Below are 54,387 nucleotides of genomic sequence, written 5' to 3'. Positions count from 1 at the left end.
TGCGTCTACTGGCTCGCACCACCCGCGCCCAGTCACTGACAGAGGTCGGGCGCGAGTTTTACGAAAGAGCCGTGAGCATTTTGACCTCTATCGAGGAGGCCGAACAAGCCGTCATGCAATCCCAATCACAGCCAACAGGTATTCTCAAGCTCACGTGCAGTACTGAGTTTGGCATGATGGCGGTGGGGCGGTGGATTAATGAATACTTAACGGCGTATCCGCACATGCGGGTTGAGGCGGATTTCACCAGCCGCAAAGCCGATTTGGTGCATGAAGGGTTTGATTTAGCGATTCGGGTTGGCGAGTTGCCTGACTCGAGCTTGGTTGCTCGTTTGCTTGGGCATGTGCGCTATGGACTTTTTGCCTCACCCAATTACATGGCAAAAATCGCCTCATTGAGCGCGCCAAGTGACTTGAATGCACTGCATACAATTTCTTTTTTGGGCAATGCACAGCGCACTGTTTGGAGCTTGCACCACAGTGCAAACAAGCGGTTGCAACAAGACATTGAGCTCAAACCACGCTACAACGTCAGCAATATTTCAGCCGCCAAAGAAGCCGCCATTAACGGGATCGGCATTGCGTTGTTACCGCACATAACCGCTCAAGCAGCGATTAAAGATAAACAACTCGTCCATGTATTGCCTGACTGGCAGCCTGCGGATATCCCTGTACACGCTGTATTTGCCAGCGCACGCTACGTCTCGCCGAAGGTGCGTAGTTTTATTGAGTTGGCACAACAAGCTATGCGCCAGATGTCGCTTGAGTTGGGCAGTTCGCTACGCGACTAAAAAATGTATGCATACAAAATCAGCGTATAATCGCCCGTTTGTTGCGACATCACTTTTTACTGTTATCTTTTCGACCCATCATGAGCCTATCTTTTAAACTCCACAAAACATCCAAACGTGCGCGACGTGGCACGATGACTTTAAACCACGGTGTGGTTGAAACCCCGATTTTTATGCCTGTCGGTACGTATGGTGCGGTCAAGGGAATGAACCCAGATATGTTGCGCGAGATCAACGCACAGATTATTTTGGGCAATACATTTCATCTGTGGTTGCGTCCTGGCACTGAGATTATGGATGTCCACGGTGGGTTGCATCAGTTCATGAATTGGGATCGCCCGATTTTGACCGACTCAGGCGGTTTTCAGGTCTTTTCACTCGGTGACATGCGCAAAATCTCCGAAGAAGGCGTGATGTTTAGCTCGCCCGTCAACGGAGACAAGCTGTTTCTCACGCCCGAAGTTTCTATGCAAATTCAAACCTCACTGAACAGCGACATCGCCATGCAGTTTGACGAGTGTACACCCTACCCTGCGGATGAAAAAACCGCTCGGCTGTCCATGGAGCTGTCACGACGCTGGGCGCGCCGTTCATTGGATGAGTTCAATCGCTTAGAGAACCCGAATGCGTTGTTTGGCATTGTTCAGGGTGGTATGCACACGCATTTGCGTGACGAATCATTGGCTGCATTGAACGAAATGGATTTTCACGGGATGGCGATTGGCGGTTTGTCTGTTGGCGAACCGAAAGAAGAATTTTATCGGATTTTAGACCACATTGGCCACCAGTTGCCCGCGGATAAGCCGCGTTACTTGATGGGCGTCGGTACCCCCGAAGATTTGGTATTTGGTGTATCACAAGGCATTGATATGTTTGACTGCGTGATGCCGACACGAAATGCACGCAATGGCTGGTTATTTACTCGCTTTGGTGATGTCAAAATCAAAAATGCCCGCTACAAAGACGATTTAAAACCACTCGATGAGTCATGCACCTGCTACACCTGCCGCAACTTCAGCCGCTCGTACTTGCACCATCTGCACAAAATGAATGAGATGCTGGGCGCGCAATTGAATACGATCCACAACCTGCATTATTATTTGCAACTCATGCAAGAGCTGCGTGATGGATTGGACAATGATTCTTTTGACAGCGTTGTGGCTGATTTCCATGCCAATCGCACACGCGGTATCGCGTGAGGCGCCGAAGAATGTTATAATTGCGGCTTGTTTTTTGGCCATTTGTTCTTATTTAACTGGAGTTGATATGTTGTTTATTTCTGATGCTTACGCACAAGACGCAGCTGGCGCGATGCCTGGTGGTGCTTTGGGTAGTTTGTTGCCTTTCGTTTTGATGTTTGTTTTGCTGTATTTCATGATGATTCGCCCACAAATGAAACGCCAAAAAGAGATGAAAGCCATGCTCGCCGCCCTTAAAAAAGGCGACGAGGTTGCGACCATCGGTGGTGTGGTCGGCAAAATCACCAAAACAGATGACAACTTCATTACCCTTGAAGTCTCTCGTAGCAACGGCAATGTCGTCGAAATGGTGTTCCAACGCGGCGCCGTACAAAGTATTCTCCCAACTGGCTCAATTAAATAAGCCACATTATTCACTGTTGGTTGATACACGCACACTGCACGCAGTGTGCGTTCGTGTTTCAAAAAGATTCAATTGAGCAGTTCAAACGATGTGGACGGCGATGAGCGCAGTATTTTTTACTGGTCTATGAGTTCATCCACACGACGTGATAGATTTTTAACTCCATTTTCAAAATCTCTTCGGATTTTTTGAAATCACAATAGGTGATGGCATGAACCGTTATCCGCTTTGGAAATACTTAATTATGATCGTGGTCACAGCAGCTGGTTTGCTGTACACACTGCCGAATATTTTTGGCGAAGGCCCAGCTGTCCAAATATCAAGTGCCAGAAGCACCGTCAAGGTCACGGCTGACTTAGAACCAAAAATCGCAGAAATTTTGGCCGCACAAAACATCGCCAATCAGGGAATCTACTTCACACAAGCAGCCAATAACGGCTCATTTCGCATTCGTTTTGCCGATGTCGATACCCAATTAAAAGCCAAAGAAGTCTTAAACAGCGCATTCAATACCAATCCACAAGACCCAAGCTACACAGTTGCTCTGAATTTGATGTCAAAATCACCAGACTGGTTAACAGCCATCGGTGCGCGCCCGACCTCATTGGGGCTGGATTTACGCGGCGGCGTTCACTTCTTAATGCAAGTTGATTTAAATGGCGCCGTGCAAAAACGCCTAGATAGTTTGCAAAATGAACTTTCGAGTACACTCAAGGACAGCAAAATCACGGGTGCACAGATCTCAAAAAATGGCGAGCGCATCGACATCACGTTTGATGCACCTGCAACTGCCAGCCTGGCTCGCGATGAGATTTTAAAAAAACGCACTGACCTCGCTGTCATCAATAATGCGGGTACCCTAAACATCAGCCTAACACCTGAAGAGCTGATCAAAGTCAAAACCAACGCTGTACAGCAAAACATCACAACATTACACAACCGTGTCAATGCGCTTGGTGTTGCTGAACCACTGGTGCAACAACAAGGCATTGACCGAATCATTGTCGAGCTTCCGGGTGTGCAGGACACGGCAATTGCCAAAGAAATCATTGGTCGTACCGCAACGTTACAAATCCGTTTGGTCGAAACCAACGCAGCCGCATTTGACAAAGAGACCTTCAAAGAGCAGAATGGGGCTTCCGTTGATCTCAAGCGACAAGTCATTTTGACAGGCGATGCCATCATTGACGCACAGTCAGGCCGTGATCAAAATGGCCGCTCAAGCGTTGATGTGCGGCTCAATGACGCAGGCGGCAAAATCATGCGTGAAGTTACGCGTGAAAACCTAAAAAAACCGATGGCAATCGTCTTATTTGAAAAGCGCAACGGCAAAGAAGTCGGTGAAGCCATCTCTGTCGCCACGATTCAAGGCGAGTTTGGTGATACTTTTGCCATCACGGGTAACTCATCAGCCGAAGAAAACAACAACCTAGCCCTTCTTCTGAAAGCAGGTGCACTCGCAGCGCCAATGGACATCATTGAGGAACGAACCATTGGCCCATCTCAAGGCGCTGACAACATTGAAAAAGGCTTTAAGTCATTGGTCTACGGCTTTTGCGCTGTGGCAGTCTTCATGATTTTGTACTACCGTGTATTTGGTGTCATTTCAGTGGTGTCTTTGGCGGTGAACTTATTGCTTCTGGTCGGGTTACTAACCGTTTTCCGCGCGACGTTGACCTTGCCAGGTATCGCAGCGATTGCGCTCACACTGGGTATGGCGATTGACTCGAACGTCTTGATTAACGAGCGAATTCGTGAAGAACTACGCCATGGAGAATCGCCTCAACGTGCGATTCACCTCGGCTACGAGCGTGCATTTGCGACGATTCTGGACTCGAACATCACCACATTGATTGCTGGCTTGGCACTCCTGATCTTCGGTTCAGGCCCGATTCGTGGCTTTGCTGTGGTGCATTGTTTGGGTATTTTGACTTCTATGTTCTCAGCGGTGTTTTTCTCCCGTGGTTTGGCGAACTTCTGGTACGGACGCCGTCAGCGTTTATCAAGCATCTCCATCGGCCAAATTTGGCGTGGTGACTCAACCAAACCAAACACCCCTGCTTAATACAAGCGGCCAAATAGCTTAAGGAGCCTCAAATGGAATTTTTCCGCTTTAAAAAAGATATCAACTTCATGAAGCACGTCTTGACGTTCAACATGATTTCGATCGCCACCTTCGTTCTGGCTGTATTTTTCTTATTCAGCAAAGGGCTACACTTCTCCATCGAATTTACGGGTGGGACCTCAACGGTAGTACAGTATGCGCAAGCAGCTAAACTCGACGATATCCGAAACGCGGTGACCACACTGGGTTACGCCGATGCCCAAGTTCAAAACTTCGGGGGGTCGCGTGATGTGATTATCCGTCTTCCTCTTCGTGAGGGTGAAACAAGCCAAGCACAGAGTGAGAAATTAGTCTCAGCACTCAAAGCACAAGACAGTTCAGTCACTGTACAAAGCAGCGAGTTTGTCGGACCGCAAGTCGGCAAAGAACTGGCGACGGGCGGATTGCTCGCCCTGCTGTTTGTCTGTGTGGGCATTGTGATTTATCTCGCCATTCGCTTTCAGTGGCGTTACGCTGTCGCTGGTATCTTGGCCAACTTGCATGACGTGGTGATCATTCTCGGCTTTTTTGCGTTTTTCCAATGGGAGTTTTCTCTGTCGGTTTTGGCTGCCATTTTGGCGATTCTAGGCTACTCAGTAAACGAGTCTGTGGTCATCTTTGACCGTATTCGCGAAGTCTTTCGTGAGCCAAAAAGCCGCACTTGGTCAACTCGAGAGGTGATGAATCATGCCATCACATCAACCACCAGCCGCACCATCATCACACATGGTTCAACTGAGATGATGGTATTGGCCATGCTGTTTCTCGGTGGTCCAACATTGCACTATTTTGCACTGGCTCTGACCATCGGTATCGTGTTTGGTATTTACTCGTCTATTTTCGTTGCAGCTGGCCTGTCCCTTTGGCTCGGCGTCTCGAAGAAGGACTTCGAGATTTCTCAAGAGGAACTGCAACGCAGAGAAGCCAACCGACAAGACCCGAACTACGGTGCACAAATTTAACCATAGTCATATAAAAAGCCCAGCACTGAGTGCTGGGCTTTTTCATTTCATGAATATCACACCACTTCAAACCAATCAAACCCCTCATCCTGACACGCCAAAGCAAAGGGAATACTCAACGGCTGCAATGCCTGCTCCAATAATGACTGCACCAGTTCTTTTTGGTTGTTGTTTTGACTAATATGCGCAGCGTGGACATGGTGTAAATCATCATGCACAAGAGCCAGCAACAATTCCTGAGACATCAGATTATCAAGATGCCCATATTCACCGACAATCCGCTGTTTTAGACTATACGGGTATTTAGATTGCTCCATCATCTGCGCATCATAGTTATACTCCAGTACCAAACCGTGACAACCACTCAAAGCCTGAAGCACTCGCGGGGTAATATGCCCAACATCTGTCAGTACCCCTAAGCGCAAGTCATTCAGTGAGAAGGTATACTGAAGTGGCTCACGCGCATCATGAGGTACGGTATAAGGCAATACAGACAAATCACCCACCATGAACACTTGCTCATCTGCGCAAAAACGCACATCCAAACCATCGCAAGAATGTGTATTGTGCTTCAAAACACTCAAGTAAGTACCACGAGACATATACAGAGGACAGCCAAAGCGGCGCGCAAAACGAGCAACACCACCAATGTGGTCATCGTGCTCGTGCGTCACCAACACAGCCTCAATATCTTGCCCAGTCAAGCCCAGCCGTTCCAAACGACGCGAGGTCTCACGGACACTAAATCCGCAATCAAGCAAAAGGCGCGTCGTGGAGTCCCCACAACGCGCCTCAATGACCAACGCATTACCCGAACTGCCGCTGCCCAGGCTGGCGTAGCGCAGTCGATGCGACATAAGCTTGTCCTTATTTCAAGGTTTTTTGGAGTTCTTTGAGTACGCGGCTTAAACCCTTGTCATTACCCATTGAGGCACCATTGCGATCCGAGAAACTGACTTCAACTTGATTGGTAGAAATTTGCTTTAACTGCACCTGATAAGACTCACCCAATTTACCAAACGATTTACGCAACAAGCCACGATCATCAGGATTTGGCGTTACATAGTAAAGACGTGATGAAAAATCACGATCAATCACGGACAAACCAGCACGATCTAATGACAAACCGATGCGGCGCCAAGCGCTGTCCATATTGTCATTCAAAATCAATGTATCGCCCTTAATGCTTGCCCCACGAGACGTATTGACACTATTTTGCAAAGCGGCTTTGGCCTGATCTTCTGTCGTACCCAAACGCACCATCAAAGCACTCAACAATTGACCTTCAAGTTGTGGGTCAGCCGCACGAGGTTGCCATGCTGTATTGTCCTTGGCTGAAGAAGTGTAAACTTCCTCCATACCACGGTGACTGATGTAAATTTCAGTACCGTTATCAGTACGTTCGATGCGCGTGCGGAACATATCGCGATAACCAGTGTCATACAACATATCCAGCGCACCGCCAATCAGTTTACGCAAACCTGTTTGTGGCAAATTTGCACGATTCTCCGCCCAGTCAGTTTCCATAACGCCCAGTTTGGGCTGATTGCTGCGAATGGTGAAACCGTTATCTTCCCAAAATGATTGCAGAACAGGCCAGACTTGCTCGGCTGGGCGATTAACCACAAGCCAACGCGTCTCACCAGAGCGTTCAATACGCATGTCTTTAGCAGACACCAATAATGTTCCTGCAGGCATTTGGGTCGCGGCATTTTGATCAACATCAGTGGAGCGTACACCATCGCCTAAATTGAATTGACTATTTTTATCATAGTCACTCAAGCCCGGCGGCACTTCTAATGGCGAGCCTTTGACTTGACTGCGATAATCAAGCTTCTTATCACTGCTCGATGCGCATGCACTCAAGGACAATACGAGCGCTAAACCTAAGATTTTGTAAGTGGCTTTTTTCAATTTATCTAATCTCCGTAACTATTCTTAAAAACTTGGAACAAGCCCGTTCATTTTGAAAAATAAATGTGGCTTATTGATGATTGTTTCGACTTTGTCACCAACTTTATCAAGGTTTTTCAATAAAGCTTAGAACCAAAATCAGAAGAAAGTAAGCCACAAGGCTTACTTTTTCGACATTCCCATCACAGCAAACCTGCAGTTTTTAGTGCAGCGCGAACCACAGGCTGCGCATCAGCTGACAATTGAGTCAGAGGCAAACGTACACCACCGTCTATTTTATCCAAAGCACTCAACGCCCACTTTACAGGAATGGGGTTCGCTTCAATAAATAGGTTTTTGTTTAAATCACATAATTTAGCGTTTAACTCACGCACTTTGTTGACATCAGCCGCAAGTGCAGCTGCGCACAAATCAGCCATCATACGAGGCGCAACATTTGCCGTGACCGACACATTACCGTGCGCACCCATTAAAATATAGGCAGCAGCGGTCATGTCATCGCCACTATAAACGGCGAAATCAGCAGGAACGCGTTGAAGCAGCGCAATGCCGCGCCCCAAATCACCCGTAGCATCCTTAATCCCAACGATGTTTGAAATAGCAGCCAAACGCACCACCGTATCATTACTCAAATCAGCCACCGTACGACCAGGGACATTGTACAAAATAATGGGACACGCCACCGCATCAGCAATGGCTTTAAAATGTTGGTACAAGCCTTCTTGTGTGGGCTTATTGTAATAAGGCACAACCTGCAAAGTCGCATCCACACCAACAGAATGTGCAAAGCGCGTCAGCTCAATCGCTTCGCGAGTAGAATTACCTCCTGCGCCAGCGATAATTGGAATGCGCTTAGCCGCTTGTTCAACGGCCACTTTAATCAGTTCGCAATGCTCAGCCACAGACACTGTCGGTGACTCACCACTCGTACCAACCGCAACGATGGCATCAGTGCCCTGCTCAATATGCCAATCAATCAGCGCACGGTACGCTACAAAATCAATTTCACCAGTATCCGTCATCGGGGTGACCAAAGCCACCAAACTTCCCGTTATCATGTAATTCATTCGCCTCATGTTATCATTGTCAAAGTCGCTAAAACGACGGTTATTCTAACGCCAAAACCACACGCTGTCTGCTCGTTTTCGTTTTTTTCAATCTTTTTTCTAAAAAGACTTGCCAAGCGGGTAAATAGTTTGCTATAGTTTCGGTTCTGCGTCGCGGCCGTAGCTCAGCTGGATAGAGTACTTGGCTACGAACCAAGGGGTCGTGGGTTCGATTCCTGCCGGCCGCGCCATTATTTTATGTTCTCTGTTGTTTTGACAGGGAAATTAACCAAAGAGTAAATTAGATGCCAACTATTCGTGTAAAAGAAAATGAACCGTTTGAAGTTGCGATGCGCCGCTTTAAACGCGCTATCGAAAAAACTGGTTTGTTGACTGACTTGCGTGCCCGTGAGTTCTACGAAAAGCCAACAACTGAGCGTAAACGAAAACACGCTGCTGCTTGTAAGCGTCACTACAAGCGTATTCGCAGCCAAATGTTGCCTAAGAAAATGTATTAATTTTTTCAGACGCAACACAGTCTTGAAAAACCCGCTCAAATTGAGCGGGTTTTGTTATTCTATCGTTAACCAATTACTTCCCCAGAGAGGCCTCAAATGACACTCAAAGCTCAGATTCTTGATGACATTAAAACCGCCATGAAAGCCCGCGAAACCGCGAAGTTAAACACCCTGCGTCTATTAGCAGCAGACATTAAACGCCGGGAGGTTGATACACAAACGGAGTTGGACAATGCAGCAGTACTATCCATCATCGAGAAAGCCTGCAAACAACGCAAAGAATCTATCACCCAATTCAAAATGGCAAACCGACAAGACCTCGTTGACCAAGAGCAATCCGAACTTGATGTTATCACCACCTACCTACCCAAGCAAATGTCAGAAGAAGACATCAAAGTCGCAGTCAGCGCAGCCATCAGTAGCACTGGCGCAGCGGGGCCACAAGATATGGGTAAAGTCATGGGTGTTTTAAAAGCCCAATTGGCAGGCAAGGCTGATATGTCTGCTGTATCGACACTGATTAAAGCCGCGTTGACCCAATAAGCCCAATCGATGATTCCAAACGAATTCATTAACGACTTACTTAACCGCACCGACATCGTCGATGTGGTGGGTCGCTATGTGCAGCTCAAACGTGCAGGTGCGAATCATCAGGGCTTATGCCCTTTTCACAATGAAAAAAGCCCATCATTTACTGTCAGCCCATCAAAACAGTTTTATCACTGTTTCGGATGTGGTGCACACGGTACAGCCATCGGTTTTTTGATGGAACACAACGGCTTGACCTTTGTTGAAGCCGTCACCGATTTGGCGCGTCATTCAGGTATGAATGTACCGCAAGACAAACCGTTGTCTCCACAGCAAATCGCCCACCAGCGTGAGCAAAAAATTCGCTCCGAAAACATGGGCCAAGTCTTAGCAGAGGCCAACGACTTTTATCAAAAGCAACTCAAAGAACATGCGCACGCAGCCGCCTACCTTAAGCGACGGGGCTTGAGCGGAGAGGTCGCTCAGAGATTTGGTTTAGGCTACGCGCCCTTTGATACCTCGCTGCAAAAAGTCTTCACGGATTATCACGAATCCACAGCCCTCATTGAATCAGGGTTATGTAAACAACGCGAAGCTGAAAACGGAAAACCCGCTCGTCGCTATGATTTTTTTCGTGATCGCATCATGTTTCCGATTCGCAACACCAAAGGCCAAATCATCGGCTTCGGTGGTCGTGTGATTGATAAAGGCGAGCCAAAATACCTCAACTCACCCGAATCACCATTGTTTCAAAAAGGTCAAGAACTGTATGGCTTATTCGAAGCCCGTTCGGCCATCTCAACCCTGCAACACGCACTGGTCGTCGAAGGCTACATGGATGTGGTCGCCTTGGCACAAGCCGGTTTAGAAAACGCAGTGGCCACACTTGGCACCGCCACCAGCAGCACACACGTGCAAAAGCTGTTTCGCTTCACAAACACCATCGTTTTTAGCTTTGACGGCGACTCAGCGGGTCGAAAAGCGGCTTGGCGTGCCATGCTCAACGCCTTGCCGCATGCCTTGGACACCCGCACCATCAAGTTTTTGTTTTTACCTCCCGAACACGACCCAGACACCTTTGTTCGAGAACACGGTGTCGCTGCATTCTCTGCGCAAGTACAAACAGCCATGACTTTGTCACAATTCATTTTGTACGGTTTAAATCAAGCCGCTCCAGAATCAACCGCCGAAGCACGCGCACGTCAGTTTCACTTGGCCAAACCGATTTTAACCAGCCTACCAAACAGTGCCCTGCGCACTCAAATCATTCAAGCCTTCGCTACGCAAGTCAATGCCACAGTCGCCGATGTCATTGATTATTGCGAACTAGAGACCAAATCGCGTCCTCGTCGCCAACTCCGAGAAAGCGGCAAGCGGGACGCCCCTCCCTCTTTAATCGAGCATGCGTTAGGCGATATTCTAGCGCATACCGAATTGGCTCAAACAGCCAATATAACACTTTGGCAAACTATCCCGCAACACCAAGCGCTGACAGAACTTTTGGTCTTACTGCAAAATGAGCCATCACTAAGTGGCGCGGCACTTCATCATCAGCTGGAGTCAATGAGCCACGCACCGCTATACCGTCATATTTTAGAAAAGCATTTGCGCGAATTGAATGATCGTAGCCTTGAAGATGCACAAACCGCATTCACTGAGCATGAAAAACAAATTAAACGACTCAATATAGACGCCAGGCTGCAAAAGTTGGTTCAACAAATTAACCATGATCCAGCTGCAAAAGCGCAGTACAACGCTCTATTAGAAGAGCGCAAACGACTCAATGCCCCCACCAATTGAGATACAAAAAACAGTTTCAACTTTTTCAGTCACTCCAACGCCTTTTTACTCCTCACAACCATCAAAAATTGCCCCAAATAGAGTATAATCCGCTTTTAAACACTTGTTTTATCTTTGTTTTTTCTGACAAATTTTATCAGTGGTTCTCTTGAAAAAGGTATGAAGCTATGAGTCAAACCAAAGCACGCAAACCCGTTGCCAAAATCGCAACCAAACCCATGACAAAATCAACTGCGGTCAAACCAAAATCCAAGCCAGCGGTCACTGCAAAAAGCACAACACCTAAAACAACCGCAAAACCTTCAAAAGCCAGCCCCAAAGAGAGTCACATGCCCATCAAAAAAACCACCGCCAGTACCAGCACAGAAGACAAAAAAATCATCAAACCCACTAAAGCACCTGCCTCAAAAAGAGCAGTGACAAAAACCAAAGTCGCTGACACCAAAGAACTGCAAGATGAATTAGAGACCGTCGATGATGACATAGTCGGTGATGATATAGATGACACTGATGGCGAGCTGGTTCCAGAGATTGAGTTAGCGCCCGTAAAAAGCAACGCCAAAGGCAAAAAAAACAAAGAGCAACTCACTGAACACACAGCCGCTACCATGGAGTTCAAGCGCAGCCAGATGAAAAGCTTGATTAAATTGGGCAAAGATAAAGGCTACCTGACACACGCTGAAATCAACGATAACTTACCTGATGACATGGTTGAGGGCGATGCACTGGACACGGTCATTTCTGCGTTTGCCGACATGGGCATTCGGGTGTATGAGCAAGCACCAGACGCTGAAACACTCCTTATGTCTGACAATGTGCCAGTGGCCAGCAATGATGACGACACTGAAGAAGAAGCAGAAGCTGCCCTGTCAACAGTCGACTCTGAGTTCGGTCGAACGACAGACCCTGTGCGCATGTATATGCGTGAAATGGGCACTGTCGAATTACTGACCAAAGCACAAGAAATTGAAATCGCTAAACGCATTGAAGAAGGCCAACGAGAAATGATGGCTGCCATCTCAGCATGTCCATCAACCATCCAACAAATCCGTGAGCTTGTGGATAAAATTCGCTCAGGTGACTTGGCTATTGATGATGTGGTTGATGGCTTTGTTGGTGGTGTTGAAGCAAACTTCGCCGACGAAGCGGTCGAAGAGTTTGATGATGACGATGATGACGCAGGCGACGAAGATGGTGGCGCCAATGGCATGAACACCAAGCAACTTGAAGCCCTCAAAGATCAAGCCCTTGATAAATTTACAGCCATTGAGAAGCACTTTGACAAAATGCGCTTGGCTTTTGGTCGTGATGGCTATCGTTCAACCCCATACAACAAAGCCCAAGATGCCATCACCAATGACTTGATGAGCATCCGCTTCACGGCCCGTACCGTTGATAAATTGTGCGACTCTCTGCGCTCACAAGTGGAATCCATTCGAAAAATCGAACGAAAAATCCGCGCCCTCTGTGTCAATCGCATTGGCATGGATCCGAGTTTTTTCATAACCAATTTCCCAGGCCACGAAACCAATTTAGACTGGTCAGTTGAGCTGCTTAAAGGCAAACACACCTTCAATACTTTGCTCACACGCAATATGCCTGCACTACAAGAATTGCAGAACCAACTCATTGAATTACAGGCTCAAGTGGTGCTGCCATTGATTGACCTTAAAGACATTCACAAACAAATGGTCGCAGGCGAATCAAAAACCCGCGATGCCAAAAAAGAAATGACAGAAGCGAATTTACGTCTCGTGATTTCGATTGCCAAACGCTACACAAACCGTGGCTTACAGTTTTTGGACTTGATTCAAGAAGGCAACATCGGCTTGATGAAAGCCGTGGACAAGTTTGAATATCGCCGTGGTTATAAGTTCTCAACTTACGCCACATGGTGGATTCGCCAAGCAATCACTCGCTCAATCGCCGATCAGGCACGCACGATTCGTATTCCTGTGCACATGATTGAAACCATCAACAAGATGAACCGCATCTCGCGTCAAATCTTGCAAGAGACAGGTAATGAGCCAGATGCAGCACTACTTGCCGAAAAGATGGAAATGCCTGAACACAAAATCCGCAAAATCATGAAAATCGCCAAAGAGCCGATTTCCATGGAAACTCCGATCGGTGATGATGAAGACTCTCATTTGGGCGACTTCATCGAAGACGGCAACACGATGACACCAGCGGAAGCCGCGTTACACACGGGGATGCAAGACATCGTTAAGGACGTCTTGGATTCGCTGACACCGCGCGAAGCGAAAGTTCTGCGTATGCGTTTTGGCATCGAGATGACCACCGATCACACCCTTGAGGAAGTGGGCAAGCAGTTTGATGTCACACGCGAACGCATCCGTCAAATCGAAGCCAAGGCACTACGCAAGCTTCGTCACCCGTCACGTTCAGAAAAACTCAAGAGTTTCTTGGAAAACACCTAAACTTTTCGGTACAATGCCAAACATTAACTGCTGTGCTCATGCTTTGGCAATGAGAAGCAACATGAAAGAACAGAGGACTCATAACCCTTTGGCTTTTTCCTGATTGATTGTATTTCTTAAAAGGTTTTGGGCCATTAGCTCAGTGGTTAGAGCAGAGGACTCATAATCCTTTGGTCGTAGGTTCAAGTCCTACATGGCCCACCAAATAAAAAGCCGCGTCCCGAAAGGTTCGCGGATTTTTTTTTACCTACAAAATGCGTTGTTACCTACAAAGCCAGCGGGTCAAATCCGAATAAACCCCTTAAACGACTTGAGCTAACGCAGGTGGTAAGAATCTGAGGGCTTTGGTGTGAAAACCCGTTCGATGTAAACACCGTCGATCCTGTCGAATATTTGACCGGTGTTGCGAATTACCACAACCTTATCTACCTTGGTTTCCAAAGATTCAATATCTTCAATTGTTGCGATTCCTTTTTCTTCAAAAAAAATTTGAGGGAGCTGCTGTGGTTCTTTGTATGGGACAAAATCAGTCATTTCATATCCTTTATTTAAAGTGATAAAGTAACTCTGTAGTTCTCAGATTGTGGTTGTGGCGCTTTATCACCGAATGCCCTGTCTTTGAGGAAAGAAGGGTCATTTCCAACATGATAGGGCATTCCGCTTGGATTTGTTGCGGTTGCCCCGTGCCACCCGATTGACATATTAATCAGCCCACCAGAAGAAAGATCAAAAAGATCATTAACAGTAGATATTGCCAATGCAACAATATCTACTGTTGGACTAAGCCCACCAACCGCGCTTGATATAAGTCTCCAATTCGGATTGTTGTTTAAAACTACGCAATCAACTAATCCAATAATACCACCACCCGTTAGAATGGCCTTTTGCCAAGCGTTCACTGGCGGGTTCGTGGCAAAAGGAAACTCAAAAGTGACCCCCAAAAAGTCAAGTTTTTGACGAGCAATGAAACAAACGCCGATTGATTGTGAGGGGTTTGACGAAAGCGGAAGATCAGCTATACATGAAATTTTGGCACGCTGCCAGCTTTGCGCACCGTATGCGCCCCAACCGCTTGCTGGTTCATTCCAAGAGGCTTTTACGCTATCATTATAAACGCTGTATGATTGAACTGTAACATTGGCGCGAACCTCTATGACCTCACTTGATCTTACATAATGAGTAAGATCGGACTTTAGATAGACAGTAACATTACTCGAGTTTTCAGGTATTCTCGAAAAAGCCTCTTTGATTGATTTGAGCGGCGCAATTCGAGTGCCGATGTTTAAATCGGAGCCGAGGTTAGGGTCTACGTAGTACGAATCTTGCTCCGCAACTGTGCCATAGTACAATTTACAAGAACCGTCAGGCTGTGGATCGATTTGCAACAAGTTACCAGCGCGAGGTGATAGTGAATTGCAGAGGTTTGCCTTTGTGTTAATTTGAGAATCTGTGTATTTTTTTGATTCGGAAAGTGCTTTTTCCGTGGCCATAAAGCCGTACCAAAACAAATAATTCAATTGTTCGAGTGATAAAGTGCCGCACTTCAAACCTTCAAGTAATTGGGCAGGTGTCATTTGCTCAATCAATGAATCAGGATCACTTGCATAAGTATCAAGTGTGTCAATATTCAAAGCGTCTTTTATTTCATCGCGTTGCTCTTGTGTAAGTGCCATTTAAAACCTCCAAAAAATTAATCACAAAAAACGTGGGTTATCTCTACGCCGCCCAAAATCGGCAAAATCGAATAAACAAAAGGCAAGTAAGCCTTTTCATCTGTGCTCAAGTCATGGCCGCTTATCCATAGTATTTTTCCGCGTGTGTCAGAAACAATCACACATCGCCTACCAAACCACTCAGTCAAACATGCCTCGACGTTTTTCCTGCTGGGTGCCATCCGCTGCCATCGTGGTAATACGCGTGCAATTTTGCGCATCAATTCAATATCATTTTCACAGGTCAGCCTCTTGGTCTCGCACGTCGAGCAAAAAGGCTTGCAGTAAAAATTGCACTCCTTGACTACACCGCACCTTGTGGTTTTAACTTTGCCGATTGGCACAAGGCAGGTGTCGTCTGTTGTGTCCAGCACGATAGATGTAGGCCCACCGATGAGCGTGTAGTAAGTCATAAAGCATTCGCAATCCTCGCTTTCTGCCGATATACACACGCCGCACACTGCCTGTGCAATCTTTTCGAGCGGTGATAATGCCGACTTAAAAAGCTCTTTTAGTACCGTGTTGTCTTTTTTCGATGGGCTGATCAATCGAGGCAGGAACTTCTGCTCGAAATAACATGGGTCGCAAAAATCAGGCAAAAAAATAGGCTCTTTGCAAGAGCCTTCGACCGCCAAACCAAGCGGGCTATCATTGATCAGCATTGTGCCGACTCCTCAACGAATGTTATGTGCATCGGGTGTAGTACTGGGTACTCCCACGGTTTCATTGGCACACAATCGCTAAAATCTTTGCACCAAAAATACCCTGCTGAGTTGGCGCATTCCTGTGGGCTTTTGTTTGTGAAATCAACCGTCTCAAGCACACCGTCGCAGTCGTAGAAGTCCACTAATTCAGGCGCACACTCTTCGGCGATGAATTTTGCGCCGCGCTTCGAGATTTTGACGCTGTTTAATTTCACGCCCGCGATTTTTTCAATGGACTGCAAAATCTCCACAGAGCCAACTGTGCCGCCAAGACTGTACCTTTTTTCACAGTTGAAAGTTTTTACAACCTGATTGGCAATTTGAGCCCACTGATCAGGAGCGCACTCGCTAATTTGACCGTGAATCTCAAGCGCAATGATGACCCGTTCGGCTGGCTGATAGCGGTAATCGTAGCACTCACCATCTAAGACGTATGTATCTACCTTGTCGCCGACAAGTGTGTAAAAACCAGTAGGAATGCCCTCATAAAGTTGCTGGGCAATCGCGCCATCAGGTATCACCTCACCTTGTTTGTTTTGCACAATGAGCATTGTCTCTGTGCCATAAACCGCCTTTGCGTAAGCCACGTTTTCAGCACGCATTGCGGCAATCACCAAGTCACCATTACGCACACCGTCTTTATCCAACTGCTCAATCAGCTTTCGTGCGTCAGCCTCTGTGCGGCCAGTCAAGTCAATACCAAACCTTGATCCGTGCAATGCCGCAAGCCAGTTTACATCCGCCGTTCGGTAGTCAAGTTGGTTTTGCAATGCCTCGACTTGCAAGTAAACTTCAGACAATGCCGCAGAAAAACCGGCATACATCTGCACCATTGGGTCACTGGCGTTAGCATCTGCATCCATCAAAGCGTTTGGGCTTGGCAGCACCCCTGATCCCTCAAGTGCCAAGGCCATATCGCGCAGAATATCGTTTTGTTTTTTAATCTCAACCAACATTTATAGCCCCTAATTGCACTTCTTGATAAGCGTTGTCGCAAAAAATTCTCAAGCACGGTATCGTGATCTTAATCGAACGATTCACCTCATCTTTTGTGATGTCAATTTTGCCGATAATAAATTGAACGCCATCAATTGAAAGTATTGTTTTGCGAATATTCGCAATTTGCTGCGCGCGCATCTGATCGAATGTGTATCGGTTGTTGATGAATATTTCTTCATAATTCAGGCCGTACTGCCATTGGTACCATATCTGATGTCGTGACATGCTGACCTTTTCCACAACGCGCTGAATGATCATGTTTGCACCACTTGTGAATGCAATTGTGCCGAAGCCGTTTTCGTTGGTCCCGACCATCACATCAAGTGACGCATCCAAAGCAATTCCACTGGTCATTTTTGAAAAGCCTCCGCACTTGGTGAGCCTGTACCACAACATCCTTTAACGATGCTGTTTAGCTCTTTGACAGCATCGACTAGAGACACACCCGCCGAATCTTTTATGTCGATGCCAGACTCTGTGAGTATGATGGTGCTGCCTTTGTACTTGATGGTCAATTCGTCTCTGTGAGATACTTTTAAAACAGGCATGAACCATCCGTTAGAACGCTGCCGAACCGCTGCATGCTCAATGTCGCCATCACCATCAAAGTCTGCGACAATAAAAATGCCCTGCATACCAACTTCGGGTGGGATGTAGATGCCTGATTCATTGTTACCGATGCCGCAAACGTAACGCACGCCCTCATAGTCCAATGGCTGCGTTACATCATTGCGATTGCCGACACCATCAAATCGAACAACGCTTTGCAGCGGTTTAACGTCGATAACATCATCATAAACGTTGGTTATCTCGGCTGGTATGGCCACAGACTGCCTAAATGCGTTGGCCATGCCATGGCTACGCATCACTTCATTTAACGATTGTTTGTTATTCATCAGCAGTTCACATTCGATTGTCGCCCTGTTTGAGTTGGCGATATGGTCTTCTTGTCATCCATGTTTTTGTAGCGCATGGTGAACTTATGATCGCCATCGCTATTTGATAGCTGCATGTCAATCTGATTTATCTGATACGTACCTGACCCGTAACGTGCTTGCACAGTTATTGCCATGTCAGGGCGCACGTTTGGTATGACGATGGTCTCGATCTCCACCCCGTCATCGGTTATCTTTGGGTATCCAATTAATCCAGTTTGTGGGGTAAGAACAAGTCCAGTGTCTTTGACCACTTCATTTTTTGGCGTGACATTCAGAATACCATGAGTGATATTCCACTTCGAGTCAGTGCTTAAACACACATCATCGAGCACGTCTCGGCTGTAGTCGCCGTTGTATGTAATGGTTTTCCCAGTGGTGATTTTTTTGCCTAACTTTATTGTGCCAGTTTCGATGCCGTACTGGTTTTTCATGGCGTCCGCAGCCAGTTTAGCTGACTTCTCTAAGTCGCCTTTATCTGACTTATCAACAACGCTCGCGCCTTTGTACGCCTGTGCACCGTCGCCGATGTCAATCACCCACACTCTGTCAACGCCTTGCACAGATGACGTGATGTTCTTAATTTTCCCCAAAAACATCAACCCAATGTTTTCTTCGTCACCCTCAGGCGAGTACCCAGCCCATATTTCTGCGGTTTTGTCGTTCTGAAAAATCTTTTTTGCTGATTGTTCTGATAGGTTGTAGATTGTCACCTGCGCATCGTTTGGTGTTGACTCTGCTGATAGTGAGCAAGTGGCCGTAATCTTCAATGGCCGAACAACTTTTCGGCCTTGGTAACGTTGCGCACCACCAACCTCAATACCGAGCTCAGGAATCCTGATGGACAAGTAACGATTAAAAGCCGTCATGGGTTTGCGCTTCCATAAACAAGAACCGTATCAGGGATGCCGCTTCTATTTTTTTTTGTCAGTCGATAAAACCAGTCATGCCTTGGTTGGCCAACTGTATCAACCACCACCAAATCATTCACATTCTCAACGCGCTCAAATATGTTTGTGCCTACCATCAGTCTGACACCGCAGACAATTGGCTTTTCCTCGTGATACAGCGAATAAGTCCAATAATTCACAAGGTAGTTGTAATTCAAACGAACCTTGTACTCACCCACCACGAATGATTGGCAAAAATCAGGGGTTACCTCGATGTACTGAAATGAACTCATGTCATATTCTTTCTAACCAATTCAAAAAGCACACCAACGTAGGTTATTGGCCTCACATCGCCACGCTGACGCTCTGCGCTCAGAATGGCCGTGTCGTTTTGGTCGCCAGTTGAAAACATCGGGTGGCCAGTGTCACGGGTCTCATGCATTGGCTTGTTATTGGTGTCTTTTCGGCTGGTATTTGAGTCCAAAATGTTTTTATCGCCGCCAACTTGCGGGACTTTGACAAATTGGAACTCGTCAAAACCAATATCAACAGTGAGGCTGCCCTCTTTGCCAATCTCACGGTCAGTTGATAATGACGTGATGGCCATGTTCTCGTACTGATAATGACCCATGTAGATGTCAATCAGCGCGTCTGGCGTGGTGGTCTGTTTGTTCTTTAAGTCACGCAGACGCTCGTAACACTGCTGCATCCGCTCAATTCCCTGCGGCGCAGTTGGTTCAGTTTCACCCTCTACAGTGATTTTGATGGTGACATTGACTTGGGCTGGCTTGTTTTGGTTAAAGTCAACCAAGAAAGGCCGATCTACGTCATCGATTGGGGACTGTGTCACGTCGGACTGTGCCGTGTCCGATTGTTTCATCGTGACATTCCACTCAACACCCTCGAACAAGTCACCGAACGCTGGAATCAGTAAGACGCTCAAAATGTACCCCCAAATGCAGCCGTCGCGGTTTGCCGCGCAAAATCAGGTGAAACAGCACGGTCAACAGCTTGCTTTGTGGTTGCGTTGACTGTGATGTTTTGAACCATTGACTTACTATAAGGAGAACTTGCAGACGTTGCAGGCGTTGCTGTACTTGCAGCCGCACCCCCACCGCCAACTTGGTCAATATTGACACCTGGCAGGTAGTTCATCTTATCGATAACCCAATTGATGCCACTAATTAGAGTGTCTTTAAAGGCGTTCCACCAACCCATCATTTTATCCAGCACGCCTGAGAAGAAGTCACCGACGCCTTGCCACGCTTTCTTAATAAATGCGACAATGGTGTCCCAGTTTTTATAGATAACAAAAGCCGCAGCAGCAATTGCCGTCAAAACCAAACCAATAGGATTCATCAAAATAATGCGGCCAAGTGTCATAAAGACTGGTATGAGTTTTGATCCGATAGTTGTGGCCACATTACTAAGACCATCAAGCAGCGGGCCAACTAAACCACCAGCAGATAGTGCTTTAAAACCAATCATGGCATATGCCAAGTTATCCCACCCGCCTGTGACTTGAGCCAGCCAATCCAAAACATTTGCACCAGCAACAACTATCGTCCCAAATGCCGCTGCGACCTTGGCAATTTGCGGCAAAATCGCTTTCAAACGTTCGGCAAATTCTTGGGCTTTGCCTTTCAAACCCTCGATGCCACCCTGTGAGTCTATAAACTGTTTAATCAAGTCAGAAATGACAGGTGCCACCTCTGAACCTACCACGGCTTTTAAATAGCCGAAGCTTTGGTTCATATCCTCCATCTGAGAGGTGAACTCTGCTGTTTTATCGGCCTGTTCTTCCGTCACCACGCCAAGCTGGCGGGCTTTGAATAGCAATTGGTCAATGTTTTTCGCGCCTGATTGCAGTAGCGGCACAAGGTCTGTATCAATGCCGAGTTTTGAAGCCATGGCAATTGCTTCTTGACGTGATAAGGCCTCCATTTTCTTAGAGATTTCACCAATCACCTGTTCGGTTGACTTTACAGATCCGTCGGCATTTTTCGCAGAAATGCCGAACTTATCCATCATCTTTGCGCCCTTGCCGACACCAAGCGCAGCCTCGCCAATCACTTTGTTTAAGCCTGAAACAGAAGCCTTGAACGCTTCAGGACTTGCACCAGCCTTTTGAGCCGCATAACCCCACTCTTGCAGAGCCTCTATGCCTATGTTGTTCTTGTCGGCAAAGTCGCCCATCTCATCGATTTCGTCGGCTGTGCTTTGAGCCAGCTTAAACAAAGCAACTCCAGCACCAGCAGCAGCGACACCCATTGCCACTAAACTTTTGATGCCCGCTTTCATGCCCTCACCGATTTGGGTGCCTGCCATGTGCGCACGCTTCTCAAGGGCAGCCATTCTCTCACCGGCATCATCGGCTTTATCAGCAACTCTTTTCAGGTCTGCCGCAGCCTCATTGCCGTTGAGTGCCAGGTTGATGACAAATTCCATCAGCTTCATTTTTTCTCTGCCCTGTATTGCTCGGCCGCATTGTCGTATGACTTGCGGTCAAGGTATTCGTGCATAAAAAAAACATCCTGCCATGTAAAAGCACTGTCAACAAATATCTCACGATAGCTGCACATTTTTTCGTTGATTAAACGCCAAAATATCCACTGATCATTGATGTTTGTGAAGTGCTTTTCACGGACGAGAATGTTTATTTCGTCTTGTTTTGCAAAAAGGTACTTGTTTAAGCGGCTGTCTGTGCTCGGCTCAATAGGCTTGTAATTAGCCGCTGCGTAAAAAAACCTGCAGCGTTCACCTCCAAATAAACCAAAGCAACAGCCATCAAGTCATCACGGTTACTGATTTTGCTGTTGATGACAGCTTGTTTTAAATGAACAAATGAGCCATTTAACTCAATCAGAGTCGCCGCACAAAGCTCGTATTTAAGCTCGTTCACATCTTCCTCTGCTAGCATGGTTTCAATCAGGCCCATTACCTTTGCACCAGCCTGTTGTTCTGAGTAGTCAGATTGATCGCCTGTGAACTCGGCCCAAATACTGCTTTGGTATTTCGACAAAATCCGCTTGGTTCGATTGATTAATCGGTCAGACTCAACGAGCGGCAAGCGGTTGACTTTGAACTTATTGCCATCAATTGTGAACGTCGCATCGCCGCGCTCTTGGATATTGACATCCTCAAGCGTGGCAAAGAGTTCGGCGATTTTTAAGAACGTAAATTCCATCTAGTCACCTCACTTGTTCGGACGCTTGTAGTTTTTGATTCGAGCAAAGGTAAACTCGACCTCTTCAAAAAGCGATGAGCCAGCACCCCACGCAAAAAAGTTTTCAGGCGCAGAGACCAAGCAGCATGTCAAATCCATGTGCATACCGCTGTTTAAACTGTCAATCGTGATTGTTTGAGCCTTGATGCCGTCATCTTGGCCGATGATGAGCAGCTCTTTGATCGTCTCAAGTGCTGGTGAACCCTTGACCATTTTAATCTTGATTTTGCCGCCCGTGATTCGAGAAACATCAGCTGCAGAGTGCTCACCATTAATCGAGGATACGATTGTTGCATCCGATTTCTCAGGCGTCACCAAAACCGCATCTGACTCATTGGAAACGATAGCGGGCGTCAAGTCAAGGTCACCATATTTGACAATGAGACTGCTGTCACTGGCGTTATAAACAAAGCAATTATCAGCCATTATTAAGCTCCTGTTGAATATAAATCGCAGACATCGAGGTCAACGAACGACAAAGCACCAGCGTCGGTGTAACACACGCGCCATAGTGGGTTGATTCGCTGTTCTTGTAGGTTTGGTTCTGCTGTGGCTAAATGACCACCCCACAAAGCCCACGCCGTACCGTTGCGCAACAGCGGGTTGCCGTATGCGTCGGTGTCCTCATAGGGCTGTGGTGTACCCGAGAACAAACGGTTATCCTGCATCAAGCTCATCTCAAAAGTGATGACATTGGCAAGGGCATTTTCACCGTACTTGTCATAAGTCACTTTACGGTTGCCAACCAAAAGCTGAGCAATTGCCGCACGCAGACGACGGCGCACGAAAATTGACTTGTGGATAGAGTCTATCCACTTGCCTGTCACAGTCATGCCAGCTGTCTCTCGTGTGTATCCGTCTGACTTGATATAGACGTTTGCATAACCGTTGTTGTTGTCACGAATCACGCCTGTTGCCATGCGCCCTGTGACTTCTGCGACTTCGCTACTGGATAGCAATTCGGCCTTGATGCCAACCCAGCCAGTGCCCCCCACTGGCTTGGCGTCCATGGTGTAATCCAAACCACGCTTAGACAGGTCCGAACCAGCGACATAACCAGCATAAATCAGGTGACGTGCCTTGTAGACTGTTTGCGTCAGGTACTCACCGACATTGTCAGGGTCAGGGATTGGGTTGCCGATTGTATCGAGCTGGTATTCACACTGGCCTTTAGTCCACACCACTGTTGTATTGTGTGCGCCGATACCATTGAGAACCGCCTTAACGCTGCCGCCGTTTTCAGAATCCAAATCGTTAGGATCAGTTGAAAGCGCAAAGAACATTTTTTCGTGCTCAATCGCCCAAGCAGAAGCCTGAGCGTATTTAGCCACTGCCGCCGCACTGTCGGTGTAGTCGATGACCGTTTTATCCGCCGCAAAACTTAGCCAGCAGTTATTGCAGGCAATCACCTTGTCAAGCTCATCGGTCAAAGACTCCGCAGGGTCAACCCACACGATATTTAACATGCGGCGCAAGCCGTATGTTGCATTGGCAAAGTATGTCTTACAATCAGCAATAATCGGTGCGCCAGCAGTGAACAAGTCAACGGCTTCCGAGCTTGACGTGATTGTCACAAATCGATTGTTTGCGCCAAGTTTCCCGCCCGCCGTGTCAGAAGTCAGATAAACGACCTCCTGACAGTTTGGGTCCACAATCATTACTCGGCCAGTAAACGAGATTGAACTGTTTACACTTCGGCCAATGTCTGGGTTACATACCACATCACAAGTTGCCATTGTTACTCCTTTAGTTACAGTTGCCATCTTGTGGCAGTTGTTGAATTAAAAAACCGTCGCACGAGGCGACGGCTGGGGATTTTATTGTTGCGACTTTTATCGATTGGCTCATACAAACTTTGATTGTAGGCCTCATCACAGCGTGTTCTTCAAACACGCCATGCCTCATCTCTTGTGGCACGTTGTTGATTCGTACTGCAAAGTCTGAGGCGTCAATGCCGTATTGCGCCAAGGCGTCTTGAAAGACGAGAAGCTGTGAGCGTGTGATAACCTTTGCCAAAACGTCAATCGCCGAGGCGTATGGCTGTGTGACTGGATCAGGGTTGCTAAAACTTGTCTTTTCGCCACTGCCACGGTAAACGTCTAACTGGAGGTCACATGAATATTGCATCGTCACCACTTCGCAGACTTCAGTGTCAGATTCGATGCGCTCTGTTTTTCTTAAACCAGTCGGATTTATAGACAAAACATGAACAACGCCATATTGTGATTCGCCACGGCTTGCCTGCTCGTATGGCCTGCGCCAATTAATACCAGTGATGAGTGATAGGTATTGGACCAAGAACGCGCAAAGTTCGTCCTCATAGCTAAAACGCTTAGGCTTTGAGCATGTTGATGACCTGCTTGTTACCTGGTAAAGCTGTTCATCAGTAAGACTGCGTGTGTATTGCAGCGATTTTATGCTGTCGAATGAGTACGCTGTTGTCATAAGTCGGTCAATCCATCGCCAAAACCAGCCTGCATCTCTTGGTGGTTGTCTCGCCACAAATAGCACTCACTTCGGTATGCCCCGTTCATTGCTGGGTGCGTTTCATCGCCAGCTTTATTTAGACGAGCCGTGTGTCGTGGCTTCCATTTTTGACCATCAAAATTTATGATCGTTGGAAAGCCTATTTGTGGATGGCTGCTCACTGAGTCCAACCCACCCAAATAAATACCATTCGGGAAAATGTCCGAATAAGTCGATGCAAGTGCCAAGTTGCGCGGGTCTTCGTTGTCGATGTGTACGATAATGGCCGCCTCGGTACGCTCACCCTCATACAGTGATTCATTTAGCCCGTCGCCGCCAACCAAGGGCTGGCACACTGCGTAGGCCTCAATTGTTCGCCACTGAGCGATTTTAGAACGACCATCCAATTCATCCCATGTGACACCAACCGCAACGTCAATCGCGATCAACTCAGCAAAGTGCCAAATCGCATGGCGCGCATTTTCTGCACGCTGACCAAGCGGTGGGTTCATCACTGTTGGCTGTCGGTATCTGTCACTTTGGATCAGGTAATCTTTGCGGATAACCGTCATTTTTTCACCTCTACAAAGTCAACAGAGCCAAGCATCTTGCCAGTGTCAATAAGAGGCCTCGAAGAACCTTTCTTCTTGACTGTCTGCTTGTCGTTCTCAATGAAGCTGCCGCGTGATATTTGGTCTTTGATTTTGCCAACCAACATCAACCTAAGCAAATCACTGGCTGCATCAGGGTTTTTTACCACCCCAGCTTGCAACGCATCCCTAACCTTGTTTGGTTCAGAATCAAACTCATCAGCTGCGTTTTTCATGAATGGGCGCGGTGGGATTCGTTCCTTGCCATCCTTTTTCGTGCCGTACTCCTGCCACGCAGCGACCTGAGCAACAGTCGCACCATTCTCGTACTTTTGTCCGCCAGTCGTTTCCTCTGGAAAGCCGACTTTGTAAACCTTGTTCAATCCGCTAAGGTTCTCAATGATCAGCTTTGAATGGTCAACTTTTTTCACGATTAAAGCCCGTGGTTATAGTACGTGTTGATGTGATCCGCATACATCGCATAAGTATCGCCAAGCTGCTTGCAACCGCACGATGACGGCTTTAACGCTAAGTGCATGGCGATACGTGCCCCCTTGCATTGGCTGTAAATCAAAGCAAGGCGACCCGATGGGGTTGCCTTGACTGACTCCTGAGACCGCTGCATGAGTGTGTAATTACGCTGCGTGTCATAGACCTTGTCACTGGTGACGTATGCCACTGCATCACCGTTACCGTCTATCGTGGTCACGCCGCCCTCAGTGTGGAATAGCTCTTGCAGCAATGCATCAATCTGCAAAGCCAAAGCCTCGTCAAAAATCTTTGGGCAATACTTCGACACGTTGATCATGCGGGCGTCGTTTGTGGCAAGCAAAAGGGCAAGAAAGTAATCATCATCGCTGATAGATTCGTACTTCTTGCCCATTGGCGTGCTGATAAACCAAGCCGCGTCGTAGATCATACAGGCCGCTCTGCTTTGTCAATCGACACGGCTGAATCTGCCTTTTGTTTCACTGGCTTTGATGGCTTTTCAAAAGGGTCATCAGTTTTTTTTGTTTTGTTGAACAAATCGGTCAACTCTTTATGGTCAAACAAAACGTAGCCATTTTTTGCTAAAAGCAAGGCCTCGCTTGTTGGTTTGCCATCTTTGACCACAGCCAGCGCCTCCTCATCAGAAAGCTCGCCAGCACCAGTTTTAAGCTCAACCAGTCGAATTCCTTTTGCATGACAGACTGATAAGAACCGCTTGCTTGCTGTGTAATTTACATAACGCATATCAAATCCCCTCGAACCAAATTGCAGAAGAATCTTTTTTCGCTGTCACACCACCGAATGGTGCCCACAACCCCATTTTGAAAGTCCAGCCATCCTGACGCATTTCAGTGCGGCGTTTTGTACCGTACTTCACAGAGTAAGTACCTGAACCGAAACGCGTTGTTACTGCAACACCAGTTGCACCGCCTGAATCGGCGATACCTTGCAAATTCAAGAAGTCCAACGGCATTAACTCTGTGGCAGGCTGTGGGAAGCTCAGTGCTGGATTAGACAACAACAGCATTTCTTTCGTCCACTGCTCAAGAATCGTAGGTGATTGACCATCACCCATGCGAACCATCGATAGATAAGCATATTCGGCTGTTGAGAGCTGAATAACAGATGGATAGAGGTTTGACTTGCTTTGAGCTTTTGACTGCTCGCGCATCAATTTCAAGTCGGCCAATACTTCGCTTGGCGTCTTGTCTTCCCAGCGGCGTTTGCCTGCATTAACTGTGGACTCGGGCACCAAGATTTTTGGCGGGTTGAGGCTTGTGAAATAGCCAGGCAGTGCAAACTGTGGCAGTCCTTTGAAAAAATGCTTTTCAACGAAGGTGTCCATGTCTTTTTGACGCTCTGAGATTTCTCGTGCAATCAAATCGACACCGTCACGGGCTGCTTTTTCGAGCTCAAAGTAACCAATTTCCACAGCAGTGGTCATTGGTTTGATGGTCAAAGGCTCGCCGTATTGCTTTTCTTCAAAGCCCTGAGTCGGCGTGCTGTTTGAATGGTCAGCACCGATTGTTACCTCGCCACGTTTGTAATCTGTTGAGTAAGGCAGTACGATGTCGCCCAAATTTACATTGATCACATTACCCCACTCGCGGGACTTGTTGAGGTAGATCAACTCAGGCGCTGGTTCGCTCACATCTTCCAGTACAACGCGGGTTTTTAATTCAATGATACGACCCAAAATCGATGATTGGCTATTCGCCATCTTTGATTCATTGGCCAACTGCACAGCCTGTGCATTGGTCAAAATTGCATCGATGGTAGAAACCAGTTTTTCCTTGCTCTTTTCTTTGTTCTCAAACTTGAAACCGACAAATTCATTGAGCAACTCGGTTGCCTTGTTTTTAATGATGAATGTCATTTTTTACTCACTTTCCTGTCAAATTCAAATAAACCGTGGCACCACTACCTTTTGTACCATTGGTGCGGAACTCTGCGCCAACCAGCTCACGCATGTTGGCACCCAAATCAGGATCATTAAGGTTGCCGATAACTCCATAGCCCTGTGTTGCATCGGCAGCGTCAGGAGTCTTTATTAAAAAGCCAACCTTGTCACCAACCTTAACATCTGTACAAAGCGGTACATAGACAGCGCCTGTACGCGCAACGGGGATTGAATCGCATTGCTTTTGCCCGTAAGAGATACAGCCATCAGACTGCGCATCCAAACCAAACAGAGGCATAGGTTTGTCGTAAAAACTTGACTCAACTGTGACTCCGTAAATGTGGTTTTTGCCGTCGCGCTGCGTGAATGTATTGAGCGCAGGAATAGCGTTACCAAGTGAATCAGTGAATTTAGCATCGCCATCTTCATGAGGCAGCATGACAGAGTGATTGGCTGCGCGTTCGTGATACTCAGCTTGTGAGCTGGTTTGCTCTGCTGAATAAACAACACGACCAAAAGGGATGTGGCTACCATAAACCGCTGCATCGACTGCATATTTGTTGTCAAACTCAGCCCACTGGCCCCACTTCTTGTTTTGCATATTGCTCATTACTGACCTCCAAAAGTTTTTTCCACGTTTTCCTCGAAAGAGCCACCTACGCTCAATTGCGCATCGATTGGCTTGGCATGTTTTTTGCCGTTTTGCAAAGCAAAGTCAAATGCAGCCTGAACATAAACATCGGTTGCATCATCAGGCATTGAGTGACCAATTTTTTGCAGCGCCGCTTTCATCGCTGCTGTTGAATTTGTCAGCGGTACACTTGATTTCTCGCCCGTCATTTCGACAATTTTTTCTGACAAATCAGACCAAGAGTTAGCCAACTTCTCGGCCTCTTTTCTGATTTCATCTTCTGACTTTTGAGCCTTTTTGAGCATGTCATTTTCAGCACGCAGCTTTTCGAGCTCAGTTTTGGAGTTTTTCAACTCCGTGTTTTCAAGCGTCAGTTGTGCTACCGTCGCCTGCAATTCTTTGATGTCCATATTTACATCCTCTTTAATAACCACCTTTGAATTTGCCAGCGAACCGCCAGCCCCTGCACGCCCGAACTCAACCAGCGCAACGTGATTGAGACGGATGTTTTTTATCAAGAAATCCGCGCCATCCGGTGCGTTTTCTTTGTCAATATCAGCAGTGAAGCCAATAGATAATTGGTTAAACTCCTGCGTTGAGAATTTAGCGATTGCGTCGCCATTAGTAATGAGGACTTTGCATTTGACTCGGCCATCATCTTGATATTCGCCATTGCTTATCACAGAGCCGATGCCATGCTCTTCACGATGGCTCAGAGTGTCGATGAAAACATGATCAAAAGTCAGCGGCAAGCCGACCATCAAATCGGCAAGTCGTTTAGCCTCTTCATCGCTGATAAACCCATTCATAATCCTGTCAGAGAAACCGTCCCCGACTTCCCAGTCGTAGTACTCGTAGATGCCGCTACGAAAAGGATAGCCATTCAAAATCACAGCACCATCAGATGTTCGCTCAATGTTGTTTAGGTCTAATTTTTCTTGACCCTTATATCGAGCGTCTTGCTTTTTATTTCCCAAAGAAATTTTGCTCACAAGTTTTTTATTCATAAAATCTGCTCCAATACATCATCGGTTATCACGTTGATTGCCACGCATCGGCAATTCACATCCTGACCTGGCTCATTGCCACTGTCTGAGTCGGTCTGCTCGCCATATTTGTAAGTTTTGCCGTCGCAAATATCGTGGTCATCACGCACGCGCTCATCGCCAGCCGTGCGCCACTCGTATGACGTGATTCCAAGTGCGACAGACTTCACTTTTGACATATCAGCGTTGAGCTTTGCCGTCTCTGTCCGCGCAATGGTTCGCGCCCTGCTACGCGTGACGTTTCCAGCCTTTTCGATGCGATCTATCAACGGCGGCAAGTCCCTAGGATCTTTAGCTATCTCACGTGTGATTCTTGTCGCCACGTCATTACTGACCGACCTAATCAGCGTGGTATTTGCCGTGACATATGCCTCGCGCAAAAACTCAATTGCTTTAGGCTCAATCAGACTTATAAGACCAGAGGCTTTCCTTTTTCCCAGCGCATCGCTCAAAAGCTTTTTAAACTTCCTTGCGTTGTAGTCTCTGATTTCATCAAATAAAAAAGGCAGCTTTTTAGCTGCCTCGTCTATCATGCTTGCGTCTAACTCACCCAAACGCCCAATGATTCTTTTAATCAAGTCATTAAGCAACTTCCTGTGGCTCGACTCTGGCTTAATCGGTGCTGGTGGTGTCTGTACTTTGGCTACCATCTAATGACCCGTAACGTGATTCAATCCGCTTCAAAATGCCATCCTGCACAGCTGTGTCTAACATGTCAAAATAAATCTTGTCAATTTCCGCCTGAGTTTTTTCGATTCCGATTTTTTCCGACTCACTCTGTGGTCTAACAGATCCAAAAACGATTTTTGGCGCATCGAAGCCCGCCATGGCGTCCATCCATTGCAGCATGTCGTACAGCGTGGTCTGCATAAGTTGCTCTACCATGTCAAAATAGATTGACAGTGTGCTTGCATCGTTATTGCCAATGCCGCCTACTTGTGAGCCAAATATCTTTACCTCAGGTATGCGAGTGGACGCGACGAAGTTATTTTTTAGCTCATTGAAAGCCTTTACAATTCCGTCAAGTGCGCTCGCAATTGATAGACGCTCAACCTTTTCAAGGTCTAAGTCGTAAACTACCCCAGTGTGGTTGTCAGTGCCGTTCGTTGCTTGATGAACAGCCTTAAGCTTCATCACCAAATCTATTTTCTGCTCATCTGTAACCGCTGCATCCATTTGATCGGCAAGGTCTTTTATACCTCTGGTGTCAACAATGGCGCGCTTGAGAATGTAGAAAATCTCGTCCAGCCCTTTTTTGTAGACTGTGTAAGCTTCGGTTATAAGGTCAACCTCTGAGCCACTGATGATGTTCAAATCTCTCAGTGACTGAGTCCTGAAACCGCTCAGGGAAAAAACCTCAAAAACATTATCAGGGTGGATTAATTTTTCATCGCCGTTTTTTGTTTTGATGGAGAACACACCATCATCATTTCTTTTGCCCTGCACCACTTGGAAACCATTTACGCCGCCAGTGATTTTACTTGCCATGTCTTTTGTGGTAACTGGTATTACCAAAGCGTTTCCATTGATTTTTGCAAGCAGGACCGCATCGTGGAAAAGGTGCTGATAGCCGAATTTACGTTCGATTGCATAACCATCATCATCGAGAATTCGCCACGCCTTGATTGCGTCGTTTATAGGCGCAGTGAGTGCATTAATGACCAATGGTTGCTTCAGCATCTCGGTCATTGGCATGTTTTGTATTGAGAAGTTGAAGCCCAAGGCGCGCCAACCTGCCGCTGCCGCGTAAGGCGAAAAAATTGTTTTATCCATATCTCACAAAACCTCTCGGGTCTAATCGACCGCCAAGCCCAAGACCTGGGCTCGCTCGTGTTCGCACTTCAAAGTGCAGGTGACAGTCCTCGCCGCGCATCCCTCGTGCATTACCTGTATCACCAGTCGCGCCCATGGGCTGACCAGACTTTAACTGTTGGCAAGCTTTCACATCAACCCGTGATAGGTGCGCATAAAACGCATAAACTGGATTGCCGTTATGCGTTAATACCGTTTTAATACAAATCTGAAGCCCATAGTCGCCACCGTTGCGAATGAATGCCACCACCCCATCATCAACCGCCAAAATAGGCGTGCCAATGTCTGCCTGATAATCCTCGCCCTGATGAACACGCTTGCCGCCACTTCTTACCCTGCCAAATCTGTTAGATGGCGAGTTTCTGCGAATTTTCACTCTCGGTAATGGTCCGCTAGAGAACATTATTTATCCAAATAAAAAAGCCAAGCATTGAGAATTTTAAGAAGCCTTTGCGTCATGGCGAATCAAAACCATAGCCAACTCACGCGCCAACTCACTTATGACGTTGTCATACTTACGCATGTCAGTTTCATTAGTGATAAAACAGGTTTCAAGCAGACAGACTGCACCATGCTCGCGCATCACGCCCAGGCGTTTACGCGGCGTTTGTGATTCTTTTTTGACACCGCGAGACTTTAGACCTGTGTATTTAATCATCACGTCAAGCACATCCATTGCCAATGCCAAGTCATTGCCTTGGGCATCGTCACCGACAATCACCTCAACGCCTGTCGCCGTTTTTGGACCAGCGTTAAAATGAATGTCGAGCACCACAGAGCCGCTGCCTGTATTGCATTTATTCAGTACAGTAGCTAGACCGTCGCGGTCATCGTCGGTCTTGAATTTCGCACCGTGGTTCTGCAGGTGTGCTTTGATTTTGTCGCGAAACTTGATAGTTTCAGCGGACTCTGTTCGTCCGTTTACGCCGACCGCTCCGCTATCACCGCCACCATGCCCTGCAATTAAAAAAATCATTTCGCAACTCGCTTATTGAACACAGAAAGCAGCACACCAACGATGGCAGCACCTGATCCTGCTATGACTTCTACGTCGCCAGCCTCGATGATGCCCTTGCTCACCAAAACTCCGCCCAAAATCGTCAAACCATGGCGCACTAAAATACCAAAAACAGTTGATAAATCCATTTTCAAACTCCTATAAATTCGGCCACAGACGCGACCAATAAAAAAGCCGCGATAAACGCGGCCACCACTCCCACCTTAAGCAGGGTGAAAATTAAGTCTTCATTCGCTAACAATTCCGTCACCGTTCACGACATGACGCTCAATCAGCATCTGAACAATCTGGTCGTACTGTGATTTAACAACTTTTGCCTCTGCATTAAGTACTGCGATGTGCTGTTCAAGTGCCACAACCCGCTTCTTAAGTGAATCTTCCTCACCTTTGTCGGTACCAAAAAGTTTAGGTAAAGCCCCTGTAGATGCAGCTACCAGCGCACCGATAATCATTAAAATTACCTTCTCGCTCGCCGCTGGCATTGGCACATAAACCAAAAACAGAACAATGCCAACCAACATGAATAGAAACAAAAGTGCTGCGACTTTTTCAAAAATATTTCTCATTTTTAAATATCTTCTATTTTTCAATGCGAGAAAGTTAATGTAACAACTTGCGGTGGTAAAACCAAGGTACTTCCCGAAGAATTCACGAACCTAAATGCAAAAACACTTGTGTTGAAGTCGTCGGATGCCCCGCTTGAATAAGTCTCAAAGGACACAGCATTTTCTGCAATCGCATCATTAGACCGCCAAGCCTTACGAGTTTCAACAACATTCCAAGCACCAGAAACATACTTCACAAGTTGCACTGCAAAGTCCTGATAACTACCTGGCGTGATCGAAAATCTGACTGTTGCTTTCAAATTTCGAAGCACAACGTTGTTCATCTTAAAGTAGCCATTCGGCGCACCAAGTTCGCTAAACGTGCCATTGGGGGCGGCGGGCGTCCCACCTGACGCCACACCGAGATAGGGCATGTTGTTCAACGTTGTGAGTGTCGGACTTCCTGTTACAACACTTTCGCCCAGTATGAAGTTAGTGCCTGTGGCAAAGTTCGTGTTAGCGGCGATTGTCCAAGTATATCTTTTCACAAGGTCTTTTTCATAATTTTCAACCCACGTTCCAGAACCCTTAGTTGCGTTCGCAACGGTACAAATCTGTTGCAACCATTGACCATTTACAAGGGTAAAACGAACGTCTCCAACGCTGTCCGCTGTAAACGATGCAACGCTGACATAATGGGTATTTGATGACTTTGTTTGCACATTTCCGCTGTGCACAGTGTCACCTGAGCCGAGCACCGCCCATTTTTGCGTTTTTGTGACACCTGACGCAGCTTCGACGATGATATTAGTGTTAGTTGTGCCATCCGCTTGGATGCTCATGCCACCTGCACCTACGCCAACACCTGATTGCCTCAGAATGTGCGCCCATGCTTGGGTTGCGACCCATGTTGTGCCACTTGATACATCAACACCAATGCCATTTGTTCCGAGTTGCGCAGTGGCAGTGTTAGCGAAGCGGCTAATCGGGGCAGCAGTGACATTAAGCCCTAAATATCCGTTTGAACCATTTACCCACACCGCATTCGGTGACGCGTTATTGAATATCTTGAAGGTGCGACCTTTGTTGTCAAAGTTGTTTATTGAGTTGTAAGCACCCATTTCCCAAAACGCTATTGGGTCAGTCGATGTGCCCAACTTTAACTTCGGGCCTACTGCATCTAGTGGGTCAATCAGGAATTGGTTTGTTGTGCCAGCGTTTAAAGCCCGTAAAGCACCAACTGCGTCGACTGTGTGTATTGGTGAGCCTTGATTTACGCCGAGCCTTTTATTTGTACTCGAATAGACAAAACCTGCGTCAGACGTTGTGGAGTTCGCGCCATTGTAAAAAGAGACACGGCCAGTCACGCCTGAGCCAGCCAAATAGGTGCTGTTGTCGTATGATATTGTTGTACCGTCAGCCTTGACAAAACCAGTCCCATTAATTTGCGGCTGTCCGCCTAAGTCCACGAGGGTTGGTTTGGGTACTTTAACCCACTTATTATTCTTGATTGAATAATGCCAAACGCTATCTACTACGCCATTGGCCGTGCCGTCCGATGTCTTGACAAAAACGCTGCCATCATATTTATTGAACTGGCTTTCAGTTAATGTACTGGGGTCTGATTCAGTGCCGAACGTGACAGAAGGAGCTGTCGGCAAGGCCAAGCATACGGTGGAAATGAATAATAAAAACGCAGAAACTAAAGACTTCATTTACCTCTCCAATAGTGGCGGGGGGATTCTCAACACCCCCCGCCAACTTGTTTAGATTACTTGCTCAACAAAGAAGCGGTCAGAACTATACAATGCGAGTTTTGTAGAACTTAATTTCACCGCGCTGAAACCACAGGCGCCCCACAATACATCGTTTTGCCCGAGAATCGGCTGCGATAATGTCACAACAACTTTAATATCGGCTGCGGCATCCGTTTCGTAAGCTGACGTTAAAGTTACACCAAAATCATCGCGCAGTTCTGTCAAAGACTGTGTGGCGTCGGTAATATCATAGGCCGCACTGATTCCAGTATTGTAGGATGTTGGCGTTTCGGCGGTTGCGATGAAAGGCACATTGTCGGCAACATAACCAACATTCGTTAAATCGTCGCCAGAACCGACGGCCGCGATATACGTGCGCCCAACTGAAAAGGTCGGACTCGACACGTAAGTCGGATTGCCTGTCTTCACCAAATCAACAATCAGCATATTGCGTAGATACGGTGTGCCCGCCGTTGCAACGCCTGTATAATCGATTGCTTTGACTTCAACAGTGAAAGCTGGCACATCTACACCGCTTTCATTGACCACAGTTACCTGAACGGTATTATCCGCGGTCAATACAAGCGAGTCCAAGAAAACGTTAGTCGGGAACGCGCCGCCGTTTGTGATGCCCAATGCTGCACCTGAATCGGCTAAAAGCGTGCCCGAACCAGTCAATGAAACAGTAAAAACAGCAGTGTTGCCGTTTGGAATCGCACCAGTCGATGCTGAACCAGTGAACACCTTTGCCCCCTCGACCGCTGTTGCTGCCCAACGACCGTTAGCTGATTCGCTTGTCTGTTCGATGACGTATAGGTTGTCTGCTGAGGTGCTTGAACCCTCCAACCAGTTGAAGCGTCGATTTAAAGATTCAATATGAACCTCATCATTTGCAGTCGGCACGATTGTCTCAGCAGTCAATGCTGCTGGGTTAGGGTATTGTTGTGATTCGTGACGTAAAATTGCCATTTAAAATCCTTAGAAAAGTTGGGTTGCTGTGATTTTCACAGTAGTTTGCGGTATTGTTTGGCCGCTTTGATTTTCAACTTCGAGCCGCAGCACGCCGCCACCCAAATAGTTGAACCGTACAAAAGCCATAGGCTCGCTCACGTAGCCCGCGACTGTGAATGAATACTGGCTTGTATCATCAAGCGGAAGCGTGATGTCATAAAACGCTGTTTGCCCGTTGTCGATGCTTCTAACGTCATGAGTACCAGTGTACGCAACGAATGCCGCCTCTCCACCGCCGCCACCGCCGCCGCCGTGAATGATGTCTACATTTGTGTGCGGATTTGCCATGTGCTTAGGTAATGGACGTCCTGAAACTGGATTGATTCGATTAGAGTCAGGGCTCAAATCATTTAAGGTTGTCATTTTTTACATTCCCCCACCACAACACGGTCCGTCATTTTTGTTACCACTTTCAATGTAAGAGCTAATGGCTCTTACAGTCTTGGTCAATACTGTTTTAGTCTTTTGCACAAGCCCCCTTGAGTCGCTTATGTCTCGCCATTCATCAACGCTCGCTTGAACTTCCAAAGTTCCGACGTTTGTGTCAATGTTAAATGTGACCGCCGCAACGCCATCAATCACCACTGTTTTTGCCTCATACGGTGCGTCGCTCTTTTTCATAGTCTGCACTATCGAACCGCCATTGATAATGCTGAACATAGTACCTGCGCAGGTAATCGCGTCCGCGTTTCCTTTGATTACTTTCATTTCTTTTTATCCAATAAAGTGCGCCTACAATCGCAAAAAAAGGCACTGTGAAAATAAGTGCCTTGCATCCTATCAATGCCGCCACGCTCATTGCCGCAGCTTGCCGAATCGCAAAGCAGTACGGACATCGGTTATTGAGTATTGACCAGCCGAATAACAGTTCGAGAAAAAACTTTCGCATTTCAAATACTCAAAGGTGCTGGGCATTCTCCGAATTTTTCGACAACTTGCCAAACAACCGTGTCCAAGACGTCATCATTGTTGTGGCTGTCGTTCTCGGTGAATGATTCAAACTCATCGTTTAGAACGTCAATCCCCGCTGGATTTTGTACAGAACAACCATCAGCAATAGATACACAGCCAGTCTTAAAGCTAGTGTAAGACTCGTGTGCGCGGTCAAACTTGTTGCCGTACTTCTTCGTGAGTTTAAAGCCCTCAAAGCGTTTTTTCGCCCTGCGGATTTTCTTCAGCGAGTGGGCAAATGCGTAGCCAATGTTCGCATCCTCGACGATTACCTTGCGCACCTCAAATCCGTTTGCTTTGTAATAGTCAAGCAATCCATCAAAGTAAACCAGCGCATCATCATAGGACTTTCTCGCGTGCCCAGCGTCAAGGATAAAAATTCCCTTCATCCTAACTTCGAGAAGCGAGAAACCGAAGTAATCAGAATCTGATTCGGCCTTTTGAGGCGTGTCGATGCGCAGTACGATGGTTGGCCTTACATCAGGAAGCGGTGCGTATTTCACACGCGCCAGCTTGAACTTAAACAGAGCCTCGGAGTTGTTCGCGTCTGCAGGTGTTTGTTGATAGAGCGAGCTAAACGAGCTTGGCTCCATCGTTTTTTTCCTGTCGCGCAGAAAACCAATACTCTTATGCTCAGGAAATAAAGCATCGCCAGCTTTACGATGCGCCTCATCAACCTCAGCAATTGCCTTAAACGTCACCACTCGAACAGTGGGGTCATTCTTAATCAACCGACCAGCGGGGTCATCAGTGTGCCAGCGCGTCATGATCATGAGCAAGCCGCCACCCTCAGAAAGCCTCGTCATAAAGTCGTCGGTCATCCAGTCCCACGTTGCATTTCGGACAGTCAACGAACGGGCATCAAGTCGGCCCTTGATTGGGTCATCAATGACCCCAATGTCCATGCTCTCGCCAGTGACTGAGCCGCGCACCGTGGTGTTGCGAAAGTAACCGCCAGTACCAATCAGCTCCAACAGCTCGCTATTACGGGCGGAGCCCTGCGCATCGCTGCCTTTGCTGGAAATTTTAGCGTCGCTGAAAATCCGCTTGTACTTAGCAGAGTCAAATATCTTTTGAAGTTTTTTATTTGCACGAACACCAAGACGTTCTGAGAATGAGCTAAATATCACTTTTAGCTCTGGTTGTTTGCCAAGCATCCAAGCCAGCAAGTCAACAACGCCCTCACTCTTGCCATGCTGCGGCGGTGCTTCAATCAAAAGTTTTGGTGAATTGCCAGCCACTAACTCATCATAGAACCATTGAAGATGACTGCTCAAGTCCTCGACAAACCAGTTCCACTTTATGTTTGGGTGTAAGTATTTTCTGAACGTCAAAAAGTCAACACGCGCATTGCGGATGATGACTTCCTCAATCAGATCAATATCATTCATTTTTTCAAAAGCGACATTGAGATGCCTCGCTCTTTCAGCATTGCTGTCAACTGTTCATCGCTCAGGTTTGCTGGGCTTTGTTTGGTTTCAATCGTGCCAGCGTGCTCAACGTGTTGTGTTTCTTTCCAACCCGCACGGGTTTTGAGCCAAAAGATTTGCGCAGTGACGTTGCCGCCAGTTGCTTTCTTAAACAAAGACTGTGCGACCTTGGCGTTTGCCAAAGCCGAGCCATTGTCCAATTCAACAGCAAAATGCTTGCGCAATGTCTTCTCATCCATTGGAGGATTTTTACCTGCGAGGATTTGACAGATATTTTTCTGCGGTACGCCGCAGGCTGAAAGTATCTTGACTTGCTCGCGCTGCGCGTCCGTTGGTGCAAATGTTGGACGTGCCATGTTAAATCCCTTGAACCACACCACGCACTCCCTTACAGTCCAATCAAGGCAAACAGGGAGTTGTGATGAAGCAAACTAAACTATCGATTGTAAAAGCGCACATGGCGCGTAATGAGTGGCAAGAAGCCTTGCGCTTGGCGGCTAAATTCCCGCAACTGGGTGACGAAAGAAACGCGGTATTGTCAGCGCATGGCGCATACACAAATCCGCGTTTTTATGCCCAAATCGGCAAAGACATCGAGCAACTCAAAGCTGCAGGACGCGACGCGTTAATTCTCCGCTTCGGCAACGTCTAACTCGGACACCTCAACCTCACCGCAGGCTTGCGTGGCTTTTTTCGGGTCACCTTTGACGAATACCAATATGTTTTGGTGCGTCTTGCCCAGTTTACGGGCAGCGAGTACGCGACCATGACCAGCGATGATGCCGTTTTCACCGTCAATCAAGACAGGATTCGTCCAGCCAAACTCGCGGATGCTCGCGGCTATCTGTGCGACTTGCGTGTCGCTATGGGTTCGGCTGTTGTTTGCGTAGGGTATTAACGCCTCGATTTGACGATATTCGAGGTTTAGGGTTGTTTGGTTCATGTGGTGAGCCTCATCGAACGATGATACAATCCCGCCGTCTGTACAGACAAGGCGGCCTTGGGTGGCTCACTGCGTAATCAGTGTTCTACTGGCGGGTTGGTGTGTTGGCGCACATCTTCCCGTCGCCGTCTCTTTTTATAGTGGGGAATAACCACAAGAGACAATAGAAAAAGCCCGCTGATTAAGGCGGGCTTTTGCTGTGAATGAAAAATGCGGCTTGCTTTGGATAAGCAAAACCGCATTTGTGCCAATTTTGGCGAAAAACAGCGTTTTTGTCAATACTTGCCCCCCCATGAGTTTCGAAATAAATTACAATCAGTCCGTATTTATTTTTTAGGGATGGCAAAAGAATGAAAAAAATTGCTTTAGCACTTTGTATGTTTCCGCTTTTCGCACACGCAAAGCCCGCGCAATGCGTCCTCAGCTTCTCAGATGAGAACTACGACAAATACGTGGCCTGCGACGTTAAGCCTACGGACAATAAAGGCTCGTTTTTGATAACAAGGCAAAATTACAAAGCCACGCTCAAGGTCAAAAACCAAAACAGCGCGACCTTTACTGACAGCGATGGTAAGCGCCTAAGTCTGTACAGGGATGAGGAAAATAAATCATGCTGGGTTGAAGATGTTTGGCCAAGCACGATTTGTATCAAAAAATAGTTTGTTATGATTGATTATTTACATAACCCTTTTTTAGAGTTACCCATGAAAACAATTTCTATTCTGATGTTCATATTTTCACTAGTTTTACTCATTTGTTCAGTGATTTCATTGATAAAGCCAAGTTTTTTATCTAAAGAAAAACCAATTCCGAGACGAAACTCAATCATTGGGATATTTTCCTCTCTTGTTTTGATTGTCACATCTGCATCTATTGCGCCAGAGCCCAAAAAATTAGACGAGACAAATGAGGCGGAATCATCAGGCAAAGCTCCAAACGGTTCCAATCTAATACCAGCTTCACAGAATGTGTCTTTATTGACTCAAAAATACAACAAAATAAAGGAGTTGGTAGAAATTTGCGACTCAGCAAGCAAAAAAATTGCTGACGTGCAAAATTCAAAAACGCCGAGTTTTGATGCGTATTATAAAACCTCAAAAAATGCAGAATTTGTCTGTATGGATGGGGCGTATAGTGATAATGGCGATAAATTTGAAGACCCTGTTTTTCAAAAGGCCTATACAGACTTAGCAAACTCAGCAAGCGAGCACATGAAAAACAAGGCGGTTTATGCTGGTAAACTAAAAGATGCGGCCAACGCTGGCAAAATAACATCAGAGGAAAAAGAAAGCCTTGAGCGAAGAGCTGATTTATCTTTAAAATCAGGCATTGCCTTGGTTTCTTCTATGGAAGAAGCAAAAAAATTAATAAACATAAAGTGATCAGAGTAACCCCCGCCCGCAAGCGGGGGATTTTTTTAACTTGTCAAATCAAAAAATACCGGTACCGCACAAAATGTCGGCCATGCTTTTCATTGACCATGACCCGTTGAACCTTGCCGCGTTTGTACATTTTTTTCAGTTGGTTGCGCACCTGTGCTGGATATACAGGCACTTTAAGACTTGGCATCAACTCAAACACCTCGTAAACGGTGACTGGCTTATCGCTTATTAAAAGCACCGACTTAATCGCGTCACTTAGTCCCGTTTTAGGCATATTGTTTTACTCCAAAGACAAGGGCCGCTTGCATTTTTTTCTCGCCGCCATTTTTCATCATGTGTTCAACATCGCGCCAGTGTGCGCCAGTGATGCTGTGGGCGATGCGTTGATAGACTTGCTTGTCGGTAATCAAGATGTGCTCGTCCTGCTGTTTTTTTGGATTCCATCTTAAAGCAACACGCTCAACTGTTGTGATCACGAAATATCGACGAAAAATCAGAGGCATCGTGTCCAGCGTCTTGCAAATCGCAACATAGAGCGCATGGCTGTATGGTTCTAAATCATCATCTGAGCTTGGTGACTTACCCAAGGGGCATCTATACGTCGCTGGATAATGACCAGGCTCCGCCTTGTAGCCGCGTCTAAACGTTTCTCGTATTTCGTCAAATTCGTACATTTAGCCACCTTTTTTCAATTCACAAAAATTACATCGATCAAAGCCTTTTTTGCGCTGGTTGCAGCGCTCAGTGTCACCCTCGAAAATCGGTTCAATTCGGTATCGGCAATATGCAGCATCCGATTTCAACCTGATACGCTGTGCCTCCATCTGCATTGCGACCTTTTCAGGGTCTCGGTACATCCATGATTCATGCGCCGTCATTGGTCACCTCCTTTTTTGCAAATGTCTCGTACCCTTTTGGCAAAACAGCCCAAAAATGGTAGTCAGTGATTTCTTCAAAAGTCAGGTCAAACGGCTTGTGAAAATATTGAAAACCATCTCCTTCATAAAACATGGCTTCGGCTAATGCATAGCCAGTGCAAGTGCTGTACAACAAATAATCAGCATACTCATCGGTTGGTACTTCTGTTTTAGGCTTAAATTCAAGATTAATCATTGGTCACCTCATAAACCCTAACCTCAACTCGCGCATTTTCATCGTAACGCTTGGTCATTGCAGAGTTGATAATTTGCTTGTCGTCGACAAAAACAACCTCATTGCAAGCATCCTGTATGCCTTTAACGATATTGTCCCAATCTGGCTTAACAGTCGGATAAATTTTTCCATCCAACGCATCTGCTCGTTTCTTTTTGCTCCAAGACTTCGGCGGCTCAATGAAAATTCCAAAGTTGATTTGCACCGCACCCGCGCACGGCGACTTACCCCGCATGGCTTTTGTTGCCGCCTCTTGCACCAATGCCTCGTAGTCTTTGGTTTTGGTTGGCGTGTATGCCTGCACGAAGTTTCCGCGCCGTGCGAATTTAGGGCGACCCTTTCCGACAGGTGCGCCGATTACCTGAAACGCTGTGATTGGTTTAAGCATGGCCAGCCCCCCAGTACGCGCCGATTTTCCAAGCATCGCCATTACGAGCCACTTTGCCTGTGCTCAGGTGGTGCTTGCCCGCTTCGGCCAGTGTGTCTGCGTGTGCGCCATTCAAGCCATCGACGAGCAACTTTGCGGCAGTGATTGACTTACACACCCACGCCCAGTGAACACCTGTTCGCTTTGCAAGTGATGACACCTCTTTTGCAGCCGCTTCAACCTTGGCCGCGTCAGATGCGCGGATTCGCTCGTGGCCGATTCTCGCGTTTTCAGGGACTGGCTGGGGTATTGGTTCGAGCAATCCTGCCTCTTGCTTTTGCATCAAATCGGCAAAGATTTTTGCCCAGCGTTTGCCGTGAAAATTCCACTGAGCGGTTTTTAAATCTGACGAACCGAACGCGATTGCAGCCCAATAGACCGCAGGACATGTCCAGTCACCAAACAAACCACGGCTGCGTGCAGACATACCGCCCTGCGCCTCGTAAAACGCTGCTTCTGCCGTTGGTTTGCACGCCTCGATAAATTGCCCAAGGCTTGGGGGAAAGTCCGTGCCTTTGGTCTTGGCAATGCCAGCGTTGAGCATGGCTGGCACGAGTTTGGCGATTTCTCCACCCCACACCTCCTTGGCTCGGTCGCGTTGTTCCGATTGCGTTTGCGCATCTGCGTTGCTCTGGACCGCAAGACTGGCGTTGAATCGCCCTGCGCCGTGGAATTTGTCGAGCAAGCGAAACACGCGGTCAGTTGCTTGGGCAACGCGCAGCAATGCCTGTTCATGCGTCGTGTGGGTTGCGTCCATCCAGTTTTTCATAATTTCGCCTCAATCGTTTTTGTTTCGTTTTTTTGCTCGGCCAGTTTCGCTGCGACGCGCTCTGCCAGTGAGTTGTCTTTGACCTGTGATAGGTTTTCCATGCGACTTTGATTTGGGCTGGCACGGGCTTTTTGGGGCTGTCCAAAGTCTTGCGTCATAACCTTGATTGACCAAGGAAACGGTGCTTTAGCCGATGCCTCTTGTGCTTTTGCGAGGAATGCTGCGAAGTCTTCGAAAGTTGCCCCACGCTTCACCAACGCCGTGATTTCGGGTAGTCTCTGCCTTTGCTCAGATTCGGTCACACCCAAGCCGCGCAGCTTTTGGCAAATTTCGGCCACGCTGTTTGAATTTGGTAAGGTATGTGCTGTGCTGCTTTCCTGCTCTTGTTCTTGTTCCTGTTCTTGCTCCTGTTCCTGCTCTTGGCTTCCAAGGGGGTTGTAAGGGGCTTCACAGGGGCTTGTGATTCCCCGTTGATTTTTAAGGTGGAATGAATCCTTGTATTTGTCATAAAATGCAGACAGGAAGCGGTTTTCAGCCACTTTGTTGTACTCGTTTTGGACGCCCTTACATTGGTTGTCGTTGGGGCTTAAACTCTCGCCCACCTGATAAGTTGCCATTTCGTAGACCCAAACCGTCTCGGCTTCGTCGTCGTACGCGCAAAAACCGATATTTTCGAGTAATTGAAGCCCCTCCAAAGCCCCTTGAAAGGGTATTCCTGTGTCAGCAGAGATGTATGCAACAGGCAGGTGATACAAACCGAGCATGTTTGCGTGGGGCGAGGTCATCAAGTACAGCGCGAGCAATTGAGCATCCACCCCCAGCTTGCGTATTTTTTTGCCTGTCTGGCCAACCCAAAACTGGGGTGAAATTTTTGAATAATCTCGCATCACACCACCCCGTTAAGTAGTCTGAGTTGCGTTACCTCTGCCACACGCACCTGCACAGCCGCAGGCATCCGCATGACTGCATCGCGCAGGTTTAAAAGCTGTTTAAACGCTGATTCAAAGGTTGATTGAGGTACTGGCATGTCATGCTTCAAAGCCTTTTTGAATGCGTCCAAGTCACCGACTGGTACATCAAAAACACCCAAGTCACGCGCTGTATCGCCAAAGTCGGTCAGGGCTTCGATGGCTTCCCAAGTCGGCGAGTACGTGTTATTTGCTGTCACAACAGACGGCACACCTGCCACGCACAGTGTTTCGCCGGAATCAATCTGACGGGCAAACCAGTCTATGATTGGGTTGAAAACAGCGTAGGTGCGCCCAAATGAACAACGCACGTTTTTTCGGCCTTGGTATTTTTTGTTTTTCCGCTTCTGTTTGGTTTGGTTGCTCATCACGCTACCTTTCCAAACAATGCGCCCTGATCAGGCACTGGCAAGCCAAGGACTTCTACCGTGTTGCCTGTTTTTTGGTCTTTTATGTGCCCACGCACAGCCAAAGCATTTTTAGCCAGCAGTGCATTCACACGGCCACACACCCCGCTAAGCTCCATACCCGCAGCCGTCACGAGTTGGCGGCGCGTCATGACCACAGAATCATCGACAAAAACGGCCATAATTTGCGACTCACGCGGGTTTAAGCCTTTATCTTTCAAAGAGTCGTAAGCATTAAGTGACGTTTTGTTCATGTTGGTTTTCATATCAAACCTTTCAAAAAAGCCCACACGCCGAAGCGCGGGGCAAGTCCGCACCATGCGGTGTGGAGGAGACAACGGGAGAACGGCTGCGAGAGATATGTGGTTGCGTTCCGCACCGCTGGGTGTGGAGGTCCCAGCCGTTCAAAGGAGTTGTGTGTATGATGTTCATGCCGCAGCCTTTCCCATCAAAACACCGCGCAAAATTGCGTTTTCTTGTTCGACTTTCATGCGTGCTTCGCGTTCAGTTCGCAATGCACGTTCAGTTTCAGATTCAGTTTTACGCAGGCTGGCCAAGTCGTAGCCACACTGGTGAAGCATCCACAGAAGCGGCGCATCGTTACCGCACGCATCCATGAGTGACACAAGTTTTTCCCACTTGATGCCCTCTTGATTGCTGATCCATCGGCTGTACTGAGCCTTGTCAATGCCGCCTACGGCATGGCAAACTTCTTTTGCCTCAAACCCCGCAGCCGTGGCGCACAGGTTGATCGCGGCACCAAGTGACTTTTGACGCGAAACCTCGCGATGGTCGATGTCGATGGTGATTAGTGTCTTTTGGCTCATCGAACCAACCCACTGCTCAACACGTCACAACACGGTTGAGTGGTGTTGAGTGATTGAAAAAAGTAAAATTTTTTGCGCGTCATCTCACACCACCTGCTGGGCGCGTTGCGCGAATAGGTGTTGTTGTGACAACTCAGGCCAAATCGCTTCCCACTTATCTGGCAAAAGTTCGCAACGAGAAACTTTCCCCTTGGTTGCGGTCTCGATTTTTACGGCGTTTTCAGGGGAAATGTTTGTCACGCCTGATGCCATTTGTGATAAATAGGATGGCGAAATTCCAATCTCATTAGCCAAAGCACCAGCACCGCCCTTGGGTAAGTTTTGAATATATTGCTTGAGGTTCATTATTCGCTCCACGAAAGTTTAGATAAGTTTAATGTTTACTAAACTAAAAGTCAAGCGTTTGCGTTTTAGTATTTGCTAAATTAAAGTATCGCCATGGAAAAAGATAAAATTGTTGCGCTTCGGCGCCAAAGACTGAAAGAATGGTTCTCTGAAAAAGCCGTACCTGCTGATGAAAAAAGTTTCGTTTCTCAACTCATTAGCGGCAAGTCCTCTTTTGGTGAAAAAGCCGCCAGAAGACTTGAGGAGAAATTTGGGATGCCAAACGGCCATTTGGCTAATCCAACTCAAGAATCATCCAATTGGGACGCCAATGTGATTCCCGCTGAGCCGCCACGTATGCGCGTCCCGCTCATATCATGGGTGCAAGCTGGTATGTTGGCGGAAATTGATGTTGACTGCCAAACAGGTGATTATGATGAGTGGGTTGATGTTTGTTACAGCAAACCATCCGAACAGTCATTTGCCCTAACGGTGCAAGGTGACTCGATGACTTGGACGGGGACACCAAATTTCCCTGAGGGTACTAGGATTGTGGTTGACCCCAACCGAAACCCACAGGTGGGCGATTATGTCATCGCAAAAGATGTGGGCACACAGCGAGCCACTTTTAAAAAGTTAATCACCGATGATGTGAACTACTACCTTAAACCGCTCAACCCAGCCTACCCCATGATTATGATAGACGACCCAAGTATGCGCTGCATCGGCGTAGTCGTTGAATTTCAGCCTGTCGGCGGCAAGTTATAACGAAGAGCAGACCATGAAAAAAACAACCATCATCACCATCACCCTATTCGCCTACCTATCCGTAGCGCAAGCCGCACCGAGGTGCAAAGACTTTGCCACGCAAGCCCAAGCGCAGAGATATTTTGAGCAACACAACGCTCGGAGTCTTGATAGAGATGGAGACGGACGTGCGTGTGACTGTCTGCCGGGCGGAAATGGTAAAAACTGCCCGAAAAAATGAAGCTCGCCATCGCCTCTCTAATTTTAGCCTCCACATCAGCTTTGGCCGATTACCGCGTGATTGGCATCACAGACGGCGATACGCTGACGCTAATTGACGAAGCAAATCAGCAAACCAAAGTGCGGATAAGTGCAATTGACGCGCCTGAGCGTGCGCAGCCATACGGCCAGTACGCAAAGCAGGCACTGTCCGACGTGTGTTATGGCAAAAATGCAACGATTCGATACGTGGACACAGACAGGTACGGGCGCACTGTTGCTGATGTTTCTTGCGATGGCATCGACGCTGGCCAGCATATGGTTAGCAAGGGAATGGCTTGGGTTTATGACAAGTACAGTAGCGGCTATGAGTATCTTTACCCGATGCAAGAGCAGGCCAAGGCTGCAACCTTTGGGCTGTGGGGAGATTGGCAGAATAAACCTGTGCCGCCGTCGGAGTGGCGGAAGAGTAAATAAAGCCGATACATCAGGTTCGGTTTTGAACATAAGGCTGATTGATTGGGTTACAATAAACCATCATGGCAAAAATAAACTGGACATATCAATTGCGCATCATGCGCCGAAATCCCGACCAAATACCAATGGAGCGGATGGGTGAATACATCCAACAATTAGCCAAATTGCTTGGGGATGAAAACCACCCTACCTTCAAAGGCATTGCTAAAGGCTCAACGATTCTTCGCACAAAAATTCCTGAAGAGCGCATGCCTTATGTCGCTCACAGAATTAAAGAATCCATATCTGATGAGGCTTCCCGCGGATGGAAAGCCAAAACAGTGCTCATGGATATGCTCGGAAAGGACGGTATAAAAACCGCAAACTTATTGGATACAGAAGGCAATGTGGTACTGGCACTGAGCACAACAGTTGACCTTGAACCGCCTGCAATTAAAGTGTATCAATCAGGCAGCATTGATGGTGTGGTGACTGGAATTGTTGGCGCAGATGACACCATGCACTTGCATATTCGTGATTATCTTGACAGAGATTTAAAGTTGCTTGTCAGAGACGAGAACATCGCCCGAACATTGCTTACCCAATTCCGAAATGGGCACGTTCGTGTGTATGTACACGGCACTTGGGTTCGTGCCGATAACGGCTGGCATCCTGAAGCCAGTAAATGTACCGTTGATAGCTTTGAAGTTTTAGACGAAACGCCAATCAGCGACGTATTCAAAAGACTCAATCAGATTGATGGCAATGGTTGGGCTGAATTAGAGAACCCAATCAAATTTTGGGAAGACATCCGTGGGGTTGAGCATTGAAAAACAACAAAATCATCGCCATTGACTGTAACTTTTTGGTTCTGTGGACAAGTGGCAACAAAAAAGACAAAACCAGTCACGAAAGAATCGAACTTTTCCTATCGTGGGCTGACGCACATAAAATAAAGTTACTCATCCCGATGCCTGTTATCTCCGAATACTTGGTGGGCGCAGACCAAGCCAGCACTCGATTTATATCTGGACTATCGCGCCAAAACAACATCATCCTCGCTCCATTTGATTTACCATCGGCCTATGAATGTGCACTAATTGATGCGGCAGCTATACAGCGCGGCGATAAGCGCGATGGTCAATCCCACGCTTGGCAAAAAATTAAAATAGATAGACAAATTGTTGCCATCGCTAAAACATATGGCGCAACAGCTATCATCTCCAGCGACAAAGGTGTTGTTGCTTGCGCCGCACGAGTTGGCATCGAGAGCATTGAAGTCTCTCTGCTGCCAATTAGCGAGAAAGATAAACAAATGCCATTATTGCCTGCGTCGAAAAAGCTAAATTAAAACCACCCTCGCGGTGGTTTTTTTTCGCCCCTACCACTCACCATTTCCTTGATGTCGGGAAAATGGTATCTGCGCCACCAGTTTTTATGCGGGTTTAGCTGTTTTATCGCAAAATAACAAAATCAATCAAACTTAAGCCAAAGCCAGTAAATACGTGGCTTCGCGTGTTTTAGTGCAAAAACACACGGGCCTATCGTTGGCCACACCCACACCACCACCTGTTGCAAAAATTGCAACAACTCAATCCCCCGCCAAGCGCGGGTATTTTTTCGGCCAACAAAAAAATAGTTTAGTTTTTAATAAACTTTTGCTTGACACTTTATTTAGTATTCGCTAAACTTCTATTCATGGCAGCAAAACACCGCAGCCAGCCAAGCAGCCGCAACACAGCATCAAGTGTTGACATCCTCGGATGACCAAACCTGCTTCGGGGCGTATTCAACCAGTGATACAGCACCCCGCCGTGAGCGAAAGCGAGACGGATAAAAGAAAAGGCAACCTTTAAGCGTTTTCAGCGAGCGAATTCTATGGGGTGATTGATGTGTGCATCACGGACAGAACGAGCATAGAGAAGCGAGAGCGTTTAAACGTTGTTTTTAAGCAAAGGAATATATAAATGATCGTCAGTTACTTTTGCGACAAGTGCGGCTCTTTGACTGTGCATGCACCAAATTTAATTAAAAAGTGTACATGGGTACCAATCGGCTCGCGTTCGCCATGCGGGTCCTTTTTGCGACAATTATCTCAACATGAAGCAAAAAAGGTTTTTGAGTGAATCAAATTGATTTTCATGTTCCACCGCCCTCTCCCTCCCTTGGTCGGTGGCTTCGCCCGATTCGTCGGGCTTTTTTATTTCAGGAGCACCGCATGGACGCGCACCAAACATGGCTTGAAACGGACGTTTATGAACACGCCTGTTATCACGAAGTTACCCAAAAAAATGCGCTCGCCCATGCCACCGAGTTTGACAAATCAGCGATTGTGGATGACGCAATGGCTCAGGACTGGGACATGCAAGCCGCCCATGAGCTCATCGGTTCAATTGTTCACGGTAAAGACGATGCAGAAATCGCAAGGCTTGCACGGGCGATGTTCGCAAAGGCCATCACTGATGCAACGTCATTAGTTGCGCAGAAATATTTATAAAGGATTAAAAATGTTACGAAGATTGAACGACAAAGTACGCGACTTCATCAAGCAAGAATTAACTCAAGTGCCGCCAAGCCACTGCGATTTAAAAGTCGGTGATGGCGTGACGTTCACGAATGAAAACGGCGTGAAATTTGATGATTGCGTCGTTATTGGATTCAGTGACCAGCACGGCTATGGCAGAACGGTTCACATTTTGTCAGCAGAACACGATGATGCGTACTGGTTCCCGAACAAACCCGAAGAGCTCAAAAAAAATGGTAAGCGCACGCTTTTTGATAACCATCTTGGATTTACGAATGGAGAACGATATGTTGTTTAACAGCCAAGGCTTCCGCGAGTTTTTCGCCACGCAGTCAAACGGCGAGCCGCGAAAAGTAGCCTACGAAATATCAGATTGTGGAAAGTCGGTTGTCAGAGCGGTTGACGGACTACCAATATCAGAATACCCGCTATCGCCTCAATTCGAGGCGATTGTTGTTTCATGGTGCGACGATCACCGCGCCAATCTACACAAGCACGATGACTATCGGATGGTGGCATGAGTCGTCATCTTGAAGTTTTTGCGCGGTCAATGAATGATTTAGATGACCACCTACCAAAATCAAGAGGTCGGTGCTTCGATATTGGAAGCTGGGGCGGATGTGGCATCAATTGCGCAGCATTTATTGATGGGGAATGTGAAGAACCTCAAGAAATCGACATTAGCAACTTGTCCGAAGAGCATGGAGAAGAAGAGGCAGAAAGAATCATAAAACTTTACAAATTATGAACAATTACGACGACCAAAACTGGCAACGCAAGCCGAAGCCGCCAATTAAACGATTTTCACAACCAAAGGAAAAACCATGAGCAACGAATTAGCAACCAAAAACGAGTTTGGCATTGGTTCGGTAATGTCTGACAACGGACTTTTTGACAGGATGCACAGACTTGCTGAGGTCATGGCATCGTCAAAAATGACAGTGCCAAAGCACTTGCAAGGAAACACTGGTGACTGCATGGCAATCGTGATGCAGGCGTCACAGTGGAAAATGAACCCATTTGCAGTGGCTCAGAAGACCCATATTGTCAATGGCAACTTGGGCTACGAAGCGCAACTTGTCGCAGCCGTTATCAATTCAAGCGGCGTTGTGTCGGACCGTTTCAGCTTTGATTGGCAGGGAAATTGGGACAAGTGGGACGCTAACACAACAGACAGAAACCTTGAAAAAAGCCTTACGGTCATAGTATCGGCAACCATCAAAGGTGAATCAGAGCCACGCTCACTTTTGGTATCGATGTCACAAGCGACAGTACGCAACTCGCCGTTGTGGAAAAGTGACCCAAAACAGCAATTGGCTTACTTGGCACAAAAGAAATGGGCGCGCTTATTTGCTCCCGACGTTATTCTTGGTGTGTACTCAGCGGATGAATTCGACGAACTACCGCAGATGAAAGAGTTGACACCTGACGGCGGTTTTAAACAGTCTGAACCAGTCTACTACCCTGCCGACCAGTTCAAAAACAACTTTGAAAAATGGAAATCGGCCATTCAAAACGGCAAAAAAACCCCAGAAGAAGTCATTGCGACTGTTGAGACCAAAGGAAAACTCACGGATGAACAGCGCAAACAGATTTTATCTGTGACCAACATCGTGATTGACGCAGAGCCTGTCGATGAGCCACAGCAGCAAAATGAAGCAGCATCACCACAAGCCGCCGATGATTACGACGAAGACAACCCATTTAATTAAGGATAAACCATGCAAACCATTAACCTCATACAAGGCTCACCCGAATGGCACGCGCATCGCCGCAGCCATTTTAACGCCAGCGATGCCCCCGCAATGATGGGGGTCTCACCATACAAAACCCGTGCGCAACTCATCAAAGAGTATGCCACTGGCCTGACCGAAGAAGTAGACGCGCAAACCCAGCGCATCTACGACAAGGGACACCGCTTTGAAGAGCTTGCGCGTGTTGCCATTGCCGAGCCATTAATCGGTGAAGATTTGTTCCCATGCGTCGGCGTTGACGGCAAGTTTAGTGCCTCATTTGATGGGCTGACAATGCTCAATGACGTGGATTTTGAGCACAAAACACTCAATGCAAAAATCGAGGCCTACAAAACAGCCGACGACATCGACATCATCTACCGCATACAGATGGAGCAGCAATTGATGGTAAGTGGTGCTGAAAAATGCTTGTTTGTCGCATCAAAATGGACTGATGACGACGAGCTAATAGACAAGCGCGATTTTTGGTACAAGCCTGATTTTGAACTGCGTCAGCGCATTATTGACGGATGGGCGCAGTTTGAAAAAGACGTGGCAGATTATGCACATGAAGCTGTAGATTTGCAGCCAGTCGGCGCGACCATGGAAACCTTACCAGCCTTAAATGTGCAAGTCACAGGCACGGTCACAGCGTCAAACATTGAATCGTTCAAAACACATGCGTTGGCTGTGATTGGCTCGGTAAATAAAGACTTGGAAACCGACCAAGATTTTGCCGATGCAGAGAAAGCGATTAAATGGTGCGGCGACGTTGAAGACAGGCTTAAATCGACCAAAGAACATGCTTTAAGCCAAACAGCAAGCATTGATGAGTTGTTCACAGCAATTGACTACATCAGCGAAACGGCACGACAAACTCGATTGCAGCTTGAAAAAATCGTGAAAGCGCGTAAGGAATCAATCCGCACGGAATTGGTCACCATGCGCCAAAACGAGCTGAACAACCACATCAAGGCACTCAATGCCGATTTGTCCGTCGTGTCATTGCCAACAATCACCGCTGATTTTGCGGGTGTCATCAAGGGCAAAAAGACCATTGAGAGCATTGATAATGCGCTTGAAACTGAACTGGCCAACGCAAAAATTAAAGCCGACGGCGCGGCTCGTGAAATTCGAGCCAACCTGAAAACACTTGATGAGGTTGGTGCAGAGCACAAGTTTTTATTCAATGACCTGCAAAGCATCATCACCAAGCCAGCCGATGACTTTGCAAACGTCGTGAAAATGCGTGTGTCCGAACATCAACAGGCCGAGAAAAAACGCCTTGACGCTGAACGTGAACGCATCCGCTCTGAAGAACAAGCCAAAGCAGAGCGTGAGGCAAAGGCAGTCATCGAAGCTGAACGTGCACAGGCCGAGGCGCAGGCCAAATTAAGCGAGCAGCAAGCGCGAGCAACACAAGCCGAACAAGTGCAACAACCAGCGCAAACTATCGCACCTTTAAGCCCCGCGCACGCAGCATCAAATAGCGAATACATGGGCGAAGCGACATTGACCATCGGTTTGATTAATGAACGCTTGGGCTTTGTTGTCAACGCTGAATTTTTGGCACAACTTGGATTTGAACCCGAACAAGTAGGCAAATTTAAAAAGTACCATGAAGCAGATTTTGAAAGTATTTGCAACGCGATTATTCACCATATAAGTGCCGTTACTTTAACTTTAGACGCTGCATAACTTCTCAACTACAAAAGGAAACAACATGAACGCACGAAAAGCAAAAGCCCTCCGCCGACTGGCTCACTATAAGGGCGAACGTCCACCGCTTGAAGTCAAGTACGGGGTAACACTGCGACCATCAAGAAAGACTGATGCATACGGAAATCCTGTGTCTGAGCCTGTGAATGTCCCGCTGGAAGCTCGATACCCTAAAGGCCATCCCCGCGCTTATTACCAGTACCTTAAAAAGATTCTGCCCAAAGGTACGCCTTTCGCTGCATTTTTTGCATTTGGTTAATCAAACACTCGGCACCAGCCGATTTTTTTACGCCCATTTTTAATTAAAGGAACTAAGCCATGAACAAAGCAGTTGAATTTACAAATGAAGAATTTGCCGTTTTAAACATGACCGCGCAAACCATCGGCAAAGATTTATTGTCAGCACTCGTCGATGAAGTGCGCACCATGCCCGACACTTGGCCTAAGTTGAGTGAAGCGAAGCAGCGCGACATTATCGACCGCCTTGCAAAACGCGTAGATTTCAACGTCAAGCGTGCGGTGCAACTCATCGCCAGCGATGGCCGCATCGTCGTCGCTGGTGACGTTGAGCAAATAGTGATTAAAGACGGGGTGAAAGCCGTGGTTAAGTTTGGCAAAAACACGGCCAACTTGCACCACTTGTATGAATCAGAAAGCAACGCTGTTTTAGTGGTTGTGGCTAATGGCTCTGACTTCACAGGCGGCATGGATGAGGTCAGACCAGACCCCGATCAACAGGACTTATACGGTGGTGACGACACCTTCGCGCATGTTGGCGAGGTTGACATTACGGATGGCGGCATTGTCGATGTCGAAATTGTCGCATTGCCATTCTCGCCGAGCTTTGCCAATGATAAAGCCACAACAGATGATGGTGAGATTGTCGATAACGTTTCATTTGCTGATAGTGATTGGTACCGAAAATTGTGCAAGATTGCATCAGAGCATGGCGTTGAGCTTGATTTATCGCAAGACGATATGTGGTTTGACCACTCCATCGACAAAACGCCTGAAGAAGCATTTTTCAATGTTTACCCTCATCGCAAGCCAGCAGACCCAGCGGACGATGACCACGAGGGCAGCACCAACGACTAACAGAACGGGCGAAAGCCCGTTTTTTATTGCCAATTAAGGAAAAGAAATGACGACCGATAAAAAATATGACTCGCCAGTTGTGGCCTACAAAGGGTTTGATAAAGCCTGGAAATGTCGTGGCTATCAATACACCGTTGGAGAGTTACACGAGCATGAGGGTAAAACAGAAGCCTGTGAATCAGGCTTTCATGCCTGCGAGTACCCGCTCGACGTGTTCGGTTACTACGCACCATCACAATCTGTTTTTGCCATCGTTGAAGCAAGCGGAGACATTGACCGCAAAGGCGGCGATTCAAAAATTGCGTCGTCAAAATTAACCGTAAAAGCAGAGCTCGGCATTGCGGGGCTGGTAAAAGCTGCGATTGAGTACACGGTAAGTCGCACCAAACCGAGCAAGTCAAAGAAAGCCAATAACGACGAAGAGCGCAGCCAAGCATCGAACACGGGCAGCCGCTCGGCAGCATCGAACACGGGCGACTACTCGGCAGCATCGAACACGGGCGACTACTCGGCAGCATCGAACACGGGCAGCCGCTCGGCAGCATCGAACACGGGCGACTACTCGGCAGCATCGAACACGGGCGACTACTCGGCAGCATCGAACACGGGCGACTACTCGGCAGCATCGAACACGGGCGACTACTCGGCAGCATCGAACACGGGCAGCCGCTCGGCAGCATCGAACACGGGCTACCAATCGGCAGCATCGAACACGGGCTACCAATCGGCAGCATCGAACACGGGCAGCCGCTCGGCAGCATCGAACACGGGCAGCCGCTCGGCAGCATCGAACACGGGCGACTACTCGGCAGCATCGAACACGGGCAGCCGCTCGGCAGCATCGAACACGGGCGACTACTCGGCAGCATCGAACACG

The 54,387-nt window shown here is 47.4% G+C and carries 72 protein-coding genes, 2 tRNA genes and 1 pseudogene (1 of these 75 only partly in view); 28 read left to right on the top strand and 47 right to left on the bottom strand.

Translation table 11 applies throughout. The annotated features are described in order from the left end of the window. The 5 genes from IE082_RS01875 to secF all read left to right on the top strand — a co-directional run. On the top strand, positions 1–791 hold the 3' portion of the coding sequence (locus IE082_RS01875) for a LysR family transcriptional regulator (protein WP_189490777.1). Its footprint begins 133 nt before the window's first position; 791 of the gene's 924 nt are visible here — the last part of the coding sequence; its start codon lies off the left edge, out of view; the stop codon is at positions 789–791. 80 nt (positions 792–871) lie between these two features. Beyond that, on the top strand, positions 872–1,990 hold the full coding sequence (gene tgt / locus IE082_RS01870) for a tRNA guanosine(34) transglycosylase Tgt (RefSeq protein WP_189490776.1): 1,119 nt from the start codon (positions 872–874) through the stop codon (positions 1,988–1,990). A 67-nt stretch (positions 1,991–2,057) separates the two neighbouring features. Then, complete coding sequence (gene yajC / locus IE082_RS01865) at positions 2,058–2,393, top strand: preprotein translocase subunit YajC (protein WP_189490775.1); 336 nt, start codon at positions 2,058–2,060, stop codon at positions 2,391–2,393. Between the two features lie 211 nt (positions 2,394–2,604). Next, a complete protein-coding gene (secD, locus tag IE082_RS01860; protein WP_189490773.1) occupies positions 2,605–4,458 on the top strand; it encodes a protein translocase subunit SecD in 1,854 nt (617 codons plus the stop codon). Positions 4,459–4,490: 32 nt separating this feature from the next. Beyond that, the gene (secF, locus tag IE082_RS01855; protein ID WP_189490771.1) at positions 4,491–5,459 is read left to right on the top strand and encodes a protein translocase subunit SecF; all 969 of its coding nucleotides are present in this window, start codon (positions 4,491–4,493) and stop codon (positions 5,457–5,459) included. 56 nt (positions 5,460–5,515) lie between these two features. Here the strand turns inward: secF and IE082_RS01850 are convergent, their stop codons facing one another. From IE082_RS01850 to dapA, 3 genes are all read right to left on the bottom strand, one after another. Next, positions 5,516–6,304 (bottom strand): MBL fold metallo-hydrolase, encoded by a 789-nt coding sequence (locus tag IE082_RS01850; RefSeq protein ID WP_189491224.1) that lies wholly within the window; start codon positions 6,302–6,304, stop codon positions 5,516–5,518. A 22-nt stretch (positions 6,305–6,326) separates the two neighbouring features. Continuing rightward, positions 6,327–7,373: an NlpB/DapX family lipoprotein gene (gene bamC / locus IE082_RS01845; protein ID WP_189490769.1), complete on the bottom strand. Its 1,047-nt coding sequence runs from the start codon at positions 7,371–7,373 to the stop codon at positions 6,327–6,329. Positions 7,374–7,555: 182 nt separating this feature from the next. Continuing rightward, positions 7,556–8,440: a 4-hydroxy-tetrahydrodipicolinate synthase gene (gene dapA, locus IE082_RS01840; RefSeq protein ID WP_229809668.1), complete on the bottom strand. Its 885-nt coding sequence runs from the start codon at positions 8,438–8,440 to the stop codon at positions 7,556–7,558. A 153-nt stretch (positions 8,441–8,593) separates the two neighbouring features. Here dapA and IE082_RS01835 point away from each other — a divergent pair. The 6 genes from IE082_RS01835 (at position 8,594) to IE082_RS01810 (ending at position 13,910) form a co-directional block, all read left to right on the top strand. Then, a tRNA-Arg gene (locus IE082_RS01835) sits at positions 8,594–8,670 on the top strand. 54 nt (positions 8,671–8,724) lie between these two features. Continuing rightward, on the top strand, positions 8,725–8,937 hold the full coding sequence (gene rpsU, locus IE082_RS01830; protein WP_189490767.1) for a 30S ribosomal protein S21: 213 nt from the start codon (positions 8,725–8,727) through the stop codon (positions 8,935–8,937). Between the two features lie 96 nt (positions 8,938–9,033). After that, positions 9,034–9,480: a GatB/YqeY domain-containing protein gene (locus IE082_RS01825; protein ID WP_189490765.1), complete on the top strand. Its 447-nt coding sequence runs from the start codon at positions 9,034–9,036 to the stop codon at positions 9,478–9,480. A gap of 9 nt (positions 9,481–9,489) precedes the next feature. Continuing rightward, positions 9,490–11,265 carry a DNA primase gene (dnaG, locus tag IE082_RS01820; protein ID WP_189490763.1) on the top strand — a complete coding sequence of 592 codons (1,776 nt, stop codon included), beginning with the start codon at positions 9,490–9,492 and terminating at the stop codon, positions 11,263–11,265. Positions 11,266–11,594: 329 nt separating this feature from the next. After that, complete coding sequence (gene rpoD / locus IE082_RS01815; protein WP_308428985.1) at positions 11,595–13,706, top strand: RNA polymerase sigma factor RpoD; 2,112 nt, start codon at positions 11,595–11,597, stop codon at positions 13,704–13,706. Positions 13,707–13,834: 128 nt separating this feature from the next. Next, positions 13,835–13,910 (top strand) — tRNA-Ile (locus tag IE082_RS01810). A 111-nt stretch (positions 13,911–14,021) separates the two neighbouring features. Here the strand turns inward: IE082_RS01810 and IE082_RS01805 are convergent. From IE082_RS01805 to IE082_RS01645, 33 genes are all read right to left on the bottom strand, one after another. Then, the gene (locus IE082_RS01805; RefSeq protein WP_189490761.1) at positions 14,022–14,240 is read right to left on the bottom strand and encodes a hypothetical protein; all 219 of its coding nucleotides are present in this window, start codon (positions 14,238–14,240) and stop codon (positions 14,022–14,024) included. Between the two features lie 14 nt (positions 14,241–14,254). Further along, entirely contained in the window at positions 14,255–15,379 is a 1,125-nt protein-coding gene (locus tag IE082_RS01800) for a hypothetical protein (protein ID WP_189490759.1), read from the bottom strand. Between the two features lie 17 nt (positions 15,380–15,396). Next, positions 15,397–16,080, bottom strand: a complete 684-nt coding sequence (locus IE082_RS01795; protein WP_189490757.1) for a hypothetical protein — start codon at positions 16,078–16,080, stop codon at positions 15,397–15,399. After that, entirely contained in the window at positions 16,074–17,078 is a 1,005-nt protein-coding gene (locus IE082_RS01790) for a hypothetical protein (protein WP_189490755.1), read from the bottom strand. Before IE082_RS01790 ends, IE082_RS01795 begins: the two co-directional genes overlap by 7 nt. Beyond that, a complete protein-coding gene (locus tag IE082_RS01785) occupies positions 17,068–17,475 on the bottom strand; it encodes a hypothetical protein (protein ID WP_189490753.1) in 408 nt (135 codons plus the stop codon). Before IE082_RS01785 ends, IE082_RS01790 begins: the two co-directional genes overlap by 11 nt. Next, on the bottom strand, positions 17,472–18,017 hold the full coding sequence (locus IE082_RS01780) for a hypothetical protein (protein ID WP_189490751.1): 546 nt from the start codon (positions 18,015–18,017) through the stop codon (positions 17,472–17,474). Before IE082_RS01780 ends, IE082_RS01785 begins: the two co-directional genes overlap by 4 nt. Next, the gene (locus IE082_RS01775; protein ID WP_189490749.1) at positions 18,017–18,925 is read right to left on the bottom strand and encodes a hypothetical protein; all 909 of its coding nucleotides are present in this window, start codon (positions 18,923–18,925) and stop codon (positions 18,017–18,019) included. Before IE082_RS01775 ends, IE082_RS01780 begins: the two co-directional genes overlap by 1 nt. Continuing rightward, positions 18,922–19,239 (bottom strand): phage baseplate plug family protein, encoded by a 318-nt coding sequence (locus IE082_RS01770; protein WP_189490747.1) that lies wholly within the window; start codon positions 19,237–19,239, stop codon positions 18,922–18,924. Before IE082_RS01770 ends, IE082_RS01775 begins: the two co-directional genes overlap by 4 nt. After that, positions 19,236–19,889, bottom strand: coding sequence for a phage baseplate protein (locus tag IE082_RS01765; protein WP_189490746.1), 654 nt, complete (start codon positions 19,887–19,889; stop codon positions 19,236–19,238). Before IE082_RS01765 ends, IE082_RS01770 begins: the two co-directional genes overlap by 4 nt. Then, a complete protein-coding gene (locus tag IE082_RS01760) occupies positions 19,886–21,394 on the bottom strand; it encodes a phage tail tape measure protein (RefSeq protein ID WP_189490743.1) in 1,509 nt (502 codons plus the stop codon). Before IE082_RS01760 ends, IE082_RS01765 begins: the two co-directional genes overlap by 4 nt. A 241-nt stretch (positions 21,395–21,635) precedes the next feature. After that, positions 21,636–22,133, bottom strand: a complete 498-nt coding sequence (locus IE082_RS01755) for a hypothetical protein (RefSeq protein ID WP_189490741.1) — start codon at positions 22,131–22,133, stop codon at positions 21,636–21,638. A 9-nt stretch (positions 22,134–22,142) separates the two neighbouring features. Further along, on the bottom strand, positions 22,143–22,598 hold the full coding sequence (locus tag IE082_RS01750) for a hypothetical protein (RefSeq protein WP_189490739.1): 456 nt from the start codon (positions 22,596–22,598) through the stop codon (positions 22,143–22,145). A gap of 2 nt (positions 22,599–22,600) precedes the next feature. Then, complete coding sequence (locus tag IE082_RS01745; protein WP_189490737.1) at positions 22,601–23,908, bottom strand: hypothetical protein; 1,308 nt, start codon at positions 23,906–23,908, stop codon at positions 22,601–22,603. 10 nt (positions 23,909–23,918) lie between these two features. Next, the gene (locus IE082_RS01740) at positions 23,919–24,470 is read right to left on the bottom strand and encodes a hypothetical protein (RefSeq protein WP_189490735.1); all 552 of its coding nucleotides are present in this window, start codon (positions 24,468–24,470) and stop codon (positions 23,919–23,921) included. A gap of 143 nt (positions 24,471–24,613) precedes the next feature. After that, positions 24,614–25,210: a hypothetical protein gene (locus IE082_RS01735; RefSeq protein WP_189490733.1), complete on the bottom strand. Its 597-nt coding sequence runs from the start codon at positions 25,208–25,210 to the stop codon at positions 24,614–24,616. Next, positions 25,207–25,659, bottom strand: a complete 453-nt coding sequence (locus IE082_RS01730) for a hypothetical protein (protein WP_189490732.1) — start codon at positions 25,657–25,659, stop codon at positions 25,207–25,209. Before IE082_RS01730 ends, IE082_RS01735 begins: the two co-directional genes overlap by 4 nt. A 2-nt stretch (positions 25,660–25,661) precedes the next feature. Further along, the gene (locus IE082_RS01725) at positions 25,662–26,147 is read right to left on the bottom strand and encodes a hypothetical protein (RefSeq protein WP_189490729.1); all 486 of its coding nucleotides are present in this window, start codon (positions 26,145–26,147) and stop codon (positions 25,662–25,664) included. Beyond that, positions 26,144–26,461: a hypothetical protein gene (locus IE082_RS01720; protein ID WP_189490727.1), complete on the bottom strand. Its 318-nt coding sequence runs from the start codon at positions 26,459–26,461 to the stop codon at positions 26,144–26,146. Before IE082_RS01720 ends, IE082_RS01725 begins: the two co-directional genes overlap by 4 nt. Before the next feature lies 1 nt (position 26,462). After that, positions 26,463–27,593 carry a major capsid family protein gene (locus IE082_RS01715; RefSeq protein ID WP_189490725.1) on the bottom strand — a complete coding sequence of 377 codons (1,131 nt, stop codon included), beginning with the start codon at positions 27,591–27,593 and terminating at the stop codon, positions 26,463–26,465. A gap of 7 nt (positions 27,594–27,600) precedes the next feature. After that, positions 27,601–28,218 carry a structural cement protein Gp24 gene (locus tag IE082_RS01710; protein ID WP_189490723.1) on the bottom strand — a complete coding sequence of 206 codons (618 nt, stop codon included), beginning with the start codon at positions 28,216–28,218 and terminating at the stop codon, positions 27,601–27,603. An 8-nt stretch (positions 28,219–28,226) separates the two neighbouring features. After that, a complete protein-coding gene (locus IE082_RS01705) occupies positions 28,227–29,255 on the bottom strand; it encodes a DUF2213 domain-containing protein (protein WP_268244677.1) in 1,029 nt (342 codons plus the stop codon). Next, positions 29,252–29,944, bottom strand: a complete 693-nt coding sequence (locus tag IE082_RS01700; RefSeq protein WP_189490719.1) for a phage head morphogenesis protein — start codon at positions 29,942–29,944, stop codon at positions 29,252–29,254. The genes IE082_RS01705 and IE082_RS01700 overlap by 4 nt, the downstream gene beginning before the upstream one ends. After that, positions 29,907–31,067, bottom strand: coding sequence for an anti-CBASS protein Acb1 family protein (locus tag IE082_RS01695; protein ID WP_189490717.1), 1,161 nt, complete (start codon positions 31,065–31,067; stop codon positions 29,907–29,909). The genes IE082_RS01700 and IE082_RS01695 overlap by 38 nt, the downstream gene beginning before the upstream one ends. After that, positions 31,060–31,482, bottom strand: coding sequence for a M23 family metallopeptidase (locus tag IE082_RS01690; RefSeq protein WP_189490716.1), 423 nt, complete (start codon positions 31,480–31,482; stop codon positions 31,060–31,062). The genes IE082_RS01695 and IE082_RS01690 overlap by 8 nt, the downstream gene beginning before the upstream one ends. A gap of 63 nt (positions 31,483–31,545) precedes the next feature. Further along, the gene (locus IE082_RS01685; protein WP_189490714.1) at positions 31,546–32,082 is read right to left on the bottom strand and encodes an N-acetylmuramoyl-L-alanine amidase; all 537 of its coding nucleotides are present in this window, start codon (positions 32,080–32,082) and stop codon (positions 31,546–31,548) included. Next, complete coding sequence (locus IE082_RS01680) at positions 32,079–32,252, bottom strand: Pam3-gp28 family putative phage holin (RefSeq protein WP_189490712.1); 174 nt, start codon at positions 32,250–32,252, stop codon at positions 32,079–32,081. The genes IE082_RS01685 and IE082_RS01680 overlap by 4 nt, the downstream gene beginning before the upstream one ends. A gap of 99 nt (positions 32,253–32,351) precedes the next feature. Further along, positions 32,352–32,690 carry a hypothetical protein gene (locus IE082_RS01675; RefSeq protein WP_189490710.1) on the bottom strand — a complete coding sequence of 113 codons (339 nt, stop codon included), beginning with the start codon at positions 32,688–32,690 and terminating at the stop codon, positions 32,352–32,354. A gap of 20 nt (positions 32,691–32,710) precedes the next feature. Next, a complete protein-coding gene (locus IE082_RS01670; protein ID WP_189490708.1) occupies positions 32,711–34,384 on the bottom strand; it encodes a hypothetical protein in 1,674 nt (557 codons plus the stop codon). Positions 34,385–34,435: 51 nt separating this feature from the next. After that, positions 34,436–35,395 carry a hypothetical protein gene (locus IE082_RS01665; RefSeq protein ID WP_189490706.1) on the bottom strand — a complete coding sequence of 320 codons (960 nt, stop codon included), beginning with the start codon at positions 35,393–35,395 and terminating at the stop codon, positions 34,436–34,438. A gap of 9 nt (positions 35,396–35,404) precedes the next feature. Further along, complete coding sequence (locus tag IE082_RS01660) at positions 35,405–35,800, bottom strand: hypothetical protein (RefSeq protein ID WP_189490704.1); 396 nt, start codon at positions 35,798–35,800, stop codon at positions 35,405–35,407. Between the two features lie 3 nt (positions 35,801–35,803). Then, the gene (locus IE082_RS01655) at positions 35,804–36,145 is read right to left on the bottom strand and encodes a hypothetical protein (protein ID WP_189490702.1); all 342 of its coding nucleotides are present in this window, start codon (positions 36,143–36,145) and stop codon (positions 35,804–35,806) included. 182 nt (positions 36,146–36,327) lie between these two features. Beyond that, a complete protein-coding gene (locus IE082_RS01650; protein ID WP_189490700.1) occupies positions 36,328–37,779 on the bottom strand; it encodes a terminase large subunit domain-containing protein in 1,452 nt (483 codons plus the stop codon). After that, positions 37,776–38,174, bottom strand: coding sequence for a hypothetical protein (locus IE082_RS01645; protein WP_189490699.1), 399 nt, complete (start codon positions 38,172–38,174; stop codon positions 37,776–37,778). The genes IE082_RS01650 and IE082_RS01645 overlap by 4 nt, the downstream gene beginning before the upstream one ends. Positions 38,175–38,239: 65 nt before the next feature. On the opposite strand from IE082_RS01645, the gene IE082_RS01640 reads away from it, so the two are divergent. After that, positions 38,240–38,470 (top strand): hypothetical protein, encoded by a 231-nt coding sequence (locus IE082_RS01640; RefSeq protein ID WP_229809667.1) that lies wholly within the window; start codon positions 38,240–38,242, stop codon positions 38,468–38,470. Between the two features lie 78 nt (positions 38,471–38,548). On the opposite strand, the pseudogene IE082_RS01635 reads toward IE082_RS01640, so the two are convergent. Beyond that, positions 38,549–38,761 (bottom strand): annotated as a pseudogene (locus IE082_RS01635) (ParB/Srx family N-terminal domain-containing protein); the annotation flags it as partial. A gap of 350 nt (positions 38,762–39,111) precedes the next feature. Here IE082_RS01635 and IE082_RS01630 point away from each other — a divergent pair. Next, a complete protein-coding gene (locus IE082_RS01630; protein WP_189490693.1) occupies positions 39,112–39,420 on the top strand; it encodes a hypothetical protein in 309 nt (102 codons plus the stop codon). 45 nt (positions 39,421–39,465) lie between these two features. Further along, positions 39,466–40,143 (top strand): hypothetical protein, encoded by a 678-nt coding sequence (locus IE082_RS01625; RefSeq protein WP_189490691.1) that lies wholly within the window; start codon positions 39,466–39,468, stop codon positions 40,141–40,143. Positions 40,144–40,409: 266 nt separating this feature from the next. Here IE082_RS01625 and IE082_RS01620 read toward each other — a convergent pair whose 3' ends face one another. From IE082_RS01620 to IE082_RS01575, 10 genes are all read right to left on the bottom strand, one after another. Further along, positions 40,410–40,817: a hypothetical protein gene (locus IE082_RS01620; protein ID WP_189490689.1), complete on the bottom strand. Its 408-nt coding sequence runs from the start codon at positions 40,815–40,817 to the stop codon at positions 40,410–40,412. Further along, the gene (locus IE082_RS01615) at positions 40,818–41,021 is read right to left on the bottom strand and encodes a hypothetical protein (RefSeq protein WP_189490687.1); all 204 of its coding nucleotides are present in this window, start codon (positions 41,019–41,021) and stop codon (positions 40,818–40,820) included. Continuing rightward, the gene (locus IE082_RS01610; RefSeq protein WP_189490685.1) at positions 41,008–41,256 is read right to left on the bottom strand and encodes a hypothetical protein; all 249 of its coding nucleotides are present in this window, start codon (positions 41,254–41,256) and stop codon (positions 41,008–41,010) included. The genes IE082_RS01615 and IE082_RS01610 overlap by 14 nt, the downstream gene beginning before the upstream one ends. Further along, the gene (locus tag IE082_RS01605; RefSeq protein ID WP_189490683.1) at positions 41,249–41,683 is read right to left on the bottom strand and encodes a RusA family crossover junction endodeoxyribonuclease; all 435 of its coding nucleotides are present in this window, start codon (positions 41,681–41,683) and stop codon (positions 41,249–41,251) included. The genes IE082_RS01610 and IE082_RS01605 overlap by 8 nt, the downstream gene beginning before the upstream one ends. Continuing rightward, complete coding sequence (locus IE082_RS01600) at positions 41,676–42,491, bottom strand: hypothetical protein (protein WP_189490682.1); 816 nt, start codon at positions 42,489–42,491, stop codon at positions 41,676–41,678. The genes IE082_RS01605 and IE082_RS01600 overlap by 8 nt, the downstream gene beginning before the upstream one ends. Further along, positions 42,488–43,381, bottom strand: a complete 894-nt coding sequence (locus tag IE082_RS01595; RefSeq protein WP_189490680.1) for a hypothetical protein — start codon at positions 43,379–43,381, stop codon at positions 42,488–42,490. Before IE082_RS01595 ends, IE082_RS01600 begins: the two co-directional genes overlap by 4 nt. Further along, positions 43,378–43,827: a hypothetical protein gene (locus tag IE082_RS01590; RefSeq protein ID WP_189490678.1), complete on the bottom strand. Its 450-nt coding sequence runs from the start codon at positions 43,825–43,827 to the stop codon at positions 43,378–43,380. The genes IE082_RS01595 and IE082_RS01590 overlap by 4 nt, the downstream gene beginning before the upstream one ends. Next, entirely contained in the window at positions 43,827–44,120 is a 294-nt protein-coding gene (locus IE082_RS01585; RefSeq protein ID WP_189490676.1) for a hypothetical protein, read from the bottom strand. Before IE082_RS01585 ends, IE082_RS01590 begins: the two co-directional genes overlap by 1 nt. Positions 44,121–44,294: 174 nt before the next feature. Further along, positions 44,295–44,693, bottom strand: coding sequence for a hypothetical protein (locus tag IE082_RS01580; RefSeq protein WP_189490674.1), 399 nt, complete (start codon positions 44,691–44,693; stop codon positions 44,295–44,297). 84 nt (positions 44,694–44,777) lie between these two features. Continuing rightward, entirely contained in the window at positions 44,778–45,038 is a 261-nt protein-coding gene (locus IE082_RS01575) for a transcriptional regulator (RefSeq protein ID WP_189490672.1), read from the bottom strand. 93 nt (positions 45,039–45,131) lie between these two features. On the opposite strand from IE082_RS01575, the gene IE082_RS01570 reads away from it, so the two are divergent. From IE082_RS01570 to IE082_RS01505, 14 genes are all read left to right on the top strand, one after another. Next, positions 45,132–45,785 carry a LexA family protein gene (locus IE082_RS01570; protein ID WP_189490670.1) on the top strand — a complete coding sequence of 218 codons (654 nt, stop codon included), beginning with the start codon at positions 45,132–45,134 and terminating at the stop codon, positions 45,783–45,785. A gap of 13 nt (positions 45,786–45,798) precedes the next feature. Then, on the top strand, positions 45,799–46,005 hold the full coding sequence (locus IE082_RS01565; protein ID WP_189490668.1) for an excalibur calcium-binding domain-containing protein: 207 nt from the start codon (positions 45,799–45,801) through the stop codon (positions 46,003–46,005). Then, positions 46,002–46,460, top strand: coding sequence for a thermonuclease family protein (locus IE082_RS01560; protein WP_189490666.1), 459 nt, complete (start codon positions 46,002–46,004; stop codon positions 46,458–46,460). The genes IE082_RS01565 and IE082_RS01560 overlap by 4 nt, the downstream gene beginning before the upstream one ends. A 62-nt stretch (positions 46,461–46,522) precedes the next feature. Continuing rightward, positions 46,523–47,269, top strand: coding sequence for a hypothetical protein (locus tag IE082_RS01555; protein WP_189490664.1), 747 nt, complete (start codon positions 46,523–46,525; stop codon positions 47,267–47,269). Further along, positions 47,266–47,790, top strand: coding sequence for a hypothetical protein (locus IE082_RS01550; RefSeq protein ID WP_189490662.1), 525 nt, complete (start codon positions 47,266–47,268; stop codon positions 47,788–47,790). The genes IE082_RS01555 and IE082_RS01550 overlap by 4 nt, the downstream gene beginning before the upstream one ends. Before the next feature lie 867 nt (positions 47,791–48,657). Continuing rightward, the gene (locus IE082_RS01545; RefSeq protein WP_189490660.1) at positions 48,658–48,936 is read left to right on the top strand and encodes a hypothetical protein; all 279 of its coding nucleotides are present in this window, start codon (positions 48,658–48,660) and stop codon (positions 48,934–48,936) included. A 10-nt stretch (positions 48,937–48,946) separates the two neighbouring features. Then, entirely contained in the window at positions 48,947–49,261 is a 315-nt protein-coding gene (locus IE082_RS01540; RefSeq protein ID WP_189490659.1) for a hypothetical protein, read from the top strand. Beyond that, positions 49,251–49,484: a hypothetical protein gene (locus IE082_RS01535; RefSeq protein ID WP_189490657.1), complete on the top strand. Its 234-nt coding sequence runs from the start codon at positions 49,251–49,253 to the stop codon at positions 49,482–49,484. Before IE082_RS01540 ends, IE082_RS01535 begins: the two co-directional genes overlap by 11 nt. A gap of 42 nt (positions 49,485–49,526) precedes the next feature. Further along, on the top strand, positions 49,527–49,694 hold the full coding sequence (locus tag IE082_RS01530) for a hypothetical protein (RefSeq protein ID WP_189490655.1): 168 nt from the start codon (positions 49,527–49,529) through the stop codon (positions 49,692–49,694). Positions 49,695–49,787: 93 nt separating this feature from the next. Beyond that, positions 49,788–50,675, top strand: a complete 888-nt coding sequence (locus IE082_RS01525) for a RecT family recombinase (RefSeq protein ID WP_189490653.1) — start codon at positions 49,788–49,790, stop codon at positions 50,673–50,675. 9 nt (positions 50,676–50,684) lie between these two features. Then, positions 50,685–52,394, top strand: coding sequence for a lambda-exonuclease family protein (locus IE082_RS01520; RefSeq protein WP_189490651.1), 1,710 nt, complete (start codon positions 50,685–50,687; stop codon positions 52,392–52,394). A gap of 25 nt (positions 52,395–52,419) precedes the next feature. Next, on the top strand, positions 52,420–52,674 hold the full coding sequence (locus IE082_RS01515) for a hypothetical protein (protein WP_189490649.1): 255 nt from the start codon (positions 52,420–52,422) through the stop codon (positions 52,672–52,674). A gap of 59 nt (positions 52,675–52,733) precedes the next feature. Beyond that, complete coding sequence (locus IE082_RS01510; protein ID WP_189490647.1) at positions 52,734–53,510, top strand: hypothetical protein; 777 nt, start codon at positions 52,734–52,736, stop codon at positions 53,508–53,510. Between the two features lie 46 nt (positions 53,511–53,556). Beyond that, positions 53,557–54,387 (top strand): DUF7666 domain-containing protein (locus IE082_RS01505; RefSeq protein ID WP_189490644.1); only part of this gene is annotated, 831 nt, incomplete at its 3' end.

Origin of the sequence: Formosimonas limnophila (assembly GCF_014652675.1) — a bacterium.
Taxonomy (GTDB): Bacteria; Pseudomonadota; Gammaproteobacteria; order Burkholderiales; family Burkholderiaceae; genus Hydromonas; species Hydromonas limnophila.
Note: the sequence above shows the minus strand (reverse complement) of the source record. Positions and strands in the feature narration are given on the sequence as shown.

Coding starts and splice junctions, on each gene's coding strand:
- tgt (WP_189490776.1), top strand. CDS start 872: ATGAGCCTATCTTTTAAACTCCACAAAACATCCAAACGTGCGCGACGT.
- yajC (WP_189490775.1), top strand. CDS start 2,058: ATGTTGTTTATTTCTGATGCTTACGCACAAGACGCAGCTGGCGCGATG.
- secD (WP_189490773.1), top strand. CDS start 2,605: ATGAACCGTTATCCGCTTTGGAAATACTTAATTATGATCGTGGTCACA.
- secF (WP_189490771.1), top strand. CDS start 4,491: ATGGAATTTTTCCGCTTTAAAAAAGATATCAACTTCATGAAGCACGTC.
- dapA (WP_229809668.1), bottom strand. CDS start 8,440: ATGAATTACATGATAACGGGAAGTTTGGTGGCTTTGGTCACCCCGATG.
- rpsU (WP_189490767.1), top strand. CDS start 8,725: ATGCCAACTATTCGTGTAAAAGAAAATGAACCGTTTGAAGTTGCGATG.
- IE082_RS01825 (WP_189490765.1), top strand. CDS start 9,034: ATGACACTCAAAGCTCAGATTCTTGATGACATTAAAACCGCCATGAAA.
- dnaG (WP_189490763.1), top strand. CDS start 9,490: ATGATTCCAAACGAATTCATTAACGACTTACTTAACCGCACCGACATC.
- rpoD (WP_308428985.1), top strand. CDS start 11,595: ATGCCCATCAAAAAAACCACCGCCAGTACCAGCACAGAAGACAAAAAA.
- IE082_RS01805 (WP_189490761.1), bottom strand. CDS start 14,240: ATGACTGATTTTGTCCCATACAAAGAACCACAGCAGCTCCCTCAAATT.
- IE082_RS01800 (WP_189490759.1), bottom strand. CDS start 15,379: ATGGCACTTACACAAGAGCAACGCGATGAAATAAAAGACGCTTTGAAT.
- IE082_RS01795 (WP_189490757.1), bottom strand. CDS start 16,080: ATGCTGATCAATGATAGCCCGCTTGGTTTGGCGGTCGAAGGCTCTTGC.
- IE082_RS01790 (WP_189490755.1), bottom strand. CDS start 17,078: ATGTTGGTTGAGATTAAAAAACAAAACGATATTCTGCGCGATATGGCC.
- IE082_RS01785 (WP_189490753.1), bottom strand. CDS start 17,475: ATGACCAGTGGAATTGCTTTGGATGCGTCACTTGATGTGATGGTCGGG.
- IE082_RS01780 (WP_189490751.1), bottom strand. CDS start 18,017: ATGAATAACAAACAATCGTTAAATGAAGTGATGCGTAGCCATGGCATG.
- IE082_RS01775 (WP_189490749.1), bottom strand. CDS start 18,925: ATGACGGCTTTTAATCGTTACTTGTCCATCAGGATTCCTGAGCTCGGT.
- IE082_RS01770 (WP_189490747.1), bottom strand. CDS start 19,239: ATGAGTTCATTTCAGTACATCGAGGTAACCCCTGATTTTTGCCAATCA.
- IE082_RS01760 (WP_189490743.1), bottom strand. CDS start 21,394: ATGGAATTTGTCATCAACCTGGCACTCAACGGCAATGAGGCTGCGGCA.
- IE082_RS01755 (WP_189490741.1), bottom strand. CDS start 22,133: ATGGAATTTACGTTCTTAAAAATCGCCGAACTCTTTGCCACGCTTGAG.
- IE082_RS01750 (WP_189490739.1), bottom strand. CDS start 22,598: ATGGCTGATAATTGCTTTGTTTATAACGCCAGTGACAGCAGTCTCATT.
- IE082_RS01745 (WP_189490737.1), bottom strand. CDS start 23,908: ATGGCAACTTGTGATGTGGTATGTAACCCAGACATTGGCCGAAGTGTA.
- IE082_RS01735 (WP_189490733.1), bottom strand. CDS start 25,210: ATGACGGTTATCCGCAAAGATTACCTGATCCAAAGTGACAGATACCGA.
- IE082_RS01725 (WP_189490729.1), bottom strand. CDS start 26,147: ATGATCTACGACGCGGCTTGGTTTATCAGCACGCCAATGGGCAAGAAG.
- IE082_RS01720 (WP_189490727.1), bottom strand. CDS start 26,461: ATGCGTTATGTAAATTACACAGCAAGCAAGCGGTTCTTATCAGTCTGT.
- IE082_RS01715 (WP_189490725.1), bottom strand. CDS start 27,593: ATGACATTCATCATTAAAAACAAGGCAACCGAGTTGCTCAATGAATTT.
- IE082_RS01710 (WP_189490723.1), bottom strand. CDS start 28,218: ATGCAAAACAAGAAGTGGGGCCAGTGGGCTGAGTTTGACAACAAATAT.
- IE082_RS01705 (WP_268244677.1), bottom strand. CDS start 29,255: ATGAATAAAAAACTTGTGAGCAAAATTTCTTTGGGAAATAAAAAGCAA.
- IE082_RS01700 (WP_189490719.1), bottom strand. CDS start 29,944: ATGGTAGCCAAAGTACAGACACCACCAGCACCGATTAAGCCAGAGTCG.
- IE082_RS01695 (WP_189490717.1), bottom strand. CDS start 31,067: ATGGATAAAACAATTTTTTCGCCTTACGCGGCAGCGGCAGGTTGGCGC.
- IE082_RS01685 (WP_189490714.1), bottom strand. CDS start 32,082: ATGATTTTTTTAATTGCAGGGCATGGTGGCGGTGATAGCGGAGCGGTC.
- IE082_RS01680 (WP_189490712.1), bottom strand. CDS start 32,252: ATGGATTTATCAACTGTTTTTGGTATTTTAGTGCGCCATGGTTTGACG.
- IE082_RS01675 (WP_189490710.1), bottom strand. CDS start 32,690: ATGAGAAATATTTTTGAAAAAGTCGCAGCACTTTTGTTTCTATTCATG.
- IE082_RS01670 (WP_189490708.1), bottom strand. CDS start 34,384: ATGAAGTCTTTAGTTTCTGCGTTTTTATTATTCATTTCCACCGTATGC.
- IE082_RS01665 (WP_189490706.1), bottom strand. CDS start 35,395: ATGGCAATTTTACGTCACGAATCACAACAATACCCTAACCCAGCAGCA.
- IE082_RS01660 (WP_189490704.1), bottom strand. CDS start 35,800: ATGACAACCTTAAATGATTTGAGCCCTGACTCTAATCGAATCAATCCA.
- IE082_RS01655 (WP_189490702.1), bottom strand. CDS start 36,145: ATGAAAGTAATCAAAGGAAACGCGGACGCGATTACCTGCGCAGGTACT.
- IE082_RS01650 (WP_189490700.1), bottom strand. CDS start 37,779: ATGAATGATATTGATCTGATTGAGGAAGTCATCATCCGCAATGCGCGT.
- IE082_RS01645 (WP_189490699.1), bottom strand. CDS start 38,174: ATGGCACGTCCAACATTTGCACCAACGGACGCGCAGCGCGAGCAAGTC.
- IE082_RS01640 (WP_229809667.1), top strand. CDS start 38,240: ATGAAGCAAACTAAACTATCGATTGTAAAAGCGCACATGGCGCGTAAT.
- IE082_RS01630 (WP_189490693.1), top strand. CDS start 39,112: ATGAAAAAAATTGCTTTAGCACTTTGTATGTTTCCGCTTTTCGCACAC.
- IE082_RS01625 (WP_189490691.1), top strand. CDS start 39,466: ATGAAAACAATTTCTATTCTGATGTTCATATTTTCACTAGTTTTACTC.
- IE082_RS01620 (WP_189490689.1), bottom strand. CDS start 40,817: ATGTACGAATTTGACGAAATACGAGAAACGTTTAGACGCGGCTACAAG.
- IE082_RS01615 (WP_189490687.1), bottom strand. CDS start 41,021: ATGACGGCGCATGAATCATGGATGTACCGAGACCCTGAAAAGGTCGCA.
- IE082_RS01610 (WP_189490685.1), bottom strand. CDS start 41,256: ATGATTAATCTTGAATTTAAGCCTAAAACAGAAGTACCAACCGATGAG.
- IE082_RS01605 (WP_189490683.1), bottom strand. CDS start 41,683: ATGCTTAAACCAATCACAGCGTTTCAGGTAATCGGCGCACCTGTCGGA.
- IE082_RS01600 (WP_189490682.1), bottom strand. CDS start 42,491: ATGAAAAACTGGATGGACGCAACCCACACGACGCATGAACAGGCATTG.
- IE082_RS01590 (WP_189490678.1), bottom strand. CDS start 43,827: ATGAGCAACCAAACCAAACAGAAGCGGAAAAACAAAAAATACCAAGGC.
- IE082_RS01585 (WP_189490676.1), bottom strand. CDS start 44,120: ATGAACAAAACGTCACTTAATGCTTACGACTCTTTGAAAGATAAAGGC.
- IE082_RS01580 (WP_189490674.1), bottom strand. CDS start 44,693: ATGAGCCAAAAGACACTAATCACCATCGACATCGACCATCGCGAGGTT.
- IE082_RS01575 (WP_189490672.1), bottom strand. CDS start 45,038: ATGAACCTCAAGCAATATATTCAAAACTTACCCAAGGGCGGTGCTGGT.
- IE082_RS01570 (WP_189490670.1), top strand. CDS start 45,132: ATGGAAAAAGATAAAATTGTTGCGCTTCGGCGCCAAAGACTGAAAGAA.
- IE082_RS01565 (WP_189490668.1), top strand. CDS start 45,799: ATGAAAAAAACAACCATCATCACCATCACCCTATTCGCCTACCTATCC.
- IE082_RS01560 (WP_189490666.1), top strand. CDS start 46,002: ATGAAGCTCGCCATCGCCTCTCTAATTTTAGCCTCCACATCAGCTTTG.
- IE082_RS01555 (WP_189490664.1), top strand. CDS start 46,523: ATGGCAAAAATAAACTGGACATATCAATTGCGCATCATGCGCCGAAAT.
- IE082_RS01545 (WP_189490660.1), top strand. CDS start 48,658: ATGGACGCGCACCAAACATGGCTTGAAACGGACGTTTATGAACACGCC.
- IE082_RS01540 (WP_189490659.1), top strand. CDS start 48,947: ATGTTACGAAGATTGAACGACAAAGTACGCGACTTCATCAAGCAAGAA.
- IE082_RS01535 (WP_189490657.1), top strand. CDS start 49,251: ATGTTGTTTAACAGCCAAGGCTTCCGCGAGTTTTTCGCCACGCAGTCA.
- IE082_RS01530 (WP_189490655.1), top strand. CDS start 49,527: ATGACCACCTACCAAAATCAAGAGGTCGGTGCTTCGATATTGGAAGCT.
- IE082_RS01525 (WP_189490653.1), top strand. CDS start 49,788: ATGAGCAACGAATTAGCAACCAAAAACGAGTTTGGCATTGGTTCGGTA.
- IE082_RS01520 (WP_189490651.1), top strand. CDS start 50,685: ATGCAAACCATTAACCTCATACAAGGCTCACCCGAATGGCACGCGCAT.
- IE082_RS01515 (WP_189490649.1), top strand. CDS start 52,420: ATGAACGCACGAAAAGCAAAAGCCCTCCGCCGACTGGCTCACTATAAG.
- IE082_RS01510 (WP_189490647.1), top strand. CDS start 52,734: ATGAACAAAGCAGTTGAATTTACAAATGAAGAATTTGCCGTTTTAAAC.